Here is a 42,144-nt window from a genome sequence, read left to right on the forward strand (position 1 = left end):
TTCTCGTCGAACTTGTTGCGATCGAACTTGTTCTCGTTGAACTTGTTCTCATTGAACTTGTTGCGGTCGAACTTGTTCTCGTCGAACTTGTTGCGGTCGAACTTGTTCTCGTTGAACTTGCTGTCGTCGAACTTGCTGTCGTTGAACTTGCTGTCGTTGAACTTGTTGTGGACGACCGTCCACGAGAAGGGACCGCACGTGCCCGAGACGAGGTGCGGGCACTCCACGGCAGGCTTCTCCGTTGAGACGTACCCGGCACCCGCCTGGCGGGCGGTGAAGTCGACGCTCGCGCTCGCCACTCCCTGGCCTAGCGGAACGGACACGAGACAGGTGGCCGCAGCGGCCAGAGCTAGCGTTGCGATACGCCCATGGCGCGGCGCCCGCGATTGGCGAATTTCAGTATTCACGCGCTTCTGTTCCATTCATGCGTAAGTCGACGCGAAATCCGGGACCCACACCCTGCAGGTATTCGGACAGAAGCAGACATACCCGCAAGGATTATCCCATTTACCTCAATAAAGGGAAACAATCAGTCAAGTCCGACTTCATCAAGGGAGATGGTCCCGGCAACAATCTTGGCTCTTTTTGCACGCTGCCAGACATATCATGACCGCTCGTTCCGACCAATTCGTATTCGGTCGACCATGACGACACAGAGCCGACCGGCAGCTCGGGAAGCAGCCGTCCGGCCTCGCCCGGCGTCCTTCGGTGAGGATCATCGTGGGGCCGTAGCAATGGTCAGCTTCCGCACCACCCCAACGGTCACTTGTCTTGGACTTGCACCTAGGCGTCGGTTCGAGAGGCGTGATTGGCCAAGCGTCCGAAGGTGAGCCGGGTCGGGAGCTACAGAGTTTGAAAGCTTGGGGGGCGATTCCCCGCGCCATCCCATCCCATCGGGGACGCAACGGATGCGGCCGGCATACTCATCGTGATCTGGTTGCCGCGATAGCCGCTGTGTGGATTTCTGGGGTTGCCCCCATGAGCACCGTCGTCGTCGTGTTGTCGATCCTGCTCGGCCTGCTGTTCGTCGGGACCGGCGGGATCAAGGTGCTGAGTCTGCCGCGATCGCCGGCGATCCGCGATCATCTCGGACTCCAGCCGAGGTTGTGGCAGTCGATCGGCGTGTGCGAGTCAGCCGGGGGCGTGGGGCTGCTCGCGGTGCCGTTGCTCGGCGTGGCCACGTCGAGCGGGCTGGTCATGTTGATGGCAGGTGCGATCATCAGCCGGATCCGGGTGTCCGACTCGGCGGCGACGATATCCATCGACGTCCTGGTGCCGGCGTTGGTGGCGGTTCTCGTGGTCGTACGCGCGTCGGCGTGACGTAGACGGGGTGGAACGCGTCTGAACTCGATTAATCGGCTAACGTCTCCTCTGAAGTCTCTGCGGACTGATCAAAACGGCAAGAGTCTGATTCGAGTCCTATCGCGGGAGCTTGGTAGAGCTGAGGGACACACAGCTCCAGGCTGGCGGCTGGGGCCGCCTTCGCTCCATCACGGTCCTGGCGCCGGAGGTCGGGGGCCCCGCTCCCCCCTTCCCATAGGACGGCGGCAGACGGGATCGAGAGATTGAGCGACATCTGCGACGCCCGCTACAGCGCGATCATGTACATGAGTGCACACCGAATGTAGGCCCGAGCGGCGAAAACGCTAGCCCCGGTAATCGAATGGCTACTCTTACGAGCGAGGGGTCACTGGTTCGAACCCAGTACCGCCCACCTGCATCAAGAGCCCCGTCTCCAATCATGGAAACGGGGCTTCGTCCCATTTCCCGGTGCGACAGGGCCCATTCGAAGATCCATTGGAGTGGTTCGCGATCTTCGCGTTCATCGCGTCGGCGATCCCCCGGTCAACCTCCCCCGTGCTGTGCTGGTAGATCAGCACTGCCCGGACCGCCCTGTGAGCCGGTGAAGATCAGCGCATCGGGCCTCTGGTCGAGATTGTCGGGGAGTGACGGGATGATCCTTTTCGGGCTTGCGACCGTACGGACTCCCGCGCGGGACGTGGGCGGACCGACGAGGAGTTCGCCCATGTCGAGCTCACCATACTGTTGCCGAACGCCGACGATCCGGGCCGCGAACTCAAGCGGCGCCGCGCCGCAGCCAGACGAACCCGCCGACCCAAGCTAGCGCCATGCCGCCGCCAGGTTGCTTCCCGAAAAGCCGCATACTGGCGCCATGTCGACCATGACAGCAAGACTCGACCGACTGCGAGCCATCGAAACCGGCCGACCCGTACACCTGCATAAGTTCTACCGACGCAACAAGCGGTTCCTCATCTTCGGCGCTGAACGACACCAGTACCGCAACACCCCGCTCGACCCGACCTCGGTCCTGGCCCTAGAAGACGATCTCGGTGTCCAATTACCACCCGCGTACCGGGAGTTCCTGCTCCAGGTCGGCCCCGGCGCGGGCCCCTACTACGGCATCTGGGAACCGCAGGAGATCGTAAAAGAGACCGAGGGCGATCCTGCCGAACCCTTCCCGCTCACCCGCCGCGACGCCGAGGAGATCTACAACGCCTGGTACGCATGGGTCCAGGAACCGGAGCCCGACTCCGGTGGCGGCCCCAGCATCGAAGCCCCCTACCCCACACCTGGCTGCATCTTCATCGGCACCCAGGGCTGCTCCAGTGTCACCGCGTTGGTGACCACAGGAGAGCTGACGGGCACGGTTTGGGATGTCTGGCTCGACGAAAGTGCCTGGCGACCGGCCACGGCCGCCCCCGCCAGCTTGGAGAGCGAGCTCTATGACCTGGCCGCACCGACGTATCTCGGTCCTACGCCCACCTTCGACTCTTGGTACGAGGCATGGCTCACACGCGCCGATGTCGAGCTGTCACCTCCAGGAGGAACCTCCTGAGCGGTGCCGCATCATCACGCAAGCCCCGTTACGCGCGAGCGCTCCCGTTGGTTGCTGATGCCGAGGCATGCCACCACACGTGATGCGTCGGGAGATAGGAAGAGCTGAAAGTTGTAGGCGGACTCGGTGCTCTTGACGATGCCGAGGAGGAGGTGCTGAAGTCCGCAGGTGCCAAGCCGCGCGATCGCCTCGTCAAAGCCAAGGGACGGGTTCCCCATCCGGCGGGTAAGACGAGCGCGACGCCGGTAGGTCCTGGTCAGGGATAGCGCCTCGACCGGGTCCTGCCACACCTCGAAGGACGCTCCAGCCGTGAGCTCCCGTCGGCAAGCACGGCCTGCTTCCCCTGCATTGTCGAGGAGTTGAACGAGCGTCTCTCTGTCCACGAAGGCAGCGTACGCACAGCGCGGTCTCCCGGTGCCATGCGATATACGTGCAACGATCATGAAGACATCGGCATGCAGGTACCGCTCCGTCCCAGGTAAATAGCCATGCGCCCGCGGTAATGGTCACAAGCTCCGTGCGGGTGGATCGCCCGTAGGGGCGCCGGGTTCGCTTCCGTGCCATCTGCATGCCGCAAGGCCGTGCCATACCGTGCCAAATCCCGCAAGCGGCTCCTTACGAGCGAGGGCTCACCGGTTCGAACCCAGTACCCGCCACCTGCATGAGCACCCTGTCATCGATCTTGAGAACGGCGTCTGGGTGACTAAGAGGTCGCGCCGCTAGGTGATGGCGTCGTTCGGGGCGCTTGGTCCAGCAGCGGGTGATCCAGGCCCCGACGGATCAGGCTACGGATCGCGATGACGGTGTCGGCGAAGTCGAAGAACGCATCGACGATGGCCGTTGGGAGTTCATGGCAGCGGGCGAGTCATTCGCCGACGCCGACCTGCCACGCGTAGTGGCCGTCACTTCCCCACGAGGCCAGTCGCAGCGGCGATCCGACCCAGGGTCCGGCGCAGGGCCGCCACCTCGGCAGGGTCGATGGCGCTCAGCAGTTCCTCGTCGTTCTGCCGCGCCAGCGAGAGCGTCTGGTGCCGCAGATCCTGGCCGGTCGGTGTCAGCTCGATGAGCTGACGCCGACGGTCTGCGGTGTCCCGTACTCGTCGTACGGCATCGAGCTTCTCAAGTTCGTCGAGCATGTCGACGACCACACTGGCGGTCACCCCGACCGCCTTGGCCAGCTCCAGCTGCGCCCGGGGCCCGTCGGCCAGGAGCTCAAGGACCGCACAATGCCGTGGCCGCAGGCCGAGCGGGGCCAAGCGATCCGCGAACTGCCCGTTCGCCTCCTGGCCCAGCTTGCCCAGCAGGAAACCCACCGTGTTGATCAACGGCTCTTCCACCATCACACCACCAATGCTAGCCTAACCATATGATTCGGCATCCGAAAGATATGGCTCCCTCATTAAATGTCCGTCGATTCGGCGCACTTGTCGTGCTCTTCACCGTGGTCACATCCGGCTACTTCGCAGTGTCCAGCCTGGCGGACCCGGGCGGGCTGGTGCCTGGAGGCGATCAGGCCGCCCCCAGGACCTATGCCGCCTACATGGCGGCCCGCAGCGTGGTGCTGCTCGGCGGAATGGTCTGGTTGCTGGCCCGACACGCGTGGCGTTCCCTCGGGTTGCTCCTCGCATTGAACGGCGCGGTCCAGATCGGCGATGCGGCGATCGGCGCTGCGCACCATCAGGTCCCTCAGACGATCGGCCCTCTGGTGTTCGCCGCCGCCCTGCTGACAGCCGCCCGGCTGCTCACCGGCCGCAATCCGACCCCGGGACGGATCCGACCGACCTCACGGTGAGACCGGCCACCGAAGCGATGGCCATCCGCTTGAAGGCCTTGGAAAACCACGGAAGGTCCGGGTCACCGGGGCCGGGAGCCCTTCCCTTTACGGCGGGCCGGCACGGCGCGGCGGCCGGAGCCGGTTTTCGCGGGTTTCTGGGCCTGCCGTTGTGCCGGTTTCTCCGCAGGGGCGGCAGGGGTACGGCCCCGCGAGCTGTTCGCTGTCCGGCCGCGGACGATACCGATGAAGTCTTCCACCAGGTCGGTGGTCGCGTCCGTGGGCCAGGCCAGCGCGACCTGGGACTGCGGCGCTTCCAGCACCGGCCGGTAAGTGAGATCCCTGCGGTGATAGAGGCGTGCCAGCGACTGCGGAACCAGGAGCAGCCCGGCGCCGGCCGCTACCAGCTCGATCGCTTCCGCGGTTGTGGCCGGGCGGGTGAACGCGGGCTGCCCGGGGCGGACCGTCCACTCGATGGTGTCGTCCAGAGGATGGAGCACCTCGTCGTCGGCCAGGTCGGCGATGGCGACCTCGTCGGCGGCGGCCACCGCGTGGTCCTTGGGCACCACGACCACCGTGGTCTCCACGTAGAGCGGAATCACGCTGAGCCCGTCCCGGTCGACCGGCAGCCTGACGAACCCGGCGTCGGCGCCACCGTCCCGAAGGAGACCCACCACCTCGGCCGCGGGAACAGTGGCCAGGGTGATCGGCACGTCGGGCAGCCTCTCGGACCAGATGTTGACCCATTTCGCGGGTGTCACCCCGGGCACGTACGCCAGCCGGAACGCCTTGGTCTCCCCATCAGTCACTTCCTCAGGGTATCGATGTCATGGAAACCCGTTCCGACTGACTACTCTTGACGTCATGACCTCGCCCAAATCGAAGAGCATCCAGACGATGAAGCCCGAGACCGCGGCCAAGAAGCTGGGTGTCCTCCTCTCGGCCACTCCCGCCGAGTTCCAGGCGGGCGTCGTCTCCAGGGACGAGCTGAACGAGTTGCAGGCGACGCCACCCGCCTGGCTCACTGACCTGCGCCGCAACGGCCCGCACCCCAGGCAGGTCGTCGCCGCGAAGCTCGGGATCTCCAATTCCGGCCTGATCAGGGCCGGGATCACCGAACCGCTCACCACCGCTGAGATCGATGCGCTGAAGGCGGAGAACCCGGCGTGGCTGGAACACGAGCGGTCCGTCCAGGCCGAGACCCGCAAGGAAGCACTCCGGCTCAAGCAACGGCAAGACGGCTGAGGTCCTGAGGCTGGGGTGATGCGGTTCGCGCCGGGCCAGGCGCGGCCCACTGGCGACGACCCCCACCACATGGGGTCAACAGCGACGCGGGGGTACGCAGCCGATCAAGGTTGAGCACCCGATAAGGACGCCGTGCCGATCCGTACCTTGGACTCGACGACGGACGTCTTCCGGTGGGATGCGGCAAGTGTCAGAGTATTGCTGTGGCTGAGCAACCCGATGACACGCGAAGGCTTCGCCCGACATGGCCGATCTGGGTCAACCTGCTCTTCATCGTCTTCGGCCTGTTCGTCCTCGTGACCCAGACCTTGGGGCTGCTCGCGGGCGGGCCCTGGGACCTGTTCGGCTGGAACCTGGGGTCATGGTCGTGGCTGGGGCGGCTCGTGGTGATCTTCGGCTGGGTCCTGCTCGTTCACCTGCATGTTCGAGATCTGCTGCGGAAGCGCAAGAAGAGCGGGGTGGACGTCACGGGCGGATCCTCACCTCGCCGGTGAAGGTACGGCCAACGGTCAGGTGACCGGCGACGGAACCGGTGCAGCCGGCCACCGCCTTCGCGATGGCGGCGCCGTCCACCTGGAGTTCGCCGTGCGGGAGTGCCGTCGCGGCGAGCCTTTGCGAAGGCCTCGATCGGCTGAGGAGTGTCATGCCGAGCGGCCGATCGTGTCGGCGCGGACGACATGCGCGAACGGCAGGCCCCGCGTGTACCGTTCCAGCTCGTCGAGTGCCGAGTGGGCCAGGCGGCGCAGCTCGCCGCCCACCGAGCCGGCGACGTGCGGGGTGAGCAGGACGTTCGGCAGGTCGTAGAGTGGCGAGTCCGCCGGGAGGATCTCGGGCTCGGTGACGTCGAGCACGGCGTCGATCCGGCCCGAGGCCAGTTCCTTGGTGAGCGCCTCCATGTCCACCAGCGAGCCGCGCGCGGTGTTGATGAGCGTGGCGCCGTCGGAGAGCAGTCCCAGGCGCCGCGCGTCCAGCAGGTGCCGGGTCTCCGGCAGCGCCGGGGCGTGCACGGAGACGACGTCGGAGGCGGCCAGCAGCTCGTCGAGGCCGACCGGCCGGGCGCCGAGCGCGGCCGCCCCGGTCCCGTCGAGGTACGGGTCGTTGATCAGGAGCTCGAGGTCGAACGGGCGGAGCAGGTCGAGCACCCGGCGGCCGATGTGAGAGGCCCCGATGATCCCGACGGTCCTGCGGTAGTTGCCCAGCGAGGGGAAGTGCGCCGCCCAGTCGAGGGCCCGGCGCTGCGTGCGGTAGAGGTCGCGGATGCCGAGGACGCGTTTGCCGGCGAACAGGATCGCGGCGACGGTGTACTCGGCCACGGGGAGCGCGTTGGTGGCGGCGCCCGACGAGACGGCTATGCCGCGTTCCCAGCAGGCGTCGGTGATCAGGCTCTTGACCGTGCCCGCCACGTGGACGACGGCCCGCAGCCCGGGTGCCCGCCGCAGTACGGAAGCGTCGACGGGCGGGCAGCCCCAGCAGGTGACGAGGACCTCGGCCGCGGCCAGCTCCGGCACGTCCGCGAAGTCGCCGACGACCAGGCCGGGGTCGACGTCCACCAGCCGGGTGAGCCGGTCGAGCTCGTCCGGCCCGAACAGGTCGTCCTTGAATCGCGGCTCCATGGCGAGCAGCGCGCGGGGAAGGGTCACTTGACGGCTCCAGCGGTCATGCCCGCTCTCCAGTACCGCTGCAGCACCACGAAGGCGATGACCAGCGGCACGACCGCCACCAGCGAACCGGTGATGGCGAGCAGGTAGTCCTCCGGATGGCCCTGGTTCAGCGACGTGGTCTGCCAGGTGTACAGACCCAGGTTGAGCGGGTAAAGGTGTTGGTCGGTCAGCATCACGAGCGGCAGGAAGAAGCTGTTCCAGATGCCGGTGAACTGGAAGAGGAAGATGGTGACGAAGGCCGTGCGGAGCATCGGGAAGCCGATGCTGAGGAAGGTCCGCAGGTCACCGGCGCCGTCGACGCGGGTCGCCTCGATCACCTCGTCGGGCACGTACGCGGCGCTGAACACCCGGGCGAGGTAGACCCCGAAGGGGAAGACCAGGCTCGGGAGGAAGACGCCCCAGAAGGTGTTCACGATGCCGGTCTTGGACGCCAGCAGGTAGATCGGCAGGGCCATCGCGCTGGCCGGTACGAGCACGCCGAGGAGGATCAGCCCGAAGATCTTCTCCTTGAACGGGAACGAGAGCTTGTCGAAGGCGTACCCCGCCGCCACGCACAGGGTCGTGGCGATGAGGGCGCCGCCCACGGCGTAGAGGGCGGTGTTGCCGAGCCACCGCAGGTAGATGCCGTCACCCGCGCTGAACAGGTGCGCCAGGTTGGCACCGAGGTCGAAGGTCCGCCCGAAGGCGAAGCCGCTGGTGCCGAACAGGTCACGCATGTTCTTCGTGGCCGCCATGAGCAGCCACAGCAGCGGCATCACCGTGTAGAGCACGGCGATGACGAGGACGCCGTTGACGGCGGCACGCGAGAGCAGGCGCGGCATCGGGCGGGAGCCGGGCTTCCTGCGCCTCCTTGAGGCGGGAACCGGCGGTGCGGGCGTCGCGGTCAACGTCATGGCTGCACCCTCCGCGCCGAGAACCGGGTCACGATGAAGGACAGGACCCCGCCGAGCAGGGCGATCAGGATCGAGGCGGAGGCGGCCAGGCCGTAGTCGTGGTTGTCGAAGGCCGCGCGCATCGCGTACATGTTCGGACTCCAGGCGCTGCCGATCTCGGTCGACGCCCGGTAGATCACCTTCGGCTCGGTGAAGAGCTGCAGGGCGCCGATGACGGTGAAGAGCACGTTGAGCGCGATCGCCGGGCGGATGAGCGGGACCTTGATCCGCAGCGCGATCCGCAGCCCGCTCGCCCCGTCGACCGTCCCCGCCTCCAGGACGTCCCTCGGGACGGCCTGCAGGGCGGCGTAGAGGATGACCATGTTGTACCCGACCCACTCCCAGGTGGAGATGTTGACCACCGAGAGCAGGGCGTGGTCGGCCGACAGGAAGCTCCACTTCACGCCGGCCGACTCGAGCACGTCGATCACCGGGCTGAGCCCGGGCGTGTACAGGTACACCCAGATGATCGCGGCGATGAGCCCCGGTACGGCGTGCGGCAGGAAGAGACCGAGCTGGAAGAAGCGTTTCGCCCGGACCATGGCCGAGTCGAGGAGCAGGGCGAGCAGGAGCGCGCCCCCGATCATCACCGGGATGTAGAGCAGGACGTAGGTCGCGATGACCAGGAAACTGTCCCGGAACGCCGCGTCGCCGAGCGCCCGGGCGTAGTTGCCGAGGCCGACGAAGAACGTCTCGACGCCGCCGAAGCCGAGGCCGGAGCTGCGCTCGGTGAACAGGCTGAGCCACCCCGCGTACACCAGCGGCGCGACGGAGAAGGCGAGGAACAGCAGGAGGAACGGGCCGACGAGCAGGGCGGCGGTGCGCCCCTGCCCGCGGGCCGGACGGGTCGCCACGGCATCTCCTTGAAGGGGGGAAGTGGGCACTACTGGGCGACGCTCAGGCCGCGGTTCTTGAAGTCCGCCACGGTGGCCTGCTGGGCGCTCGTGAGCACGTCGGCCAGCTTCACCTCGCCGCCGGCGACCTTGCCGAGCGAGTCGGAGATCGCCGTCCCGGTCACGCCGGCGCTCGGCCCCCACGTCCAGCCGGCCGGGATCGACTCGTACGCCTTGGAGACGACGGAGAAGATGTCCTGGCCACCGTAGAAGTCGGTCTTGAAGGCACTGGTGGCCGGCAGCAGGGCCGGCGCGGCCGGGAGCATGCTGCTGGTGCCGCTGGACAGCCAGGCCTTCATGCCCTCGGGATCCGTGGTGATCCACTTGATGAACTCGAGAGCCTGCTCAGGGTGCTTGGCGCCCTTGGGGACGGTGAAGGCCGAGCCGCCCAGCATCGCGGAGGCCGGCCGGCCGTCCCAGCTCGGCACCGCCGCGATGGCCCACTTGCCCTTCTGGTCGGGAACGGTGGACTGGAGGGCCCCCGCGCACCAGTTCGCGCAGATGTAGGAGACGACCTGGCCCTTCTGCACCGCCTGGAAGAAGGCGTCGTCGCTCGTCGAGTTGTACGTGCCGACCAGCCCCTTCAGGACCAGGTCGTTCCAGTACGCGGCCATCTTCTTGGACGGCTCGTCGTCGATGGAGACCTTCCACGACTGGCCCTCGGTGCCGTACCACCGGCCACCGGCCTGCCAGGAGAGCGCGGCCAGCACGCCGGCGTCGGCGGTCGCGAAGATCCCGCCGCGCGCCTTCGCGTCGGCCTTCTTCACGTCCGCGAGCAGCTTCGCGTAGTCGTCCCAGCTCTTCGGCAGCTCCAGCTTGTGCTTGTCGTAGAAGTCCTTGCGGTAGAAGAACATCAGCGGGGCGACGTCGCGAGGGATGCCCCAGGTCTTGCCTCCGAGGTTCACCAGTTGCTGGACCTGGGCGGGGAAGGTCTTGGCGACCACCGGGCCCGCAGTCTCGGTGAGGTCCTCCAGCTCGCCCTGGCTGACCACGTCGGGCAGCTGGTTGTACTCGACGATGGCCACGTCGGGGACGTTGCCGGCCTTCACCGAGCTGGCGAGCTTGGTGTAGTAGTCGCCGCCGCTCGGCACGTTCTCCCACTTGACCTGGAAGTCCTTGTGGGTCTTGTTGAAGGCGGCGGTGACGACGTCGGATGCCTTCACGAAGGAGCGGAAGGTGATGACGTCCGCCCCCGGCTTCGCGTCGGAGGCACCCGGATCCGTGCCCCCGCAGGCGGCCAGTGCCGACAGCGAGACGGCAGCGCCCGCGAGCAGGGCCGTGATCCGCAGGCATCGAGGCTTCATGTGCACCGTCCAGGGAGGGAAGTGAAGATTGGTGCAATCATTTTGTTTCGAATGAAGCCTGTCAATGCATGTCGAAGGAGCGATCAATTACGATCGCGTCACAAGCATGAAAACCGAAAGAAAACGAAAGCTCTAAGAGCGTGTCGCGCCGCACGACGCCCGGATCCGCAGGCTCGGCCGCAGCAGCAGGCCGCACAGTGGCCTGCCCGGATCGTCCAGCCGATCGACGAGCATCCGCACGGCCGCGGCCCCCACCTCCTCCTTGGGCGGCGACACGGCGGTCAGGGGGATGTCGGCGAGGGAGGCGACCTCGTCGTCGTAGGTCACGATCGCCAGATCCGCAGGTATCGAGACGCCGCGGCCGCGAAGCTGCCTGACCAGGGAGAGGGCGTCCATGTCGTTGTGCACGAGCGCGGCGCGCACGCCCTCCTCCCTGAAGGCGTCCAGGAAGTCGTCGACGTGCTCGTCCATCCCCGCCGGAGCGCCCACGGCGGCCCGCGGGAACATGCGCACGGGCCCCTCCCGCAGGCCGAGAGAGCGCTGGGCGAGCTCGTGTCCCTCGCGGATCCACGGGGTGGTCCTGCTCTCGCAGGCGAGCAGCGCCACCCGCTCGTGTCCCAGCCGGGCGAGATGACACGTGGCCAGATAGGCGCCGTACGCGTGATCGGTCGCCACCTGCTCCACCGCCGGCATCGACCAGCTCGCCTTCCGCTCGACCAGCACCGCGGGCAGGTCGAGCTCGTTCACCCACTGCTCCGTGGCGAGCGAGAGCGTGGGGTTCTCGCTCGGCGTCAGCAGCAGGCCGTCCACGCCGGACGACAGCAGCTGCGCCACCTGGCGACGGTCCTCCTTCAGGTCGTAGCGGGAGACCGCGAGGCTGATCCGCACGCCGAGCTCACGCGCGGCCGCCTGCGCGCCCCTGATCACCGCCGGGAAGTAGTACGCGGTCTGCGGCACGAGCATGCCGAGCACGTACGGCTCGCGCTCCCTTTTCCGCTCGCCCGCGGCCGGCTCCTCGCCCTCCCGCGCCGGCGCCTCCGGAACCGACACGGCCCCGCCGTGCACCCGGACGAGCAGCCCGCGCCCGGCCAGCTCCCGCACGTCGTGCCGGATGGTCACGGCCGAGACGCCGAGCCTGGCGGCCAGATCGGCGACCTTGACCGAGCCCTTGCGGCCCAGCTCCTGCAAGATCGCCCCGTGTCGCTCCTCGGCCAGCACGTGGGGGCTCCTTCCGGCTCCGCGCGATTTCCTGCGTCATCGTACCGCTGACATTTGCTTTCGAAACCAAACGATTCCGTTTCCACGGTGTATCGCGCCAGGACAGCACGCCGTCACCTGTCCCGAGGTGGGGCACGTGACGGTGACGCTCAGGCGGCCGTCCAGCCGAGCAGCCGCTCCAGCGGCCAGGTGTTGACGACGCGGTCGGCCTCGATGCCGCACCGCGCGGCCCGTTCGCAGCCGTGGTGCTGCCAGTCGAGCTGCCCGGGCGCGTGGGCGTCGGAGTCGATCGCGAACACGCACCCCATCTCGTACGCCAGCCGCATCAACCTCTTGGGCGGGTCCAGCCGGTCCGGCCGGGAGTTGACCTCCACCGCGACCCCGAACTGCCGGCAGGCCTCGAAGACCAGCTCGGCGTCGAACGACGACTCCGGGCGGCGCTCGCCGCGCCTGCCGCCAGCCTTCACCACCCGCCCCGTGCAGTGGCCGAGCACGTCCACCAGGGGGTTGGCGATGGCGGTGACCATGCGGCGGGTCATCTCGTCGCCGTCCATGCGCAGCTTGGAGTGCACGCTGGCCACCACCACGTCCAGCCGCTCCAGCAGGTCGGGGGACTGGTCGAGGGAGCCGTCCGTGTTGATGTCCACCTCGATGCCGGTCAGGATCCGGAACGGGGCCAGCCGCTCGTTCAGCTCGGCCACCACGTCGAGCTGGCGTTCCAGGCGCTCGGCCGAGAGGCCCTTGGCCACGGTCAGGCGGGGCGAGTGGTCGGTCAGCGCCAGGTAGTCGTGGCCGAGCCCGCGGGCCGCCTCGGCCATCTCCTCGATCGGCGAGCCGCCGTCCGACCAGTCGGAGTGGCTGTGCAGGTCGCCTTTCAAGGCGCTGCGCAGCGCCTGCGTCTCCTCGTCGAGCTGCACGCCGTCGGTCGCCCGCAACCGCCGCAAATATGTAGGAACCTGCCCATCGAGGCTTTCGTTAACCACAAGGGCGGTGACCTTCCCGATGCCGGGCAGGTCGCCGAGACCGCCGGTGCGGGCCAGCCGCACGAGCTCGTCCCTGGGCAGGTCGGTGACGACCTGGGCGGCGCGACGGAAGGCACGTACGCGGTACGTGGGCTCTCCGGCGCGCTCCAGCAGGAAGGCGATCTCGCGCAGGGCCTCAACCGGTTCCATGTGAGCGAACATACCTCGGGGCCACGACGACAGGATTGAACGGGGACGAGGGCCGCCGATAGGCTGAGCGGCCCATGAAAGCAGGATCTTGATGGCACAACCTCCGCAAACCCATCCCACGCCGCCACCGCCCGCGCGCAAGGCGTCCAAGGCCATCCCGCTGACCATTCTCGGTGTTCTGTCCATCATGCTGGTCGGGTACTGCGCGGCCACCCAGGATGACGACGACGTCACCGCGGACTGCGTCATCCAGCTGGACGACGGCACGTACGAGGTCGTCGACGACGACTACTGCGACGATGACGACAACGGCTCGTACCACTACTACGGCGGTTCGCGCGGGGCGTACATGTGGTACTACGGGGGCACCAGGTCGGGCAACAAGGTGCGCGGCGGCACCACGTACCGGCCCTCTGACGTGAACATCTCCACCCGCAACGGGAAAGAGATCCAACGGGGCGGCTTCGGCAACCACTGGGGCGGCGGGAGCTGACCGGTGCGTCGTGAGCATGGCACTCCCAGGGACGGCTGGGAGAAGACGATCGAGGGCCAGGGCCTGGCCTACCACCGGGCGGCGCACCCGTCGGGGCTGAGCAGACCGTACTGGGACGAGTCCATCCATTACGTGTTCTCCATGGACGAGGTCGAGGCGCTGGAGGAGCAGGTCGAGGAGCTCCACGAGATGTGCCTGCGCGCCGTCGAGCACGTGGTCTCGGCCCGGCGCTTCGCCGACTTCGCGATCCCCGAGTGGGCGTGGGACGAGGTGGCGCGCTCATGGGAGCGCCGCGACGCCCACCTGTACGCCCGCTTCGACCTGCGCTACGACGGCACCGGCCCGGCGAGGCTGCTGGAGTACAACGCGGACACGCCGACCTCGCTCGTGGAGTCGTCGGTCGTGCAGTGGTTCTGGCTGCAGGACGTCCACCCGGGCGCCGACCAGTGGAACTCCGTGCACGAACGGCTCATCGAGCGCTGGCGCGAGATGCGGCTGCCGCCCGGGCCCACCCACTTCGCGTTCACGAACATGGACGAGACGGGCGAGGAGGCCATGACCGTGGCCTACCTGCAGGAGACCGCCGAGCAGGCGGGCCTGCAGACCGTCGCCGTCGCCATGGAGGACATCGGCTGGGACTCCCTCAACCGCCGCTTCGTGGACGTCGAGAACCGCGTGATCCGCTCGGCGTTCAAGCTCTACCCGTGGGAGTGGATGCTGGCCGACGACTTCGGGCGGCACGCCGTACGGCACTCCACCTGGATCGAGCCGCTGTGGAAGACGCTGCTGTCCAACAAGGCGCTGCTGGCGATCCTGTGGGAGCTCAACCCCGGCCACCCCAACCTGCTGCCCGCCTACCTCGACGGCCCGCGCGACCTGACCTCCTACATCGCCAAGCCGCTGCTGGGCAGGGAGGGCGCCTCCATGCGCATCGTCACCCCCGAGGGCACCCAGGAGACACCGGGCGTCTACGGCCAGGAGGGGTACGTCTTCCAGGGCTTCGAGGCGCTGCCCCAGTTCGAGGGGCAGCGGCCGGTGCTCGGCGCCTGGGTGGTCGCCGACGAGGCCGCCGGGCTGGGTATCAGGGAGACGACCGGCCTGATCACCGATGACACCTCCTCGTTCGTCCCCCACCGCATCGCCTGACTCCCCACTGCATCCCCCGATAGGAATCAACGTGACTCTTCTCGAGACCCTCGCCCGCGGCTCGGGCGCCATCGCCGCGTACGCCGCCGTCGGCGTAATCCTGATGATCATCGGCTTCTACGTGATCGACTGGGCCACCCCCGGCAAGCTGAGCGAGATCATCCGTACCCAGCGCAACCCGAACGCCACGCTGCTCGCCACCTCCGCCCTGGCCGCCGTCGGCCTGATCGTGGCCGCCTCCATCTGGTCCTCCGGCGGCCGGCTGGCCGAGGGGCTGGCGGGCACGGCGGTGTTCGGCCTGGTCGGCATCGTGGTGCAGACCGTGGCGATGCTGCTGTTCGACCGGATCGTCGGCATCTCCGTACGCGACCTCGTGAAGGAGCCCGAGCTGCAGCCGGGCGCGCGGCTGCTCGCGGTCACGCACGTCGCGATCGGCCTCATCACGGCCGTCGCGGTCATCTGACGCCCGGCGCCCGGTCCCAGGAGGACGACCGTCGCGGTCATCCGAACGGAGCTGGCACTCTAGGAGACGTGACAGACCGGACCCGCGAGGACACCACGCGCAGGCTCGAGCGGGCCATGGGCTCGCTCGGCACGGCGGCGATGGCGCGCATGGAGGACCAGCTGTTGTGGTTCCGCGCGCTCAGCGCCGAAGACCGGTCGTGGGTGGGGCTCGTGGCCCAGGCCGGCATCGCGGCGTTCGTCGAGTGGTTCTCGATCGCCGGCGAGGATCCCCCCACTCCCAGCATCGAGTTCTTCGGCACGGCTCCGCGCGAGCTCAAGCGGTCCATCTCGCTGCAGCAGACCGTCGACATCGTCAGGGTCGTGGTCGAGGTGGTCGAGGCGCAGGCCCACGAGCTGGCCGCGCCCGGCGGCGAGGACCAGCTCCAGCAGGCCATGCTCCGCTACACCCGCGACGTCGCCTTCGCCGCCGCCCACGTCTACGCCCGCGAGGCCGAGGCCCGGGGCTCGTGGGACGCCCGGCTCGAGGCCCTCATCGTGGACGCCCTCGTCCGCGGCGAGGTCGACGACGGCCTGCACTCCTGGGCGGCCGCGCTCGGCTGGACCTCCTCCCCCGTGGTCGTCATCGCCGGCCACGCCCCCGTCGACGACCCCCGCGCGGTCATCGACGGGCTGCGGGAGAAGGGCCGCCGCATCGGCATGGACCTGCTGGCCGGCGTGCAGGCCGACCGGCTGATCGTCATCGTGGGCGGCGCCGAGAGCGTCAACGACGCGGCCAAGCAGGTCGTGCACCGCTTCGGGATGGGCCCCATCGTCATCGGCCCCGAGGTCCCCGACCTGCACGCCGCGGCCAGGTCCGCCAGAGCGGCGCTGGCCGGGCTGAAGGCGTCCTCCGGCTGGCCCGACGCGCCCCGGCCGGTGCACGCCGAGGACCTGCTGGCCGAGCGGGCGCTCGACGGCGACGACGACGCCAGGCAGCAGCTCATCGAGAACGTCTACCTGCCGCTCGCCGGCACGCCCCTGCTCGACACCCTCGCCACGTACCTGGAGCAGGGCACCTCGCTGGAGGCGACGGCGCGGCTGCTGTTCGTCCACCCCAACACCGTCCGCTACCGCCTGAAGAAGATCACGGAGCTGACCGGCTACCAGCCCACGGAGGGCAGGTCCGCCTTCACGCTCCAGGTCGGCCTGATCCTCGGCCGGTTGGCGGAGAGCGCCGAAATGTGGCGCGCCCTAACGTAATGTCGCCGAAATCCCCACTGTAGGCTTCCTACAAAACCCCCCGGACGAAGTTCGTGCGGATCATTATCCGCGTGTCGGAGTTCTACAGGGCAAGGTGGGTTTTGTGCTTGTACTCGTCGCTCCGGGCCAAGGTGCCCAAACGCCAGGCTTCCTTTCTCCCTGGCTCGAGCTCCCCGGTGTGGCCGACAGACTCGGCGCCTGGTCGGAGGTCGTCGGGCTCGATCTGATCGCCTACGGGACCACCGCCGACGCCGACGAGATCCGTGACACCGCCGTCGCCCAGCCGCTCCTCGTGGCCGCCGCGCTGGCCTCCGCCGAGGTGCTCGGCGCGACGCCGGACGTGCTCGCGGGCCACAGCGTGGGCGAGTTCGCCGCCGCCGCGCTGGCCGGGGTGCTCACCCCCGAGCAGGCGCTCACCCTGATCCGCGAGCGCGCCCAGGCCATGGCCAAGGCCGCCGCGGTCACCGAGACCGGCATGACCGCCGTGCTCGGCGGCGTCGAGGACGACGTGCTGGCCGCCCTCGAGAAGCACGGCCTGACCCCCGCCAACATCAACGGCGCCGGCCAGATCGTCGCGGGCGGCACGCTGGAGCAGCTGGCCGCGCTCAAGGACGACCCGCCGACCCGTGCCCGCCTCATCGCGCTGAAGGTCGCGGGCGCCTTCCACACCCGCCACATGGCCCCCGCCGTGGAGAGCCTGCGCGAGGCCGCCGCCAACGTGGCCCCCGCCGACCCCACCGTCACGCTCCTGTCCAACTCCGACGGCCAGGCGGTCGCCTCCGGCGCCGAGTTCGTGGAGCGGCTGGTCAGGCAGATCAGCAGCCCCGTCAGGTGGGGCGCCTGCATGGAGACCATGGCCGGGCTCGGCGTCACGAAGATGATCGAGCTGCTGCCCGGCGGCACGCTCACCGGCCTGGCCAAGCGCGGCCTGTCCGGCGTGCAGACGGTGGCGCTGAAGACCCCCGACGACCTCGACGCGGCCAGGGAGCTGACCAAGTGAAGATTCCCGACGTCGCCCCTGGCGGCAGGATCCTGGCCCTCGGCCACTACCAGCCGGCCAACGTCGTCACCAACGACGACCTGGCCAAGAACATCGACACCAACGACGAGTGGATCCAGTCCAGGGTCGGCATCAAGGAGCGCCGCGTCGCTCCCGACAGCGAGTCCCTCGAGGACATGGCCACCATCGCCGGCGGCAAGGCGCTGGCCGCGAGCGGCCTGTCGCCCGAAGAGGTCGACCTGGTCATCGTGGCCACCTGCACGCTCGAGACCCAGATCCCCAACGCCTCCGCCGTCGTGGCCCACCGGCTCGGCATCAAGGCGCCCGGCGCGTTCGACGTCAACGCCGCCTGCGCCGGGTTCTGCTACGCCCTCGGCACCGCGAGCGCCGCCGTACGCGCGGGCTCGGCCCGCCACGTGCTGGTCATCGGCGCGGAGAAGCTGTCGCAGTGGATCGACTGGACCGACAGGTCCACCGCCGTGATCTTCGCCGACGGCGCGGGCGCCGCTGTGGTGGGTCCCTCCGAGACCCCCGGCATCGGCCCCGTGGTGTGGGGCAGCTCCGGCGACAAGTCCGAGGCGATCGCCATCCAGGACCGCCAGAACTTCCTCCGTCAGGAGGGCCAGACGGTGTTCCGCTGGGCGACCACCGCGCTCCACCCGGTGGCGCTCGAGGCCTGCGAGCGCGCGGGCGTGGACCCGTCGGAGCTGACGGCGTTCGTGCCCCACCAGGCCAACCTGCGCATCATCGAGGCCATCGCCCGTAAGCTGGGCGCCGACAACGCCGTGATCGCCCGCGACATCGTCAACGCCGGCAACACCTCGGCCGCCTCGATCCCGCTGGCGCTCTCGCGCATGCTGGAGCGCGGCGAGGTCCGCTCCGGCGGTCTCGCGCTGCTGCTCGGCTTCGGCGCGGGGCTGACCTACGCCGGGCAAGTCATCGAGATCCCTTAGCCTCTCCCCGCACTACCATCCAGAGCTTGTACGGCACAGCCGTGCAGAACCCAGAAATCAAAAGGAGAACCAGCGACATGGCTGCCACCGAGCAGGACATTCTTGACGGCCTCGGCAAGATCATCAACGAGATCACCGGCATCCCGGCCTCGGACGTGACCCCCGAGAAGAGCTTCGTCGACGACCTCGACATCGACTCCCTGTCCATGGTCGAGATCGCCGTGGCCGCCCAGGACGAGTTCGGCGTCGAGATCCCCGACGACCAGCTCAAGAACCTGAAGACGGTCAAGGACGTCCTCAACTTCATCCAGGGCTGAGAAGTCATCATTCTGACTAGCAAGGAGCGCGAAACGTGAGTGCGAACCGGGTACGTGTCGTCGTCACCGGGCTTGGCGCGACGACGCCCGTCGGTGGAGACGTCACCTCGACCTGGACGGCGCTCCTCGCCGGTCAGTCGGGTGTCGAGACCCTCACCACGGACTGGATCGACTCCGTCCCCGTGAAGTTCGCGGGGACGGCCGCGGTCGATCCCACCGAGGTGCTGCCGCGGCCGGAGGCCCGCCGGCTCGACCGCAGCGAGCAGTTCGCGATGGTCGCCGCCCGGGAGGCCTGGCAGGACGCCGGCGCCCCCGAGGTCGCGCCGGAGCGGCTGGGCGTCGTGGTCTCCAGCGGCATCGGCGGCATCAGCACCACGCTGAGCGCGTACGACACCTGGCGTGAGCGCGGCTGGAACCGGCTGTCGCCGTTCACCGTGCCGATGCTCATGCCCAACGGCCCCGCCGCCTGGATCGGCCTCGACCTGGGTGCCCAGGCGGGGGTGCACGCCACTGTGTCGGCGTGCGCGTCCGGCGCCGAGGCGATCGGCCACGCGATGGACATGATCAGGGTGGGCCGCGCCGACGTGGTCGTGGCCGGCGGCACCGAGGCCGCCATCCACGGGCTCAACATGGCGGCCTTCGCCGCCGCGCGGGCCATGTCCACCCGCAACGACGACCCGCAGGGCGCGTCCAGGCCGTGGGACCGCGACCGCGACGGGTTCGTGCTCGGTGAGGGCGCCGGCATCGTGGTGCTGGAGTCCGAGGAGCACGCGAAGGCGCGCGGCGCGAAAATCTACGCCTACTGCGCCGGGGTCGGCTACTCCGCCGACGCCCACCACATCACGCAGCCCGAGCCCGAGGGCCGGGGCATCATCATGGCGATGACCCAGGCGCTCAACGACGCCGGCCTGACCGGCCTCGACATCAAGCACGTCAACGCACATGCCACCTCCACCCCTGCCGGCGACGTCGGCGAGGTGCAGGCCGTGGCCAAGGCCATCGGCACCCACCCGCTCGTGACCTCGACCAAGTCGATGACCGGTCACCTGCTCGGCGGGGCCGGCGGCATCGAGTCCGTCTTCACCATCAAGGCTCTGCAGGAGCGGATCGTCCCCGCGACCATCAACCTCGACGACCTCGACGACGGCATCGAGGTCGACCTGGTCTACGGGAAGAACCGCCCCCTGCCCGACGGAGACATCGCCGCGGTCAACAACTCGTTCGGATTCGGGGGCCACAACGTGGCCGTCGTGTTTAAGGGGGCATAAATGACCGTGCTGGACAACGGGATAGCGACCGACGGCACCGAACAGGAGCCTGCCGACCCCCGCGATCCAGCCGTCCGCCTGACCGCGCTGCTCGACGAGGGCTCGCTGCGGCTGATCAGCTCCGAAGACAAGAGCGGCGTGCTTGCCGCCATGGGCCGCGTCGAGGGTGTTCCCGTCGTCGCCTTCTGCAGTGACGCCCGCTTCCAGGGCGGCGCGATGGGCAGCGAGGGCTGCGAGCACATCGTGCACGCCTACGACGTGGCCGTCCGTGAACGGGTGCCGGTCATCGGGATCTGGCACTCCGGCGGTGCGCGACTCGCCGAAGGCGTCGAGTCGCTGCACGCCGTCGGGCGGGTCTTCGCCGCCATGACCAAGGCGTCCGGCGTGGTGCCGCAGATCTCCGTGGTCGTCGGCCCCGCCGCCGGCGGCGCCGCGTACGGTCCCGCGCTGACCGACATCGTCATCCTGGCCGAGTCCGGCCGCATCTTCGTCACGGGCCCCGACGTGGTCCGCAGCGTCACCGGCGAGAACGTCGACTCCGCGGCGCTGGGCGGCCCGGAGCCGCACAGCAAGCGCAGCGGCGTCGTGCACGTCGTCACCAAGACCGAGACCGACGCGTACGTCAAGGCGCGCCAGCTCGCCACGCTCCTCGGCCACCAGGGCCGGGTGCGCACGGGAGAAATCGAGGAAGTGGACTTCTCCACGCTGCTGCCCGACTCGGCGAGGCGCGCCTACGACGTCAAGCCGCTGGTCAACGGCCTGCTCGACGAGCCTGGCATCGAGCTGCACCCCAAGTGGGCACCGAACATCGTCACATCGCTCGGCCGCCTCGGTGGCCGGACGGTCGGTGTGATCGCCAACAACCCGCTGCGGCTCGGCGGCTGCCTCGACGCCACGTCCGCCGAGAAAGCCGCCCGCTTCGTACGCATGTGTGACGCTTTCGGAGTGCCGTTGGTTGTCCTCGTGGACGTTCCCGGCTACCTGCCCGGGGTCGGGCAGGAGCACGACGGGGTCGTGCGGCGGGGGGCCAAGCTGCTGCACGCCTTCGCCGAGGCCTCGGTGCCGCGGGTCACGCTGGTGACGCGGAAGGCGTACGGGGGCGCGTACATCGCGATGAACTCCCGCGCGCTGGGGGCCACCAAGGTGTTCGCCTGGCCTACCACCGAGGTGGCGGTCATGGGGCCGGTGGCGGCCGTACGCATCCTCAAGCGGCGCGAGCTGGCCGCCGCGCCGGAGGAGGAGCGGGCCGAGCTGGAGCAGCGGCTGGCCGCCGAGCACGAGAAGCTGGCCGGTGGGCTCGACCGGGCCCGTGAGCTGGGGGTCATCGACGAGGTGATCAAGCCTGCGGAGACGCGCGGCGCCATCGCCAAGCTCCTCGCCCAGGCCACGCCCGCCCGCGGCGCCCACGGCAACATCCCGCTGTAGCTCTTTGACGATCGGCCCCGCACCGAGCATCGGTGCGGGGCCGTTCGCGTGCTTCCCAAGAGGCCCCGCGCAGGCGTGGGTGCGGGGCCGTTCGCGTGCTTCCCAAGAGGCCCCGCACCGTGCTTTCCAAGAGGCCCCGCACCGGCGTGGGTGCGGGGCCTCTTGGGCGTGACGTTCGCCCGTGGCGTGGGCAGGGTCAGACGGCGGCGTGGAGCCAGCGGACGGGCGCACCGTCGCCCGCGTACCGGAACGGCTCCAGCTCCTCGTCCCAGGGCCGTCCGAGCATCTTGTCCAGCTCGTCCTCCAGCACGCACCGCCCCTGCGCGGCCATCATCATCGCCGCCCGGAGCCGTTCCTCGGGGATCATGATGTCGCCGGCCGCACCGATGACCGCGGTGAAGGCACCGAGCGTCGGCGTGTAGGCGTGGCGGGACCCGTCCACTCCCGGTGACGCATCCTCGGTGATCTCGAACCTGAGGCGCTGCCAGCCCATGAGCGAGGAGGCGATGGCCGCCGCGATGCCGGCGCGGCCATCCCACTCCGCCTGGGCCCGCACGACGTTGGGCGCGGCGGGTTGCGGAGTCCACGTCAGATCCACGGGCACGCCAAGGACACCCGCGACTGCCCATTCGATATGAGGGCACAGCGCGGGCTGAGCCGAGTGGACGTAAAGGACGCCACGAGCAGACACCGGACCTCCCGTTTCGGTACGAGGTGCGCCTTCCCCAACGGCCTCGCCCCGGGATGATCACAAGTGACTAGGGAGAGACTACCGTCGGTCGCTATCCGGCACCAGAGGGGGGCCATACCAACTTGGTGCGGGAGTGGCATGTGACAGTTGGACCAGCGGGGAAACATACCGCCTCATGGACATCCAACCTGTCGGCGCGTCGCTCATCCGGCCTGGCCAGGTGCTGACCGACCGCGCGGCGCTGTCGGCCGTCTCCCGCTGGACCCAGGCGGTCTCGGAGGCGGACGGCGTCTGCGTGATCCACCTGTCGCCCGGCGCCGACCCCTGCGAGATCACCGCCGAACTCCGCGAGCGGGGCCTGCGAGCGTCGCCGAACCACGTGTTCCGCGGCCAGCCCCTGTTCTTCGGTGGTCCCGCGTCCAGACCCTTTCCGACCCCGCCCATCGCCCACAAGCCAGGGCGGTCCCGCTCGGGCGTGGTCGTGGGGCTGCTCGACACCGGCATCGCCAAGCACCCGTGGTGGTCCGGCAGCGACTGGTACGGCGGGACCGCCCCCGAGAGCGCCGACGCTACGGAGGGCTCGCAGGCGGGGCACGGCACGTTCATCGCGGGCCTGCTGACCCGGCGGGCCCCGGGCGCGGAACTGAGCGTGCACCGGGTGCTCGACGGCGACGGCATCGGCGACGAGGCGACCGTCGTCCGCGCCCTCCACCGCCTGCGCGAGCGCCCTCCGCAGGTGCTCAACCTCTCCTTCGGCGGCCACACCTACGACGACCGCCCGCCACCGCTGCTGTCAGACGCCATCGCCGCGCTGCCCGACACGGTGACCGTGGCCTGCGCCGGCAACACGGGGTCCGACCGGCCGTTCTGGCCGGCGGCGCTGCCCTCCGTGGTGGGCGTGGCCGCCGTGGACGCCGCGGAGGAGCAGCGCGCCCCCTACTCCGGCTACGGCATCTGGGTGGACGCCTGCGCCCGCGGCGACTGGCTGACCAGCAGTTTCCTGGACGGCGGTGACTTCGCGGGATACGCGGCGTGGAGCGGCACGTCGTTCGCCACCGCCCTGGTGGCGGGGGCCGTCGCGGACGGGGCCAAGAGCGAGCCGGCCAAGGAGGTCGCCAGACGGCTCTTCGAATCTGAGCGGGCCCGGCAAATTCCGGATCTGGGAGTTCTGATCCCGGCGAGTCTGTAGAGTTTACGCTCAGTCCTCAGCCAATCACGGGGAGGCATGATCGCCTACTCGTGCCGGACGGAAGGAGGCCGCGATGCGCGATTCAGCGGAGCTGCTCGCAGCGGCGGCCGAGGGCGACCGGACGGCCTGGGACGAGCTGGAGGCCAGGTTCGGGCCGCGTATGTGGGCGGTGGCCCGTGCGTGCGGCCTGAGCCCCTCCGACGCGGCGGACGCGGTCCAGGGTTCCTGGTTGCGCCTGCTGCAGCACCTCCCGAGCATCAGGGATCCGGCCGGAGTGGGGGCCTGGCTGGTGACGACCGTGCGCCGCGAAGCCCTCCTGCTACTGCGTAAAGATCGTCCCGGGGTCTCCTCCTTCGAGGTCGTCGAAGACCCTGACCCGGAGTCCGCCGTCCTGGAGGCCGACGGCCGCCGCCTGCTCTGGAAGACGGTCTCCGACCTGCACGAGCCCTGCCGCTCACTCCTCCAGTTGGTCGCCGTCGACTTCGGCAACCAGCAGATGGCGTCACGGCTCGGACTGCCCGTGGGCAGCATCGGTCCGACCAAGGCCCGGTGCCTGGAAAAACTGCGCACTCTGATCTCAATACAGGAGACAGCGCAATGATCAACGACGAGTATTTCCTGGCAGCCCTCCGGTTGGCCTCCGGGAACGACCCGATCCCCGGCCAGGTGTCCGCCGCCGCGCGCGACGCCTACCGGCTCCGGGTCCCCGGGGCGGTGACGGCCGACCCCACCGACCGCGGCGCCGCCGGCGGTGTACGCGATGACGAAGGCTCCCATCTGGTGCGCTTCGTCGTGGCAGGCCTCACCTTCGACCTGGAGATAACGATCGGCGACGGGCTCATCGACGTGGCGGGACACGTCTTCCCGTACCCGGGGGAGGGCGCGCTCATCGATGTGCGCACTCCCCATCTGACGCTCACCCGGCGGATCGCCGGCTCCGGCGACTTCGCCGCCACCGGCCTGCCGCCGGGCTGGCTGAGCGTGGTCTGCCACCGCCCCGGCCACAACCCCGTTCAGACGCGATGGGTGCGCATCCGGCCCTGACGACGCGACCCTGATCCCCTTGCCGACCAGCCGAGAGAGCCGCGTCGCCTCTCTCGGCCGTTTCCGTTCCAAGGCAGCGAGTTTCCATCCCAAGGCACCCAATATGAGCGCAACACCAGAGCGACCCGACGACCGAGATCCACTCGTCGTGGCGGCCGAGGCCGCTGTCATGCGCTCCCTGGTCGATCCCGACCACGCCCTTCGCGCCGGCCGTACCGTGCTCTCCACCGCCCGCCGCGTCGGCGACCCCGAGGCCGAGGCCGTCGCGCACAGGGCCATCGCGCTGGCCTCCCGCGAGCTCGGCGACCTGCGCAGCGCCGAGCACCACCTCCGCGAGGCCATCGCCACCCCGGGCGCCCCGCCGGAGCGGATCGCCCAGGCCCGGCTCTCCCTCGTCACCGTACGCACCGAGCTCGGCCACCCGCTCCAGGCCCTGCGGGTGGCCGCCCTGGCCTGGGCCCACCTCTCGCCGCTCGACCGCGCCAAGCTCGACACCCAGCGCGCGGTCGCCCTGGCCCGTCTCGGCCGCCACCAGGAGGCCATCGCCGCCTGCGACCGCGCGCTGCGGGCCCTCGTGACCGCTCCCGGCACCATCGACGACCGCCGGTTCCTGGCGGGCGGGCTGCTCAACCGCGGTCTCGTCCACTCCTACCGCGGCGACTGGGACGCCGCCATGCGCGACCTGACCGCCTGCCTGGAGATCTCCCGGCACTCGGGGCTGCGGCACCTGGCCCGCCTGTCCGCCGCGAACCTGCCCTTCCTCGCGGTACGGCGGGGCGACATCGCGGGAGCGTTCAAGCTCTACCGCGAGGCCGAGGACACCCTGTTCGGCTTCCCCGAGCGGCTGGCCACGATGCGGGCGGACTTCGCCGGCGCCCTGCTGGCCGCCCATCTGCCGGGCGAGGCCAGAGCCATGCTGAGCCTGGCCGTACCCGATCTCGAGGTGTCGGGGGCGCACGTGGCGCTGGCCGAGGCCCGGCTGAAGCTGGCGCAGGTGGAGCTGCTGACCGGCGACCCGCGCCGGGCGCTGGAGGTGGCCGAGCAGGCCGCCGGCGAGCTGGCCGCGCAGGACCGGACGTCCTGGCTGCCGCTGGCCAGGGAGGTCGTCCTGCGGGCCCGGCTGACGCTCGAACCCGTCACGCCCGCCCTGGTCGCCGACCTGGTCGCGTGCGCGGACGAGCTGGAGGACGGCCTGGCGCACCTGGCGGGCGCCGCCGCGCTGCGGCTGGTGGCGGCCGAGGCGGCGCTGGCCGTGGACGACCACCCGACGGCCTCGGCGCAGCTGGCCCTCCTCACCGAGCACGCCGAACGTGAGGAGCCGTTCCCGCCGATCGGCACCCGGCTCACCCCGCTGGACTCCGAGCCCGCGCGGGAGGCGGAGATCCCGGTGCCGGTGCGCCAGCACGCGCTCGCCCTGGAGGCGTCGCTGCAGGAGGACGCCACGGGGGCCTTCCGGGCGGTCCGCGTCGGGCTGTCGGAGGTGAGCGAGCGGGTGGAGACGTTCGACGATCCCTCGCTGCGCGCGCACGCGGCCAGGGCCGGGGAGCGGCTAGCGGGGTTCGGGCTGGGGCTGGCGGTGCGGGGCGGGTCCGCCGGGGAGGTGTTCGAGTTCGCGGAGCGGTGGCGGGCGGTGGCCGCGCCCTCGCACGCGTGCTCGCTGGTGGATCCCGAACGGGTGCGGGCGGAGCTGGGGTGCGGGGCTCTGGTGGAGTTCGTGGCGGACGAGGACGCGCTGCTGGCCGTGCTCGTCACCGGGGAATGCGTGACGCTGCGGCGGGTGGGCGACGCTCGGCAGGTCAAGGAGGCGATCGTCCGGCTCCGTCACGCGCTGCGCCGTCAGTGCTCCGGGACGCCGCATCCTCGCTGCGACCTGGAGAGCGTCGAGGTGGCGGCGCTGGAGGTCGAAGGGCTGCTGCTGCGCCCGCTCCTCGCCGAGCTGGGAGACGGGCCGCTGGTGGTGGTGCCGGTGGACGCCCTGCACACGCTGCCGTGGGGCGCGCTGCCGTGCCTGCGCGAACGCCCGGTCAACGTGGTCGCCAGCGCGGCCGGCTGGGTGCGGGCCCGGGAGCTCGCCCGCGCCCGCCGCAGCGGCCCGCCGGCGGTGGTGGCGGCAGCCGGGCCCGCCCTGGCGCACGCGCACGCCGAGGTGCGGAACGTGCTCGCCTGCCACCCCGACGGGCGCGAGGCGCCGGGGCGCACCGGGCCGGTGCTGGAGGCCCTGGCGGCGGCCGACGTCCTGCACCTGGCCGCGCACGGGGTCTTCCACGCGCGCAGCCCGCTGGTGTCCGGGATCACGCTGGAGGACGGCTCGCTGATGGCCTATGACCTGCTGGACATCCCGCGGTCGCCGGGGCTGGTGGTGCTGTCGGCCTGCAATTCGGGGATGTCGCGCACGCCGGTGGAGGGGGCGCCGCTGGGCCTGCCCGGAACGTTCCTGGCCAAGGGGTCCGCGTGCGTGGTGGCCGGGCTGGTGCCGGTGCGGGACGAGGGGGCCATGGCGCTCATGAGCATGTTCCACGAACTGCTGGTGGCGGGCCGGCCTCCGGACGCTGCCCTGGCCTCCGCCGCCGCCAAGACCGGCGAGACCGGCTTCGTCTGCTTCGGCGCGGGCGACCATCCGTTGTATTAGCGGTACGGGGCCACAGAGCTGATCAGCCCGGCTCCCACTCCGACGCAGGGCCAGGGCTGCGGGGCCCCGCAGCCGGAGGCCGGCCGTTGGCGGTGAGGTCAGCCGGTGGCGACCGGCCGGGAGGGGTCGGCCACCCAGTTGGACCAGGAGCCGACGTACAGGGCGGCGGGCAGGCCGGCCACCTCCAGGGCCAGCACCTCGTGCGCGGCCGTCACCCCGGAGCCGCAGTAGGCCCCCGCCTGAACCCCCTCCCGGACCCCGAGCCCGGTGAAGCGGTCCCGGAGGGCGGCGGGCGCGAGGAAGCGGCCGTCGGGCCCGACGTTCTCCGTCGTGGGCGCGTTGACGGCCCCGGGAACGTGCCCGGCCACGGGATCGATCGGCTCCACCTCGCCCCGGTAGCGTTCGGCGGCTCGGGCGTCGAGCAGCACTCCCTGGGTGGCCAGCGCCCCCGCCTCGTCGGCCGTCAGCGCCGGCATCCCGCCGGGCCGCGCGGTGAAGTCGCCGGACGCCGCGAGGTCGGGTGAGTCCTTCGTGGTGGGCAGCCCGGCCTCGGTCCACGCGGGCAGCCCGCCGTCGAGGACGCGGACGTCCTGGTGACCGAAGTAGCGCAGCGCCCACCAGGCCCTGGCCGCGACCGTGGATCCGGCGTCGTCGTAGACCACCACGGGGCGCCCGTCCGACACGCCGAGCCGCCGCATCGCGCTCTGGAACGCGCCCGCCTCGGGCAGCGGATGCCGCCCGCCCGCGCCGGGCGGGGCCGCGAGATCCTGGTCGAGGTCGCAGTAGACGGCGCCGGGGATGTGCCCCTCGCGGTAGAACTCCACCCCGGGCGGCCCGCCGAGCCGCCAGCGGACGTCGAGCACCGTCACGTCATCGAGCGCGGCGAGCTCGGCCGGTGTGATCAGCGGGCTGGTCAAGGCGTACCCCCAGAGAATTCGTCGCCGGAACTCGTCACAGTATCTCCGGCCAGGTCACGTGCGGGCCTGCAGGAGCGGCACGTGCTGCTCGGCCGCCGTCATCGAGCCGTGGTAGCCGGTGAACAGGGCCTCGATCCTGTGATGGGTAGGCGCGATGATCGCCAGGTCGGCGTACGGCACGGCCACGACGTCGCCGATGCGCCCCAGCCACGCGTCCCGCACCCGGGGGCCGAACCAGCCCGACTCCACCGCCTCCCGCCTGGAGACCACCCAGGCCTTCCCGCGCAGGGTCTCGCGCCACGCCTCCAGCACGTCCCGCGCGGCTCCGGGCTCGGCGTAGACGTGCCTGGCCCTGGCCTCGCCGCCGAGCAGCGCCACGCCCGCCGTGAGCTCGGGGACGCTCTCGGCGTCGATCTTCTCGGTGGCGTTGACCATGCCGTGGTCGGCGGTCACGTAGAGGGCGGATCCAGGAGGCAGGCCCTCAGCGAGCCGCTGGGCCATGTCGTCGACGACGGCGAGCTGCCGCAGCCACTCCTCGCTGCCCCAGCCCGTCATGTGCCCGGCGGCGTCCAGATCGCCGTAATAGACGGTGACGTGCGCCGCCCCTTGGCGCATGGACTCGTGCACGCGGGCCACGCGGTCGTCCACGGTGTCGGCGGCCACGTAACGGACGCCCCGGTAGACGGCCTGCGTCAGGCCGGTGCCCTCGAACTCGGCGGGGGCGACGTAGACGGCGTCGAGCCCGGCCCGGGTGGCGCGCTGGTAGACGGTCGGGGCGGGCTGCCAGAGCTCGGGATCCATGGTGAGGCCGTCGGGGAGGGTCCACCGCAGGCAGTTGAACAGGTGGCCGGTGCCGGGGACGGCCAGCGTCAGGCCGAGCATGCCGTGCTCGCCCGGGGTCAGGCCGGTGCCCAGGGAGCAGAGGCTGGTGACGGTCGTGGCCGGGAATCCGGCGGTGAGCGTCCGGCCCGCCAGGCCGGACAGGAACGGGGCGGCCTCGGCGTGCGCCCTCAGCAACTCGGCGCCCAGGCCGTCGACCAGGAACAGGCACACGCGATCGGCCGGCTCCAGGACGAGCGGCCCTCCGCCTGCCGCGCCGGGCAGACTCGCCGCGTCCGAGGCGCCCGCCGCACCGGGCGGACTCGCCGTGTCCGGCTCGGGTGCGCGCACGCCCAGCGCCGCCAGCAACGCGTCGGGCAGGTCCGCGAGTGACCCGCCGCCGTACCCCGGCACCAGCATGTCGTTCATCCTATGCCTTGGCGGATCTCCCGCTCAGGAAGCGCGGGCGGTGGCCTCGGAGAGGGCCTTGGCGAAGGCGAGGACGTGGGTGACCGCTTCCGGGCCGTCGGCCGCCTCGCTGACCCGGAGGGACAGGTCGTCGGCCGTGATCGCGCCCGTGTAGCCGTGGTCGGCCTCGCAGTTTTCGTCGCCGCAGGTGGCCGGCTCCAGGTCCACGTGGGAGATGGCGCCCCAGCCGATCGTGAGCGTCACCTCCGTGGGAGGCACGCCGGGAACGTAGGAGGCGGGGTCGGGCACCACGCGCGTGACGGCGACCGACTGGACACGGGTCAGGCGCACGGCCTCCGTGGTCGTGGAGGCGTGGGATGTCGAGACGCCCTCCACCGCGGGATGCTCGTCGGTGTGGCAGACCAGCAGCCGCGTCGCCGAGAGCACCAGCACCGTGACGTGCCTGCGCACCTCCATGGCGGGATCGAACGTGGCCTCGTGATGGACCACGAAGGCGGTCACTGCCTCCTTGCCCAGCGCGGATTCGACCGCATCGGTGACGAGGTCGGGATAGTAGCCGCTGCGCTCGATCGCTTCACGCAGGCCCGCGGCTGAGACTCGGGTTTCCCTCATGGGTCCATCCTGCCAGGGCGAGGCTGTGTGCTCACCCGCCGGATATAACGCTCTATAACGTCTTTTATCCAGGCATCAGGGGGCGCTTCGGTTCACCCCATTCGCTCCCGTCGGCCGCCCTTCGCTGAGAGCTGATCAGGACAGCCTCCGGGGGCCGCCGTCGAGGCGTGGGCCCGCCGGGGTGCGGAGGGTGGCGCGGGCGCCGAGGATGATGACCCCCGATTCGCCGACGAGCACCTGGTCCAGGTCGAGCCTGGCCACCTCCGGCAGGTCGTGGGCCAGGCGGCCGACGCGTACCAGGAGGTCTTCCAGGGCGTCCACGGCCACGGGCGGGTAGCCGTACTCGCCGAAGAGCAGCGGGGCCGCGCGGACGGAGCGCACGAGCGCGGCGGCGTCCTCGCGGGTCAGGGGGGCCAGGCGGAAGCCCTGGTCGAGGAGGAGGCGCGCGGTCACCTCGCCGAGCCCGAACGAGACGAAGGGGCCGAACGCGGGGTCCTCGACGACGCCCACGACGGTCGGGACGGCCGGCTGCGGCGCCATGCGCTGGACCGCCAGCTCCACGCGCTCGCCCAGCTGGTCGGCGAACTCGGCATAGGCGTGACGGACCATCTCGGGCCCGGTCAGGCCGAGACGCACGGTGCCCGCGCGCCGCGAGGCGCCGGGGTCGGCCACCTTGAGCACCACCGGCCACCCGAGCCGCTCGGCCGCCCGCACCGCCTCGTCCGGCGAGCGCACCACTTCGGCGGGCCAGACGGTGAGGCCGTAGCAGGACAGGAGCTCGGCGGCGTCCACCTCGACCGGCGGGCCCGGCTGCGCGAACGCCCCCTCTTCCGACGCGCCGGTCCGTGCCGGAACGGTCGCGGTGAGGGCCGTCCGGACGAGGGCCTTGGCGCGGACCGTGTCGATGCCGTCGAGCTCCGGCGGCGGCACCGCCGGGTGGGCGAACCACTTCGCGTAGCGGACCACATGGGCCAGCGCGCGCACGGCCTCCTCGGGCGCCGCGTACGAGGGGATCGAGCCGCGCGCGGGGGCCGTCCCGCACCCCGGCGGGCCCGTCTCGACGCGCAGGGCCTGGTGCATGCCCAGATGCCCCTGGAACGTCGCCAGCACCGGCTTGCCGGAGTCCTTCGAGACCCGCAGCAGCTCGGCCGCCACCGCGTCCGTGTCGCCGGGGATGGGCGGCATGTAGATCACGACGGCGGCGTCCACGTCGGGCGAGGCCAGCTCGCCGGCGAGGGCCGCGCCGAACTCCGAGGCCCCGGCGGCGGCGCCCAGGTTGACCGGCGAGCGGGGGTCGAGGCCGGCGGCGAGGCAGGCGTCGGCGGCCAGGAGGCCGAGCGCGTCGGAGTTGGTCACGAGCGCGACCCGGGGCCCGGCGGGCAACGGCTGGTAGGCCAGCAGCTGGCCCACGTCGAACAGCTGGATGAGGTCGTCGACCCTGATCAGCCCCGCCTGCTCGAACAGCGAGCTGATCGCCGAGTCGGGCAGCCGCAGCTCCTCCGCCGAGTGCCCGGAGGGGGTGCCGCCGCTCTTGACCACCACGACCGGCTTGCTGCGGGCGATGCGCCTGGCCAGGCGGGTGAACTTGCGCGGATTGCCCAGCGACTCCAGGTAGAGCAGGATCACCTCGGTCGAGTCGTCTTCCTCCCAGTACTGCAGCAGGTCGTTGCCGGACACGTCGGCCCGGTTGCCCGCGGAGACGAACGTCGAGATGCCCATGCCGCGCTGTGCCACCCGCTGGAGCAGCGCCGTGCCGAGCGCGCCGGACTGGCTGAAGAACCCCACCTTGCCCCGGCACGGCAGGGTGGCGGCGAGGGTCGCGTTGAGCTGGACGGCGGGGTCGGTGTTGGCGATGCCGAGGCAGTTGGGGCCCACGACGCGCAGCCCGTACGAACGCGCGAGGCGAGCCAGCTCGTCCTGCCTGGCCTTGCCCTCCGAACCCGTCTCCCCGAACCCGGAGGAGACCACGACCAGCCCGTGCACGCCCTTTTCCGCGCACTCCTTGACCACGTCGATCACGCCGGAGGCGGGCACGGCCACCACGGCCAGGTCGACGTCGCCGTCGATGGCCCCCACGCTCGGATAGGCCCGCACGCCCGCCACGGCCCGCACCTCCCGGTGCACCGGGTAGACGGGGCCGGTGAAGTCGGCGGCCAGCAGGTTGCGCAGGACGGTCTGGCCGACCCCGCCGGGCTCGCGCGAGGCGCCGATGACGGCGACCGAGCCGGGGGCGAGCAGCCTGCCGATGGACCGGGACTCGGCGCGGTGCTCGCGGGAGAGCGTCACCTCCGTCGAGGTCTCGGTGGGGGTGAGGTCGAGCGTCATGCGTACGACGCCGTCCTCGAACTGGCTCTGGGCCGTGTAACCGGCCTGGCGCAGCAGGCCCATCATGCGCATGTTGGCGGGCAGGACGTCGGCGACGAAGCGTTCGATGCCGTTCTCGCGGGCCGTGGCCGCCAGGTGCTCCAGGAGCACGGAGGCCACTCCCCTGCCCTGGTGCGCGTCCTCGACGAGGAAGGCGATCTCGGCCTCGCCGGGGCCGGTGCGGTCGTAGCGGATGACGGCGACCATCTCGGCGCCGATGGTGGCGATCAGCGCGACCCGGTTGACGTAGTCGACGTTGGTGAACCGCTCGACTTCCCGGTCGGACAGCCGGGGCCTCGGCCCGAAGAACCGGAAATAGATCGACTCGTCCGACAACCGCGAGTAAAAAGAGCGGAGGCGGTCGGCGTCTGCGGGCTTGATCGGCCGGACGTGCGCCGTGCCTCCGTCGGCCAAAACGACGTCGGCTTCCCAGTGGGCCGGATAATGTGCCTCCACAGTGTCGAGCGTAAACCCGCATTTCATATGCCAAGACCGGAGCCCCTGTTGGGCAACGCTTGTGCATCGACTGCAGCCCGGTGTCGTGGGACCGCCCCACGGGCACCCCGGAAGCTGTTAGTTTTGCCGTGGCCAGGCTCGTTCTGAAGGCAGCAAGGTGGTGACATCATGACGCGGGTCGTCGTGGTGGGCGATCTCATGACCGACGCGGTCGCGCGCGCCCGTTATGCGCTTGCCAGGGCGAGTGACACCCCGGCGATCGTGACCATGCACGGCGGCGGCTCGGGGGCGAACATCGCCTCATGGCTCGCCGTCGAGGGCGCCGAGGTGGCCTTCATCGGCCGCAGGGGCGCCGACATCACGGGGCGTAACCGTGACATGGAGTTGATGGGCTACGGCGTCGACGCCCGGCTCGTCATGGACCCTGAGCGGCCCACCGGCACCTGCGTGGTGCTGGTCACGCACAAGGGCGAGCGCACCATGCTCTCCGACCCCGGTGCCAACGCCGCGCTGTCGCCCGAGGACCTGCCGCGCGACCTGTTCTCCAGCGGCGCGCACCTCCACCTGTCCGGCTACACGCTGATCAACGAGGGCTCGCGCGACGCGGGCCTGGCCGCGCTCGACATGGCCAGGCGCGGCGGGATGTCGATCTCGGTCGACTGCGCCTCGTCCGCGCCTCTGGAGCGTACGGGCGCCGAGTCGTTCCTGGAGTGGACCAACGGGGTCAAGCTGCTGTTCGCCAACATCGAGCAGGCCAAGGTGCTGACCGGCCGCGACGACGCCGAGGCCGCCGCCAAGGTGCTGACGGCGTGGTTCCCGCAGGTCGTCATCAAGATGAACTCCGAAGGCGCGCTGTGGTACGCCAACGGCCGCCCCGACCCGGTCCACGTGGCCGCCGAGCCGGTCGACAAGATCGTGGACGGCACGGGTGCCGGAGACGCGTTCAGCGCCGGTTTCCTGCCCGTCTGGCTGGCGGGCAAGCCGCCGACCGAGTCGCTGGCCGCCGGCTGCCGGCTGGCCGCGAAGGCCATCGCGCACCTGGGCGCCCGCCCGCCGTTCTAGTCCCACAGGGCTCCGTTGTGAGCGGTCCTGCACCGCTATGGTGGAGAAAATCGGGATGAGCGCGAAATAAGGGAGCCGGATGCGCGGCGTGCGTCCGTTACGGCCGGGCGACCCCACGTCGGTGGGCTCGTACAAGGTCACCGGCTTTCTCGGCGAGGGTGGTCAGGGCAGCGTCTACCTCGGCGTCTCCCCTTCCGGCGAGCAGGTCGCGATCAAGCTGCTGCACGCCAGGTTCGCCGACGACGAGCAGGCGGTACGCCGCTTCCGCCGAGAGGCCGAGGCGGCACGGCGGGTGGCCGAGTTCTGCACGGCACGCGTGCTCGAGGTCGGAGCCGTCGACGACCAGCCCTTCATCGTCGGCGAGTACGTCGACGGGCCCTCCCTGCAGCACCAGGTCACCAAGGAAGGCCCCGTCCAGGGCCCGGCGCTCATGCGGCTGGCGATCACCACCGCCACGGCCCTGGTGGCCATCCACGGGTCCGGAGTCGTCCACCGGGACTTCAAGCCCAGCAACGTGCTGCTCGGACCGGACGGGCCCCGCGTGATCGACTTCGGCATCGCCCGGGCGCTCGACATCAGCCAGAGCCTGACCACCGGCATCGTGGGGACGCCCGCGTTCATGGCCCCCGAGCAGTTCCTCGGAGAGGCCTCTCCGGCGAGCGACGTGTTCGCCTGGGCGGGCACCATGATCTTCGCCGCCACCGGGCGCGGGGCCTTCGGCTTCGGGCCGCTGCCCGTGGTCATGCACCGCATCCTCAACCTCGACGCCGACCTGAACGGCGTGCCGCCGGAGATGGCGCCGCTGCTGTGGGCCTGCCTGGCCAAGGACCCCCGGCGACGGCCCACCGCCGAGCAGCTGATGCGGGACCTCATCCGCGCCGGCACCGCCCCGCCACCCGCCCCTCCGGGAGCTCAGCCGATCAGCGCCCCTCAGGCGAACGGGGGGCACCTCAGTCCGGGGGCACCGCTGCAGTATCCGGTCAGCGGCCCCGTACGGCCGCCCGTGCCGGGGGCCTCGACCGAGCCCTCGCGACGGCGCGGGCAGCGGAGGGCGCTGGTCTCGATCGGGGCGGCGGCCACCGCTCTCGTGACCGGGATCTCGGTGTGGCTCGTGGCGCGGACCCATCCCGAGGACCGCCGGCCGGACCCCACTCCCACGTCCTCCTCGCCCGTGGCGGCCTTCGGGGCGGCCGTGACCTCCGTGGCGGACCCTTCGGCCAGGAAGGGCGGGACCCTGCGCGTCGTCTCGCCGTACGAGCTGGAGTCCGTCGATCCGGGGAACATGTACACGATGGAGTCCCTGAACCTGGTCCGGCTCTACGGGCGTTCGCTGACGATGTTCAAGCCGGTGCCGGGGGCCGCCGGGACGCAGGTCGTGCCGGACCTGGCCGAATCGCTCGGCGTGCCGGGTGACGGCGGCAAAACCTGGACGTACAAACTCCGACAAGGCGTGAAATATCAGGACGGCACGCCGATCACCTCCGAGGACGTCAAGTACGCGATCCTGCGGAGCATGGATGCCTCCCGCACCCTGGGATCGAGCCACTTCGACCTCATGCTCGACCTCCCCGCCGGCTACCGGGGCCCCGCCAAGTCATCGAGCGCGAACACCGACTCGGCCATCCGGACCCCCGACGACCGGACGATCGTCTTCCGTCTGAAGCGGCCGTACGCGACGTTCGACGACGTCGTGCAGCTCCCCGAGACCGTCCCCGTGCCGAAGGCCAAGGACACGCAGGACAGCGTCCTCGCCTCGGGCCCGTACAAGATCGAGAGCGTGTCCGCCGACAAGAAGAAGCTCGTCCTCACCCGCAACGACCAGTGGGCCGCCGCCACGGACCCCAACCGCGACCCGCTCCCCGACCGGTACGAGATCGACTACCAGGTCACCGACGCCGAGCAGCGGCTGCGGGCCGGCACCGCGGAGTTCGGCCCGTCCATCACCTCGCCGGACGCCGCGGCGGCGGTGCTCGCCGATCCTGCGCTCAAGAAGCGGGCCGACGCCCCGGTGACCACGTCGGTGCGCATGCTGGCGATCAACCCGCAGGTGCCGCCGTTCGACCGGGTCGACTGCCGCAAGGCGGTGGTCCGCGCGCTCAACCTCAAGAACCTCGCCCGCGCGTACGGCCCCGGATCCGCGCAGTCCAAGCTGCCCACCTCGCTCGTGCCGCCCACGGTCGCCGGCGGTCGCTGGCCCGATCCGAACCTGAAGGCCGAGGGTGACCAGCAGGCCGCCAAGCAGTCGCTGGCCGCGTGCGGGAAACCGTCCGGATTCACCACCGACTACGTCTTTCGGGACCTGCCCAGCGAGAAGCAGATGGCCGAGGTCGTCCAGCACGACCTCGGCGAGATCGGCATCGACGTCAAACTGCGGCAGGTCTCCACCCTGGAGTTCCACAAGTCGTACGGCGGCAACCCCGGGCAGCTCAAGCGGCAGGGCATCGGCCTGATCCCCAAGTCCTGGGCACCCGACTGGCCCGATTCGGACTCGTTCCTGTCGTCGATCGCGGACAGCAGGCAGATCACCGACACGTACTCGTTCAACGTGAGCGTCCGCGTCAAGGCGATCGACGACCTCATGGACCGGGCCAGGGCCGAGCTCGACGCGGGCAAGCGGGCCGACCTGTGGACCGAGGTGGAGCAGAAGCTCGCCGACGAAGCCGTGCTCGTGCCGCTGGTCTGGATCAGCCCGCTGCTGCTACGCGGCCAGAAGGCCGCCAACCTCCACGTCAGCCCCGTCTACGACAACTACGACCTGCTCACCATGGGCGTCAGGTAGGCGACCTCACGAGGTGACCGCCAGGGCGAGCGGGAGGACCGCCGGAGCGCCCGCGTGCCGGATCAGGGCCGCCGCCAGCGTCATCGTCCACCCCGTGTCGACGCGGTCGTCCACCAGCAGCACCGGCCCGCCGCACTGCGCGATCGAGGCGCCCAGCTCCTTGGGCATGGCGAGCGTCCCCCGGACGGCCTGCACCCGCTTCGCGCTGTTGAACTGCTGTCCGGGCGCGCCCGCCCGATAGCCCAGCTCGCCGAGATAGGACAGCCGGCCCACGGACGCCAGCCGCTCGGCGAAGCTCCGCACCAGCGTGGGGCGGGTCGCGGACGGAACGCTGACCACGGCCACGGGCCGCTCGCGCCATTCCCAGGACGCCAGCAGCTGCACCACGGCCTTGAACACGTCGTCGGACACCGGCCCGTCGCCCCCGTGGAACAGCTCCCGCAGCCGGTTGCCCCAGCCGATGTCGGTCAGCCGCCCGAGCGCGCGGCCGGGCTCGGCGCCCAGCTCCGGCTTGATCCGCCCGGACAGGTCGGCCAGCCCGGTGGGCCACTGCCTGCGGGCCTCGATCTCGACGCCGGGCCTGCTCAGCCGCTGGCGGGCGCCCTCGACGGCCTGCGCGCCGATCTCCGGCGAGCGGTGCCGCCCGGTGCAGTTGTCGCAGCGCCCGCACGGCGTGGCGGTCTCGTCGTCGAGGTGCCTGCGCAGGAACTGCTCCCGGCACTCGGACGTCGTCAGATAGCCCAGCATGGCCTCCTGCTCGGCCTTGCGCTCGGCGGCGATGCGGGTGTAGCGCTCGACGTCGTACGCCCACGGCTCGCCGGTGGCCTCCCAGCCTCCCTTGACCCGCCGGACCGCGCCGTCCACGTCGAGCACCTTGAGCATCATCTCCAGCCGGCTCCGGCTCAGGTCGACCGCCGTCTCCAGAGCCGGGGTGGACATGAGGCCGCGCTCTTCGAGCGTCTGGAGCGTGGTCCGTACGACGGGCTCGGGCGGGAACGCCAGCGAGGCGAAATATGACCAGATATCGCGATCCTCGGTGCCCGGCAGGAGGATCACCTCGGCCCGCTCGACCCCGCGCCCGGCCCGGCCGACCTGCTGGTAGTAGGCGACGGGCGACTGCGGCGCCCCCACGTGCACCACGAACCCCAGATCGGGCTTGTCGAACCCCATCCCCAGCGCGCTCGTCGCCACCAGCGCCTTGAGCTTGTTGGTCAGCAGCGCCTCCTCGGCGGCCAGCCGCTCGGCCGGGTCGGTCTGCCCGGAGTAGGCGGCCACCTCGAACCCCTGGTCGCGCAGGTATCCGGCGATCTCGTGGGCGGCGGCGACGGTGAGGGTGTAGACGATGCCGGAGCCGGGCAGCTCGCGCAGCGTCTGCGCCAGCCAGGCCAGCCGCTGCTCGGCGGTGGGCAGGCGCACGACGCTCAGATGCAGGCTCTCCCGCTCCAGCGCCCCGCGCAGCACCAGCGTGCCGTCGCCGTCGTCGCCGGGCAGGCGCATCTGCTCGGCCACGTCACGGGTGACGCGGGCGTTGGCGGTGGCGGTGGTGGCCAGGACCGGGATGCCCGGCGGCAGCTCCTCGAACAGCGTGGCCAGCCTGCGGTAGTCGGGCCGGAAGTCGTGGCCCCAGTCGGAGATGCAGTGGGCCTCGTCCACCACCACGAGCCCGGCGCTCTCGGCCAGCTCGGGCAGGACGTTGTCGCGGAAGTCGGGGTTGTTGAGCCGCTCGGGGCTGACCAGCAGCACGTCGACCATGCCCTCGGCGACCTCGCCGTAGATCTCCTCCCACGCCTCGGGGTTGGCGGAGTTGATCGTGACGGCCCTGATGCCGGCCCGCTCGGCGGCGGCGATCTGGTTGCGCATGAGCGCCAGCAGCGGCGAGACGATGACCGTGGGGCCCTCGCCGAGCTCGCGCAGGAGCCCGGTGGCCACGAAGTAGACGGCCGACTTGCCCCAGCCGGTGCGCTGCACGACGAGCACCCGCCGCCGATCCAGCACCAGCGCCTCGATCGCGGCCCACTGGTCCTCGCGCAGCACGGCGTGCTCCCCGGCCAGGGCCCGCAACCGCTCCTCGGCCTCTTCACGCAGCATCGCGACATCGGGGGCTTCACTCATGCCCCCCTTGTTACCAGCTTTCTCCGACGGAATGGGCCGCCGACCGCCATACCCGCCCCGCATTCGGTGGAACTGTGACCTCAGGGGGACTCACCCGCACCCGCTATTTGTCGGCGTGCTCGGGGAAGGCGTTGATGGTGACGCGGTGCATGCGGCGGCGCTCGGTGTAGTCGGCCACCGCGTAGTGCTGGGTCGGGCGGTTGTCCCAGAACGCCAGCGTGCCGGGCCGCCACCGCAGCCGGAGCTGGTACTCCGGCGACCGGATGTGGTCGATCAGGAGCGGCAGCAGCGCCTCGTTCTCCCGGTCCGTCAGCCCCACCAGGCGGGTCGTGGAGGCGCGGTTGACGAAGAGGGCCTTGCGGCCGGTCTCCGGGTGCACGCGCACCACCGGGCGCACCATCGGCGGCCACTTGGCCTGGATCTCGGCCAGGTCGAACGGGTGCCCCTTCGCGATCGCCTTCTTCATCGACATCGTGATGTCGTGCTCGGCGGTCAGCTCGTCGCACAGCCGCTGCAGCGACGGCGAGAGCGTCTCGTACGCCAGGTACGTGTTCGCCCAGCACGTGTCCCCGCCCACGCTGGGCAGTTGGACGCAGCGGAGCAGGGAGCCCATCGGCGGGGTGGGCTCGAAGGTGTTGTCGCTGTGCCACTCGTCCCCGCCCTCGCCCTTCGGTGAGGTCTGGTCGAGGACGTGGATGGGGCTGGTGGAGTCCTTCTTGAAGGCGGGGTGGTTGAGCGTGCCGAAGTTCAGGGCGAATTGCAGGTGCTGTTCGTCGTCGATGTGCTGGTCGCGGAAGAACAGCACGAGGTGCCTGAGCCAGCCGGCCCGCAGGGTGGCGACCTCTTCCTGCGACAGCGGTTTGCGCAGATCGACCCCGGTGACCTCGGCGCCGATATGCATGGTCACGGGATGGAACTCGATCATGACGCCTCCGGATACAGGTGGGAACCCTCGGCCCGAACGTACGACCCAAGCAATTGCTTGGTCAAGGGGCGTCCGGGAGAGCCTTCCGTACACGCCGCGCGCGACTTGTGACGCCAACGAGTCGCGGGCACCCGAATACCTTCGGCACAATGTTCGACATGGCCCGACGCACGACTGCACCCCCGCCCGAGGACTTCGAGGAGCGGATCGTCGACATCGACGTCACCTCCGAGATGCGCACCAGCTATCTCGAGTACGCCTACTCGGTGATCTACCAGCGCGCCCTGCCCGACGCGCGCGACGGCCTCAAGCCCGTGCAGCGTCGCATCCTCTACTCGATGAGCGAGATGGGCCTGCGCCCGGATCGCGGCCACGTCAAGTCGTCGCGCGTCGTCGGCGACGTCATGGGCAAGCTGCACCCCCACGGTGACAGCGCCATCTACGACGCCCTGGTGCGCCTGGCGCAGCCGTTCTCCATGCGCCTGCCGCTCGTCGACGGCCACGGCAACTTCGGCTCGCCCGACGACCTGCCGGCCGCCATGCGATACACCGAGGCCAGGCTGGCCCCGGCGGCGATGCTCATGGTCGACTCCCTCGACGAGGACACCGTCGACTTCAAGCCCAACTACGACGGCCAGGAGACCGAGCCGGTCGTCATGCCGTCGGCGTTCCCCAACCTGCTGGTCAACGGCACCAGCGGCATCGCGGTCGGCATGGCCACCAACATGGCGCCGCACAACCTCAACGAGGTCGTGGCCGCCGCCCGCCATCTGATCAAGAAGCCGGACGCGACGCTGGACGAGCTGATGACGTTCGTCCCGGGCCCCGACCTGCCGACGGGCGGCTCGATCATCGGGCTGCAGGGCGTGCGCGACGCGTACGAGACGGGGCGTGGCACGTTCCGCATGCGGGCCAAGTGCGCGGTCGAGCAGATCACGCCCCGCCGCAAGGGCATCGTCGTCACCGAGCTCCCCTACAACGTCGGCCCCGAGCGCGTCGTCACCAAGATCAAGGAGCTGGTGAACGCCAAGAAGCTCCAGGGCATCGCCGACCTCAAGGACCTCACCGACCGCCACAAGGGCCTCCGGCTGGTCATCGAGATCAAGAACGGCTTCATCCCCGAGGCCGTCCTGGAGGAGCTCTACCGGCTGACGCCGATGGAGGAGACGTTCGGCATCAACAACGTCGCCCTCGTCGACGGCGAGCCGCGCACGCTCGGCCTGCGCGAGATGCTCCAGGTCTATGTCGACCACCGGCTCGAGGTGGTGCGCCGCAGGTCGGAGTACAGGCGGCGCAAGCGCGAGGAGCGCCTCCACCTGGTCGACGGCCTCATCATCGCCCTGCTCAACATCGACGAGGTCATCCAGGTCATCCGCTCCTCCGACGACTCGGCCGAGGCCCGCACGCGGCTGATGGACGTGTTCGACCTGAGCGAGATCCAGGCCTCCTACATCCTGGACACGCCGCTGCGCCGGCTCACCAGGTTCGACAAACTGGAGCTGGACCGGGAGAAGGAGACGCTGAGCGACGAGATCGCCAAGCTGACCGAGATCCTCTCCTCCGACGCCAAGCTGCGCCAGGTGGTCTCGGGCGAGCTCGCCGACGTGGCCAAGAAGTACGGCATGCCGCGCCGCACCGTCCTGCTGGAGGCGCCGGGCGTCACCCGCACCCCGGTCGCGGTCGTGGACCTGCAGGTGGCCGACGACCCGTGCCTGGCGCTGCTGTCCTCGACCGGCCTGCTGGCCCGCACCTCCGACGCCACGCCGCTGTCCGGCGAGGGCGAACGGTCGGCGCACGACGTGCTGGTGTCGGTCGTGAAGACGTCCGTACGCGGCGAGGTGGGCGTGGTGACGTCGCTGGGCCGGCTGATCCGGATCCAGGTCGTCGACCTGCCGACCCTGCCGACCACGGCCAACCCGCCGTCCCTGTCGGGCGGGCACCCGGTGTCCGAATACGTCTCGCTGCAGCCCGACGAGAAGGTCGTCGGCCTGGGTTCCCTCGACCCCGACGGCCCCGGCCTGGCCCTGGGCACGGCGCAGGGCGTGGTCAAGCGGGTCGTGCCCGACTATCCGGCCAACCGCGACGACTTCGAAGTGATCACGCTGAAGGACGGCGACATCGTGGTGGGCGCGGTCGAGCTGGTGTCGGAGTCGCACGACCTGGTGTTCATCTCCTCCGGCGCCCAGCTCCTGCGCTACCCGGCCTCGCAGGTGCGCCCGCAGGGCCGCCCGGCGGGCGGGATGGCGGGCATCCGGCTCGACGACGGGGCGCGGGTGATCTGGTTCGGGGTGGTGGATCCCGAGCGTCCCGCGCACGTGGTCACGATCGCGGGCTCCTCGACCGCGCTGCCCGGCACGCAGGTGGGCGGCGGCAAGCTGTCCGACTACGCCGAGTTCCCGGCCAAGGGGCGGGCGACGGGCGGGGTCCGGGCACAGCGATTCCTGAAGGGCGAGGACGAGCTGCTGCTGGCGTGGGCCGGCCCGGCGCCGGCCAAGGCGGTCTCGGCGGTGGGCAAGCCCGTGCCGCTGCCGGAGGAGATCGGCCGGCGCGACGGCTCGGGCGTGCGGCTGACCAACACCATCGGCGCGATCGGCGGCGCCCTCGCCTCCGGGCCCGAGGCCCTGCCGTCCGGGTCGGCCCCGGACGAGCAGACGTCCCTGTGACGCTGTCGGGGGGGCCGGGGGGCCGGGGGCCCGCCCCCCCCCGTTTTTATAAAGTGTGGGGTCCCCGGGGCTGGTGGGGGGGGGGGGGGGTTCG

At 70.6% G+C, this 42,144-nt stretch carries 38 protein-coding genes; 21 read left to right on the forward strand and 17 right to left on the reverse strand.

All coding sequences use genetic code 11. The features are described from left to right. A partial coding sequence (locus ACWDRB_RS03785) for a hypothetical protein (RefSeq protein ID WP_449891741.1) occupies nt 1–323 on the reverse strand: 323 nt, incomplete at its 3' end. Between the two features lie 655 nt (nt 324–978). On the opposite strand from ACWDRB_RS03785, the gene ACWDRB_RS03790 reads away from it, so the two are divergent. Both ACWDRB_RS03790 and ACWDRB_RS03795 read left to right on the forward strand, forming a co-directional pair. Next, complete coding sequence (locus ACWDRB_RS03790) at nt 979–1,320, forward strand: DoxX family protein (protein ID WP_449891742.1); 342 nt, start codon at nt 979–981, stop codon at nt 1,318–1,320. Between the two features lie 853 nt (nt 1,321–2,173). Further along, nucleotides 2,174–2,857 (forward strand): SMI1/KNR4 family protein, encoded by a 684-nt coding sequence (locus tag ACWDRB_RS03795; RefSeq protein ID WP_449891743.1) that lies wholly within the window; start codon nt 2,174–2,176, stop codon nt 2,855–2,857. A 14-nt stretch (nt 2,858–2,871) separates the two neighbouring features. On the opposite strand, the gene ACWDRB_RS03800 is transcribed toward ACWDRB_RS03795, so the two are convergent. Further along, nucleotides 2,872–3,240: a hypothetical protein gene (locus ACWDRB_RS03800; RefSeq protein WP_449891744.1), complete on the reverse strand. Its 369-nt coding sequence runs from the start codon at nt 3,238–3,240 to the stop codon at nt 2,872–2,874. Between the two features lie 519 nt (nt 3,241–3,759). After that, the gene (locus ACWDRB_RS03805; RefSeq protein ID WP_449891745.1) at nt 3,760–4,197 is read right to left on the reverse strand and encodes a MarR family winged helix-turn-helix transcriptional regulator; all 438 of its coding nucleotides are present in this window, start codon (nt 4,195–4,197) and stop codon (nt 3,760–3,762) included. A gap of 26 nt (nt 4,198–4,223) precedes the next feature. Between ACWDRB_RS03805 and ACWDRB_RS03810 the strand changes: the two genes are divergently transcribed. Further along, on the forward strand, nt 4,224–4,649 hold the full coding sequence (locus ACWDRB_RS03810) for a hypothetical protein (RefSeq protein ID WP_449891746.1): 426 nt from the start codon (nt 4,224–4,226) through the stop codon (nt 4,647–4,649). 62 nt (nt 4,650–4,711) lie between these two features. Here the strand turns inward: ACWDRB_RS03810 and ACWDRB_RS03815 are convergent, their stop codons facing one another. Then, nucleotides 4,712–5,437 (reverse strand): LysR family substrate-binding domain-containing protein, encoded by a 726-nt coding sequence (locus ACWDRB_RS03815; RefSeq protein WP_449891747.1) that lies wholly within the window; start codon nt 5,435–5,437, stop codon nt 4,712–4,714. Between the two features lie 55 nt (nt 5,438–5,492). Here ACWDRB_RS03815 and ACWDRB_RS03820 point away from each other — a divergent pair, with 55 nt between their 5' ends. After that, a complete protein-coding gene (locus ACWDRB_RS03820) occupies nt 5,493–5,873 on the forward strand; it encodes a DUF5997 family protein (protein WP_363966178.1) in 381 nt (126 codons plus the stop codon). A 203-nt stretch (nt 5,874–6,076) separates the two neighbouring features. Continuing rightward, nucleotides 6,077–6,367 carry a hypothetical protein gene (locus ACWDRB_RS03825; RefSeq protein WP_449891748.1) on the forward strand — a complete coding sequence of 97 codons (291 nt, stop codon included), beginning with the start codon at nt 6,077–6,079 and terminating at the stop codon, nt 6,365–6,367. Between the two features lie 147 nt (nt 6,368–6,514). Here the strand turns inward: ACWDRB_RS03825 and ACWDRB_RS03830 are convergent, their stop codons facing one another. The 6 genes from ACWDRB_RS03830 to ACWDRB_RS03855 form a co-directional block, all read right to left on the reverse strand. Further along, nucleotides 6,515–7,513 (reverse strand): hydroxyacid dehydrogenase, encoded by a 999-nt coding sequence (locus ACWDRB_RS03830; RefSeq protein WP_449891749.1) that lies wholly within the window; start codon nt 7,511–7,513, stop codon nt 6,515–6,517. Then, complete coding sequence (locus ACWDRB_RS03835) at nt 7,510–8,427, reverse strand: carbohydrate ABC transporter permease (RefSeq protein WP_364253494.1); 918 nt, start codon at nt 8,425–8,427, stop codon at nt 7,510–7,512. Before ACWDRB_RS03835 ends, ACWDRB_RS03830 begins: the two co-directional genes overlap by 4 nt. Further along, nucleotides 8,424–9,320, reverse strand: a complete 897-nt coding sequence (locus ACWDRB_RS03840) for a carbohydrate ABC transporter permease (RefSeq protein ID WP_350723161.1) — start codon at nt 9,318–9,320, stop codon at nt 8,424–8,426. The genes ACWDRB_RS03835 and ACWDRB_RS03840 overlap by 4 nt, the downstream gene beginning before the upstream one ends. Before the next feature lie 29 nt (nt 9,321–9,349). Then, entirely contained in the window at nt 9,350–10,663 is a 1,314-nt protein-coding gene (locus ACWDRB_RS03845; protein ID WP_449891750.1) for an ABC transporter substrate-binding protein, read from the reverse strand. A gap of 132 nt (nt 10,664–10,795) precedes the next feature. Continuing rightward, complete coding sequence (locus ACWDRB_RS03850; protein WP_449891751.1) at nt 10,796–11,881, reverse strand: LacI family DNA-binding transcriptional regulator; 1,086 nt, start codon at nt 11,879–11,881, stop codon at nt 10,796–10,798. Nucleotides 11,882–12,030: 149 nt separating this feature from the next. After that, nucleotides 12,031–13,053, reverse strand: a complete 1,023-nt coding sequence (locus ACWDRB_RS03855; RefSeq protein ID WP_449891752.1) for a PHP domain-containing protein — start codon at nt 13,051–13,053, stop codon at nt 12,031–12,033. A 91-nt stretch (nt 13,054–13,144) separates the two neighbouring features. Here ACWDRB_RS03855 and ACWDRB_RS03860 point away from each other — a divergent pair, with 91 nt between their 5' ends. The 9 genes from ACWDRB_RS03860 (at nt 13,145) to ACWDRB_RS03900 (ending at nt 21,359) form a co-directional block, all read left to right on the forward strand. Beyond that, complete coding sequence (locus tag ACWDRB_RS03860) at nt 13,145–13,546, forward strand: hypothetical protein (protein ID WP_350723174.1); 402 nt, start codon at nt 13,145–13,147, stop codon at nt 13,544–13,546. A 3-nt stretch (nt 13,547–13,549) separates the two neighbouring features. Further along, on the forward strand, nt 13,550–14,692 hold the full coding sequence (locus ACWDRB_RS03865; RefSeq protein ID WP_363966204.1) for a glutathionylspermidine synthase family protein: 1,143 nt from the start codon (nt 13,550–13,552) through the stop codon (nt 14,690–14,692). A gap of 31 nt (nt 14,693–14,723) precedes the next feature. Further along, on the forward strand, nt 14,724–15,155 hold the full coding sequence (locus ACWDRB_RS03870) for a DUF350 domain-containing protein (protein ID WP_449891753.1): 432 nt from the start codon (nt 14,724–14,726) through the stop codon (nt 15,153–15,155). A 116-nt stretch (nt 15,156–15,271) separates the two neighbouring features. Further along, the gene (locus tag ACWDRB_RS03875) at nt 15,272–16,396 is read left to right on the forward strand and encodes a PucR family transcriptional regulator (protein ID WP_355195164.1); all 1,125 of its coding nucleotides are present in this window, start codon (nt 15,272–15,274) and stop codon (nt 16,394–16,396) included. Between the two features lie 103 nt (nt 16,397–16,499). Continuing rightward, complete coding sequence (locus ACWDRB_RS03880) at nt 16,500–17,396, forward strand: ACP S-malonyltransferase (RefSeq protein ID WP_363966206.1); 897 nt, start codon at nt 16,500–16,502, stop codon at nt 17,394–17,396. Then, entirely contained in the window at nt 17,393–18,349 is a 957-nt protein-coding gene (locus ACWDRB_RS03885) for a beta-ketoacyl-ACP synthase III (protein ID WP_350723182.1), read from the forward strand. Before ACWDRB_RS03880 ends, ACWDRB_RS03885 begins: the two co-directional genes overlap by 4 nt. 77 nt (nt 18,350–18,426) lie before the next feature. Further along, nucleotides 18,427–18,666 (forward strand): acyl carrier protein, encoded by a 240-nt coding sequence (locus ACWDRB_RS03890; RefSeq protein ID WP_350723184.1) that lies wholly within the window; start codon nt 18,427–18,429, stop codon nt 18,664–18,666. A gap of 35 nt (nt 18,667–18,701) precedes the next feature. Beyond that, the gene (gene fabF / locus ACWDRB_RS03895; RefSeq protein ID WP_350723186.1) at nt 18,702–19,934 is read left to right on the forward strand and encodes a beta-ketoacyl-ACP synthase II; all 1,233 of its coding nucleotides are present in this window, start codon (nt 18,702–18,704) and stop codon (nt 19,932–19,934) included. After that, nucleotides 19,935–21,359 carry an acyl-CoA carboxylase subunit beta gene (locus tag ACWDRB_RS03900; protein ID WP_449891754.1) on the forward strand — a complete coding sequence of 475 codons (1,425 nt, stop codon included), beginning with the start codon at nt 19,935–19,937 and terminating at the stop codon, nt 21,357–21,359. It begins immediately after the preceding gene. A gap of 196 nt (nt 21,360–21,555) precedes the next feature. On the opposite strand, the gene ACWDRB_RS03905 is transcribed toward ACWDRB_RS03900, so the two are convergent. Next, nucleotides 21,556–22,050: a DUF3145 domain-containing protein gene (locus ACWDRB_RS03905; protein WP_350723190.1), complete on the reverse strand. Its 495-nt coding sequence runs from the start codon at nt 22,048–22,050 to the stop codon at nt 21,556–21,558. A gap of 175 nt (nt 22,051–22,225) precedes the next feature. Here ACWDRB_RS03905 and ACWDRB_RS03910 point away from each other — a divergent pair, with 175 nt between their 5' ends. The 4 genes from ACWDRB_RS03910 to ACWDRB_RS03925 all read left to right on the forward strand — a co-directional run bounded on the left by ACWDRB_RS03910 (nt 22,226) and on the right by ACWDRB_RS03925 (nt 26,912). Next, nucleotides 22,226–23,239: a S8 family peptidase gene (locus ACWDRB_RS03910; protein WP_449891755.1), complete on the forward strand. Its 1,014-nt coding sequence runs from the start codon at nt 22,226–22,228 to the stop codon at nt 23,237–23,239. Nucleotides 23,240–23,312: 73 nt separating this feature from the next. Then, a complete protein-coding gene (locus tag ACWDRB_RS03915) occupies nt 23,313–23,840 on the forward strand; it encodes an RNA polymerase sigma factor (RefSeq protein ID WP_355194094.1) in 528 nt (175 codons plus the stop codon). Further along, nucleotides 23,837–24,283: a hypothetical protein gene (locus tag ACWDRB_RS03920; protein ID WP_449891756.1), complete on the forward strand. Its 447-nt coding sequence runs from the start codon at nt 23,837–23,839 to the stop codon at nt 24,281–24,283. The genes ACWDRB_RS03915 and ACWDRB_RS03920 overlap by 4 nt, the downstream gene beginning before the upstream one ends. A 103-nt stretch (nt 24,284–24,386) precedes the next feature. After that, the gene (locus tag ACWDRB_RS03925; protein ID WP_449891757.1) at nt 24,387–26,912 is read left to right on the forward strand and encodes a CHAT domain-containing protein; all 2,526 of its coding nucleotides are present in this window, start codon (nt 24,387–24,389) and stop codon (nt 26,910–26,912) included. 98 nt (nt 26,913–27,010) lie between these two features. On the opposite strand, the gene ACWDRB_RS03930 is transcribed toward ACWDRB_RS03925, so the two are convergent. The 4 genes from ACWDRB_RS03930 to ACWDRB_RS03945 form a co-directional block, all read right to left on the reverse strand. Then, on the reverse strand, nt 27,011–27,829 hold the full coding sequence (locus ACWDRB_RS03930; RefSeq protein ID WP_449891758.1) for a sulfurtransferase: 819 nt from the start codon (nt 27,827–27,829) through the stop codon (nt 27,011–27,013). Between the two features lie 54 nt (nt 27,830–27,883). Beyond that, nucleotides 27,884–29,068, reverse strand: a complete 1,185-nt coding sequence (locus ACWDRB_RS03935) for an alkaline phosphatase family protein (protein ID WP_449891759.1) — start codon at nt 29,066–29,068, stop codon at nt 27,884–27,886. 33 nt (nt 29,069–29,101) lie between these two features. Continuing rightward, complete coding sequence (locus ACWDRB_RS03940; protein ID WP_350723202.1) at nt 29,102–29,689, reverse strand: DUF5998 family protein; 588 nt, start codon at nt 29,687–29,689, stop codon at nt 29,102–29,104. 135 nt (nt 29,690–29,824) lie between these two features. Continuing rightward, the gene (locus ACWDRB_RS03945) at nt 29,825–32,536 is read right to left on the reverse strand and encodes a bifunctional acetate--CoA ligase family protein/GNAT family N-acetyltransferase (RefSeq protein ID WP_449891760.1); all 2,712 of its coding nucleotides are present in this window, start codon (nt 32,534–32,536) and stop codon (nt 29,825–29,827) included. 141 nt (nt 32,537–32,677) lie between these two features. Here ACWDRB_RS03945 and ACWDRB_RS03950 point away from each other — a divergent pair, with 141 nt between their 5' ends. After that, nucleotides 32,678–33,571 (forward strand): carbohydrate kinase family protein, encoded by an 894-nt coding sequence (locus tag ACWDRB_RS03950; RefSeq protein ID WP_350723205.1) that lies wholly within the window; start codon nt 32,678–32,680, stop codon nt 33,569–33,571. Between the two features lie 79 nt (nt 33,572–33,650). Beyond that, complete coding sequence (locus ACWDRB_RS03955) at nt 33,651–36,350, forward strand: ABC transporter substrate-binding protein (protein WP_449891761.1); 2,700 nt, start codon at nt 33,651–33,653, stop codon at nt 36,348–36,350. Between the two features lie 6 nt (nt 36,351–36,356). Here ACWDRB_RS03955 and ACWDRB_RS03960 read toward each other — a convergent pair whose 3' ends face one another. Further along, nucleotides 36,357–38,462 (reverse strand): RecQ family ATP-dependent DNA helicase, encoded by a 2,106-nt coding sequence (locus ACWDRB_RS03960; RefSeq protein WP_449891762.1) that lies wholly within the window; start codon nt 38,460–38,462, stop codon nt 36,357–36,359. A 103-nt stretch (nt 38,463–38,565) separates the two neighbouring features. Continuing rightward, nucleotides 38,566–39,387 carry a TauD/TfdA dioxygenase family protein gene (locus tag ACWDRB_RS03965; RefSeq protein ID WP_363966231.1) on the reverse strand — a complete coding sequence of 274 codons (822 nt, stop codon included), beginning with the start codon at nt 39,385–39,387 and terminating at the stop codon, nt 38,566–38,568. Between the two features lie 158 nt (nt 39,388–39,545). Between ACWDRB_RS03965 and ACWDRB_RS03970 the strand changes: the two genes are divergently transcribed. Then, nucleotides 39,546–42,050: a DNA gyrase/topoisomerase IV subunit A gene (locus ACWDRB_RS03970; protein WP_350723213.1), complete on the forward strand. Its 2,505-nt coding sequence runs from the start codon at nt 39,546–39,548 to the stop codon at nt 42,048–42,050. Nucleotides 42,051–42,144: the final 94 nt, after the last annotated feature.

It is taken from the genome of Nonomuraea sp. NPDC003707 (genome assembly GCF_053587055.1).

Coding starts and splice junctions, on each gene's coding strand:
- ACWDRB_RS03790 (WP_449891742.1), top strand. CDS start 979: ATGAGCACCGTCGTCGTCGTGTTGTCGATCCTGCTCGGCCTGCTGTTC.
- ACWDRB_RS03795 (WP_449891743.1), top strand. CDS start 2,174: ATGTCGACCATGACAGCAAGACTCGACCGACTGCGAGCCATCGAAACC.
- ACWDRB_RS03805 (WP_449891745.1), bottom strand. CDS start 4,197: ATGGTGGAAGAGCCGTTGATCAACACGGTGGGTTTCCTGCTGGGCAAG.
- ACWDRB_RS03810 (WP_449891746.1), top strand. CDS start 4,224: ATGATTCGGCATCCGAAAGATATGGCTCCCTCATTAAATGTCCGTCGA.
- ACWDRB_RS03820 (WP_363966178.1), top strand. CDS start 5,493: ATGACCTCGCCCAAATCGAAGAGCATCCAGACGATGAAGCCCGAGACC.
- ACWDRB_RS03835 (WP_364253494.1), bottom strand. CDS start 8,427: ATGACGTTGACCGCGACGCCCGCACCGCCGGTTCCCGCCTCAAGGAGG.
- ACWDRB_RS03845 (WP_449891750.1), bottom strand. CDS start 10,663: ATGAAGCCTCGATGCCTGCGGATCACGGCCCTGCTCGCGGGCGCTGCC.
- ACWDRB_RS03855 (WP_449891752.1), bottom strand. CDS start 13,053: ATGGAACCGGTTGAGGCCCTGCGCGAGATCGCCTTCCTGCTGGAGCGC.
- ACWDRB_RS03860 (WP_350723174.1), top strand. CDS start 13,145: ATGGCACAACCTCCGCAAACCCATCCCACGCCGCCACCGCCCGCGCGC.
- ACWDRB_RS03875 (WP_355195164.1), top strand. CDS start 15,272: ATGGGCTCGCTCGGCACGGCGGCGATGGCGCGCATGGAGGACCAGCTG.
- ACWDRB_RS03890 (WP_350723184.1), top strand. CDS start 18,427: ATGGCTGCCACCGAGCAGGACATTCTTGACGGCCTCGGCAAGATCATC.
- ACWDRB_RS03900 (WP_449891754.1), top strand. CDS start 19,935: ATGACCGTGCTGGACAACGGGATAGCGACCGACGGCACCGAACAGGAG.
- ACWDRB_RS03910 (WP_449891755.1), top strand. CDS start 22,226: ATGGACATCCAACCTGTCGGCGCGTCGCTCATCCGGCCTGGCCAGGTG.
- ACWDRB_RS03915 (WP_355194094.1), top strand. CDS start 23,313: ATGCGCGATTCAGCGGAGCTGCTCGCAGCGGCGGCCGAGGGCGACCGG.
- ACWDRB_RS03920 (WP_449891756.1), top strand. CDS start 23,837: ATGATCAACGACGAGTATTTCCTGGCAGCCCTCCGGTTGGCCTCCGGG.
- ACWDRB_RS03925 (WP_449891757.1), top strand. CDS start 24,387: ATGAGCGCAACACCAGAGCGACCCGACGACCGAGATCCACTCGTCGTG.
- ACWDRB_RS03935 (WP_449891759.1), bottom strand. CDS start 29,068: ATGCTGGTGCCGGGGTACGGCGGCGGGTCACTCGCGGACCTGCCCGAC.
- ACWDRB_RS03940 (WP_350723202.1), bottom strand. CDS start 29,689: ATGAGGGAAACCCGAGTCTCAGCCGCGGGCCTGCGTGAAGCGATCGAG.
- ACWDRB_RS03945 (WP_449891760.1), bottom strand. CDS start 32,536: ATGAAATGCGGGTTTACGCTCGACACTGTGGAGGCACATTATCCGGCC.
- ACWDRB_RS03950 (WP_350723205.1), top strand. CDS start 32,678: ATGACGCGGGTCGTCGTGGTGGGCGATCTCATGACCGACGCGGTCGCG.
- ACWDRB_RS03955 (WP_449891761.1), top strand. CDS start 33,651: ATGCGCGGCGTGCGTCCGTTACGGCCGGGCGACCCCACGTCGGTGGGC.
- ACWDRB_RS03960 (WP_449891762.1), bottom strand. CDS start 38,462: ATGAGTGAAGCCCCCGATGTCGCGATGCTGCGTGAAGAGGCCGAGGAG.
- ACWDRB_RS03965 (WP_363966231.1), bottom strand. CDS start 39,387: ATGATCGAGTTCCATCCCGTGACCATGCATATCGGCGCCGAGGTCACC.
- ACWDRB_RS03970 (WP_350723213.1), top strand. CDS start 39,546: ATGGCCCGACGCACGACTGCACCCCCGCCCGAGGACTTCGAGGAGCGG.